The sequence below is a fragment of the Hydrococcus rivularis NIES-593 genome, from assembly GCF_001904635.1.
GTDB classification, from domain to species: Bacteria; Cyanobacteriota; Cyanobacteriia; order Cyanobacteriales; family Microcystaceae; genus Hydrococcus; species Hydrococcus rivularis.
The window spans coordinates 1-57,671 of sequence record NZ_MRCB01000015.1; the positions used below are offsets into that span (position 1 = coordinate 1).

Consider the following 57,671-nt stretch of genomic DNA (forward strand, 5'->3'; position numbering starts at 1 on the left):
GGCTGTTGATTTTACAACCCAATCACTTGAAAAATGTTGGTAATGACAAGGCCTTTAGGCACGGGGTTCCTTACTGCCAATTTCCTACCAGGACGTAAGGTGCCCAGTAATAGGGGTGGGGAGGCTGTTGCTTAAGCTCCTCGAAGGGTGGATTCACCTTAAGAGACTCTATCAGCGATAGCTGAGCGTTTCTGAGGGCAGTTAATTTTTTCGTGCCCGGTTCTTTTAAGCCTTGGTAAAATTGACCCATGAGTTGGGCGGTAGAAGCATCTCCCACGGGCCAGAGCGTGGCGAGAGTGCTACGCGCCCCCGATCGCACGGCAACGCCTGCCAGCCCCAAAACCGCTCGCTCGTCGCCTGTCGCTGTTTCGCAGGCACTCAGGACGAGCAGTTCGGGCGTTCTGGCTCCTCGATCGCTCAGCAAGTCCCGCAAGCGCTCGATCCCGATCGCGTTGCGATCGCCGGCAATAATAAAGGTTTTTTCTGGGTTAGAACTAAACAACCCATGGGTTGCCAAATGAACGATCGGGAAATCTTCTGCGAGCAAATTTTGAAAAGCCGTTGCGGTAAACTTTTCATTGAGCAGGGCTTGAGAGGCTGGGAAGGCTTGCTCGATCTGCGCTAATTCCTTCGGTACGTTAACGAGAGCGGGAAAGATTTCTCCACCTAAATTAATTTGCTCGCTGACTCCGGCTGCCAAGACTTTAAGCTGTTCTTGTTTTCCTTGTCTGGGATCGATTAATTGCAAGCTTGGCACGAGAGCGATGCCGTATTTTTCGAGCAAATACTGCCGACCGTCGTAGAGGGCAGCCATCGGCACTCTTTGCAAGCGATCGTTGAGGGCGAAAACTAATGTTTCGATTTTATTTGTCTCAAACTCTGCCTCGAAAGGTCTGACGATCCAGTCATAAACTTTGGTAAAAATCGGTAGCAACTTCTGGAGATTCTCGCCTACCTCCTCTGGGTTGAGTGGGATGGTTCTGAAAATATTGATAGCGGAGTTATCGACGCTTTTGTTGTAGAGAATGTCGTAGAGTTCGTCTAACGTTTCGTTAACTTCGCGATCGCTGACAGGAATAGTCGCTCGTTGCAAAGGCTTGCCGGGCAGGGATAGAATGACCTCCAATCGCTGCGGCAAAACGATCGGGTAGATGACGGCGGCTTGCGGATCGAGATCGTCAATTTGAACGATCGCATCAGCTTCTTCCAAACAGGGGTCTTGAAAGAAGTTGTCGAGTTCTGCGAGTTGCAGCGCTTCTATAACCCGGCGGGCTAACTCTAAGCGACTGGCTTCAGACTCCTCCCGATTGGGGTTGGAAGAAAATAAAACCAAGGAGTCTAGTTCAGTTTTGCTCAAGTCGGAGGCTAAGAGTAAATCGGCCAAATCTAGATAGACGGGTTTGACTTCTTGGCGAAAATCAAACTGAACATCCCGCTCGTTGGCATTTAAGTCGGTGCGAAGGGATTGAAGGGTATTGAAGGCAGCGCTGTAAGACGCGATCGCGCCGCGCCGATTGCTTTGTTCTTTGAGCAAGCGTCCTAACTGAGATTGCCAGAGATAGACAACCTCGCGCGCGTCCCCCACGAGATTTTGTTCCTGTGCGAGACTCAAGGCTTGCCGAGTCAAGTCGGTTGCCGTACTTAACTGTCTCTGTTGGGAATAGTATTGTCCCAAATAGCCCAGGGCATGGGTTTCCGCTCGCTTGTCGCCCAAATTGCGAGCCTCTTGAAGCGCGGTTTCTAGCAGGGATGCTACTCCCTTTGCTCGTTTAAGCCGCATCAAGCTCTGAGCTAGGTTAATGCGAGCGTAGGCGGCGGCATGACTGGGAGGGAGTTGGGTCAGTTCGGCTTCGACGAGCGGTAAGATAGCATTAACCTCCTGAGTCAACTTAGCGTCGAGTTGAGGTAGGAAAGTTTCTGCCCGCCGAACCTGTTGGAATTGTTGCTGTCTTCTGCCAGAAATAATGCGTCGATTTGCCTCCTCTAGCCACCATTGTCGGATATCGAGCAAAAGGCTCAGACAATTGAGTCGCGCCTGAATTTTAGTCAAGGGAGAAGCAGCAGCGGCGGTTGTTGCTTGATGGTAGGCGTTTAAAGCTGGTTGATAAGGTTCTAGCGCCGCTGGCACCGATTGTCCGTCTACGATCTCGGCGACTTCCTCATAGTCCCAGCGATCGCGAATTTGGTTTGCCAAGGCGCGTTCGGTATTGCCCAAACTCAGCAACATAGCGCCCGACTCTGGCGAACTCTCATTGGCGGACAGACCGAGCTGTAAAAATGCTTTAGATTGCCTCAACATTCCCCGCCGCCGCAGCACGTCGCCGAGGCTTCGCAAGCCAATGGTTTGAGTCGGGGAAAGAGCTACTGGCTTCTCGGAGAGAGTTTTGAGCAGTTTGTCGAGTTGCGCTTGAGTGCAATCTGGATTCTCGACGGCAAAGGCTTGCAGTAAGGTCTTGCAAGCCTTGGGATACAAGCCTAAATCTTGAAGCGCTTGGGATTGATTAATTAGGCTTTTGGTCGAGCCTTCGCGATCGCCCAATCGTCGATAAGCGTCGGCTGCTTGCTGCCAGAGTTCGGCTGCCTCGGCAAACTGTCCGGCATTGTAGTGCTGCTGTCCTTGTCGGGCAAGTTCTAGGGCAGGGCTTTCTTTGTCCGAGCGAACGTCGCTCGACCGAGCGGGAATGGTGAGAGAGCAAATCAAGCCAAATAAAACTGCCAAAAGAAGCCCAATTAAGCGGCGGTACTTTCTGCCTGCAACCGTTCTCAGAAAAGATTGTATTCTAATTGAAAATACACGCCGTTTTCTTGCCATGTTCTATCCCCCGAATCGATATCTACTAAAGGAATGCCCCAGTCCAAACGCGCCCTGAAGTTATCTCCCATCTCCAAAAGCAAACCGAGTCCTGTGCCCACTAGGGTATTGGTAGAGGGATTGTTGCCATCTGCATTCCAGCCTGCACCAAAATCGATAAAGGGAGCGAGTTGTAGCACTCCTCGCACGCCTGGAAATCGCGCGATCGGCAGCCGCGCTTCGGCAGAAGCGACGATACCATTGTCGGTCAGCAGGACATCTTGGCGATATCCTCGCACCGTAGCTTGACCGCCATAGCCGAACTGCTCGAAGGGAAGCAGAGAAGAGGCTGCCAATTGGATGTCGGAACGGAGCAGTAGGGTGGGACCGACAGCAGGGTCGCCCGTTGCCTCGCCGAGGAGGCGCAAATAGAGCAGTTGACCCCGCCAAGCGAAAAATCGGCTATCGGGTTCGCGATCGTTGACGGTGGCATCGAAGAGATCGAGACCGACGCTAAACTGCGAGCGAGCCGAGAAGACATCTTGACGGCTTCGCTGCGTCCATTCTTGGGCGAAACGCAGGGCAGAGACCCGAGTTTTTCCTTCCTCATCGGCACCGACGAACACGGGGTAGCGAACTCCTAGGAGCTTGGATTCGCTCTCTCGTCTGGCTGCGGTGAAGCTGAGGGCAAGTTCCTGACTGGCTTCAGCGGTGGCTTTTCTAAAAACGGGCTGGCGATAAGTGAGGTCGAAGTCGAGCGAATCTACCTCGATATCCAATCGATCGAAAGGCGGTTCGACAATTTTGTTGTCGGCGATCGCAAAGTTAAAACTCACGGTGCCGTTGTAGGGATTGACTGGTATGGTGTAGCCGCCCTCAAAGCGATCGCTGCCATCGGTGTTGTAGTAGGCAAAACGAATTCCATCGCCGATGCCGAAGAGGTTGGCTTCGGATATTTCTATTCCGCGTTGGAAACTGCCGATGCTGGGGTTGCGATTATTGTCCAACTTGAGTGTGACGTTAAAGGTGTCCGCCCCGGTCACTGTCACTGTTAAAGTATTGGTTCCCGGTCTGGTTCCGGCGGAGAGTTCGGCGCTTAGGCTGTCGATGAGGGGATCGCCTTGTAGCAGTTGCAGCGCCTCTTGCAAGCGGTTGACATTGAGGGGTTTTTCGGTCGCTATAGCAATGCGACTGCGGACGTAATCCGGATTCAACCGTCCTTTGGCAATATTGACCTCAATTTCTTCCAAGCTTCCTTCGAGTACCTGAATTTTGACGATACCTGCTTCGATTTCTTGACGGGGAATATAGGCACCGGAAGTAATATACCCCCGTTGTACATAAAGTTCGGTAACTTTGTTGGCGGCTTGGATGAGTTGGGCAAAGGTAACGGGTTTGCCAACAAACTCGCTCACGATCTGGCTTAACTCTGCTTGGCTAAATGCCGTGTTGCCAACAAACTCGAACTGCCGAACCGTTATCGTTCCTGGAACGTCGAAGACTTCTTCGGGGGTTGGCGGTGCGGTGGGAGGAATCTCGACGGGCTTTTGTGTAGGCGGGATCGGTTGGGGCTGGGGTCGTTCGGGGACGGGCGGGGTAATGGGATTGATGGGCTGGGATTGTTCTGGAACGGGCGGGTTCGCGGGAGCGACGGACTGCGATCGCGCACAGTCCGTGCCTAGCAAAAACAATAAAAGAAACCAACATTCAGAAGCCAGAATCCTTAGAAACCAGGACGTAGAAAGCATTGAGGACAATGATGACTTCTGTTTAATTAGCATGGCACTCCGAGGAAGGTAAACCAGAACTGTGGGGAGTCGCATTGCTAGGTCTGGCAGAGAGAACCACTGTGCCCTTTTCGCTGACGTACCAGCCTCTAGCTGGCGGCGGCGGTGCTGCGGGATCTGTCTCCTCGCTGGGGGGGCTTGCTGCGGCAGGAGCAGCAGGCTCGAAAGGAACTAACGCTTCGCTACCGAGCGGGTCGCTAGGTCGCGGCGGCAACCCGCCGCGTCCGGTAATGATAAATTCGCTAGGGGCACGTCCCCTCTGGGACTGACACGATAGCGCCACTACTTCTTCGGGGTTAGCCAACTCTTGGGGCAACTCAATAACTTCGAGCTTGGTGTCTGGCTCTAGGGTATTCAGCTCGACCGTTCCATCGATCCCCAGTCGCGAACTGGCGCTAATCTGACAGTCGCCACAGATAAAGATTCCTCTGGCGTTAATTTGAATGTTTCCGCCCTTACCTTGGAAGGCATTGGCGGAGAGGTTACTCCTCTCTAGCAGGACTAAAAAGTTGCCCGCATCGATGGCGATATTACCGCCGTCGCCAGTACCGCCTGCGGTAGCAGAAATCTGGCTGCCACCGCGCATCTGTAAAGAATCCCGCACTCGCAAGTTAATGCTGCCCCCTTGTCCGAAAGCGGTTGCTGCCGACAGAAATCCCCCGCTCAGGAAAATCGAGTCGGCTACAACGTTGAGGGAGCCAGTATTTCCTGTCCCTTGGCTGCTGACGGCGACTACAGCCCCATCTCGCACCGACAATTCTCCGGTGACAAGCTTTAGGTTGCCAGCTGGAGCTTCACCGAGCGTTGCCGTACTCAGGACACTTTGAAAAAGACCATCCGGCGAAGTCCCTGCCAAATCGATCGCCTCAGACGCATTGATAATTAAATCTCCACCCACTCCTCCGCTAGCGATCGTTTGCGATCGCGTGACACCGCCACTTTGAGTAGATACTGCCGCCCCTTCTCGCACGCTCAACCGTTGCGTATTAATCTCTAGATTGCCTGCCTTGCCCGTACCAACTATTGAGTTAGTAAACAGACCCGCGGGAGTCAAAGCATTGACTGGCGTGTTTCTAAGCTCGACCGATTCGGTTGCATTAATTGTCAAATTTCCTCCCGCACCGCTGCCCAAAGTTGAGGTGGCGATTGCCGCTCCATCTCGAACGAGTAACCTACTGGTATCGATAGACATGTTTCCTGCCTGGGCGCTACCCGATGTCGTACTAGCAAAACCAGAACTGCTCAGCTCGACCTTGCGAGCGGCTCTTACTGCTAGGTCGCCTCCTTTTCCCGTACCAAAGGTGCTGGTAGCGATAAAACCACCTTCTCTGAGGTTCAACTGCTGAGTCGCGATCGTCAGATCGCCTGATGCACCAGCAGCAGCAGTTCCCGTAAATAAACCATTTCGTAGCTCGGCTAAAGTGGCTTCCCCAGTTAAAACCTTCTCTAAGGTTTGTTGGTATTCTGCAAATCCATCGCCTACCACTTCGACCGACTCGGAGGCACGAACGATTAGATTTCCCCCCGCACCTTGCCCCAAAGCCGTTGTAGCTGCAAACGATCCATCGCTAAGAACCAACCAACCCGTCTCAATCGTCAAGTCGCCCGCCGCTTCGGCACCCCCATTAAGATTGGATATCTGGCTGTAGCCGCTTGCCCGTACTGATTCTCGGGCTTGCAAGTTAATGCTGCCCCCTCGACCCGCTACCGTTGATGCCGTGATGCCAGCACCATTGTCGAGGAAAATCGAGCCAGCGTTTATCCTTATGTTTCCTGCACTGCCCGTTCCTTGATTTCTTGCCGTGACTTGAGCGCCATTGATAACCCTCAATTGACCTGTATTTATCGTCACGTTTCCAGAGTTACCGCTCGGCACGGGGGGCAATCTAAAAAACTGTTGGATAAACTCATTCTCAAGATTGGCAGCGGAGCTTACTAGACTGGGTGCAAGATTTCCAGCTCCGGTGCCGCTTACCTCGACGGACTCGCTGGCATTGACGGTAATGCTCCCGGCATCGCCAGTAGCTGCCGTGGAAGCATCGAGCCTTCCTCCCTCCCGAACTATTACTCTGGGTGCGTTGACAGTTAAGTTACCAGCATCTCCAGCATTGAGCGTTGAAACCCCTAAAAGACTTGGTGACAATTGGCGCGGCTCTACTCCGATGACTTCCACAGCTTCAGCGGCATTGACTATCACGTCTCCTCCATTGCCCGATCCCAAGCTTCCAGCGCTCACGATTCCTCCACCGAGAATAGACAACCGTCCTGCTGATACGCTGACATTTCCCGACTCTCCGGTACCGAAGGTCGAGGAACCGAGAAAGCTGAGCGAATTAGGATTGGCAGATGAAGCTCCACTGACTTGTACCGACTCAGCGGCATCTACTGCGATATTGCCACCCGTGGCATTGGTGAAGGTAGCAGTCGATATGGCCGCCCCACCCCGGATAACTAACTCCTGACTTGAAATCGCAATATCTCCTCCCTTGCCACCTCCCAAAGTTATCGGAGAAAAAAATAAAATCTGTCCTTGTTCAAAGTTGCCCCCCAATTCTGATGTAATTCTGCCTTGGTTATCGAGAAGAACCGAGCGAGCAGTGATTCTCACATTGCCGGATTGTCCCGTTCCATCACTTCTCGCCGTGACGATCGCCCCATCGGTTATCCGCAATTGACCCGCGTTGATAGTCACGTCTCCAGATGCCCCACTGGGTATGGGAGGTAGTCCAAACAGCTGTTGCAAGCCTGGATCTACTAAATTGGCAGCAGAGACGATCAGACTGGGATTCACAGATCCCGGTACTCTACCTTTCACTTCCACCAACTCAGGAGCGTTGATGGTAATGCTACCAGCAGAACCACTGGCAGAAGTGGAAGTACCGACCCTTCCCCCATCCTTCACTGTCAATCTTGGCGTAGCGATTGTCAAGTTGCCGCTATCTCCGGTACTAAATGTCGGATTAATTAACCCACTGGGGGCAAACAATTTGGGTTCGACACCGATGACTTCTATAGAGTCAGTGGCGTTAACGTTGAGTTCTCCACCTCGACCGCTGCCAAAACTGGCAGAGGCGATCGTTCCTCCGCTACTCGCGGTCAAACGTCCGGTCGATACCGTATTATTGCCCGAATCTCCCGCGCCGAAGGTAGCAGCAACGATGGAACTGGTTACGCTGGGATTAATAGAACTGGCTCCAATAACTTGTACCGAGTCAGAGATATTCAGATACACATTGCCGCCTTGCCCCGTTCCAGGAGCCACAGTTTTAGCGGCGATAGTTCCCCCTTCCTGCACGATTAACTGTCTGGCGGCAATCGCCACATCTCCACCCCGCCCAGATCCCACGGTTTCATTGGTCAAGCTGCTTCTTACCGTGCCATCGGCATTGGTACCGCTGATTGTCACGGCATTGGCAGCGCTGACGAATATACTTCCTGCTGGTTGGGAGCCTTGATTTTGAATTAGCAGCAATGAACCATCGCTCACCGAAAGGTTTTGCCCCTGCACCTGGATCGAACCGCCACTCAACCCACTAGCATCTGCTAGAGCTCGCGATCGCAGTTCGATATTTCCAAAGGAAGGCACTCCCACATAGCCTAACATCCAGCCTTGGGGAAGAGACTGGAGGCTGACCGAGCCTGCTGTCGCGCTGCCCAACTCGATCCGCCCGCTCTCTGCCGTTAGTACGCCGCCATCTAAGACGAGATCGCCCCCGACTAAAGCGAGGGTTTGACCCGACTTTACTTGCAATCCGGACGAGCTACTATTTCTCGTTACGGGCGAAAAGATAGGATTGGCAACCGTCAACCCGTGACCCGAACCTTGTACGCGAATCGATCCCGGATTCGCTCCCATCTGCAAGCCAACTGGAACGCTCACCGTCAGCAGCGGTTGCGCTTGCGGATTGATGGCACTAAAAACCGTACCGTCTTCAAAAACCAGACTATCTGCCGTGCTGCCCAAAAACGACCCTCCAATATTTAACCGGGCATTGGGACCAAATTGAATGCCGCTGGGATTGATCAGGACTAAGTTAGCGTTGCCGTTGGCTCGGATTAATCCGTTGATATTTGATGTAGAGCCGCCAGTCACCCGACTGATAATGTTGACAATGTCCGAACCATTGTTGAAGAAAGCCGTATTCTCGTTGGGAACCGAGAACTCCCGAAAGCTATGAAATAGGTTGCCGCCAGCTTGCGAACCGCCAGTAATTTCAAAGACCCCGCCCGATCGATTGACTTGGGTTGGCAGCGTCTCGTCAGAAGCGACTTGCGCTTCCATCGGGTTACTAACGGCAAGAGTGCAGAGAAAAATCGCGCTACCCATCCAGAATCGGCAAGCCACCTGTTTCATCAGTTTCTAAAGAAAAATTAAATTACGCGTAAATCAAAGCTAGCTTAAGATTGTAGGATTTTTTGAGCTTATAAGCTTAATATCTAAGAATACCAGATATATTTCTCATAAATTTAGGTTAACAGGGGGATAAAACCAAATGCTTAAGCAACAATCTTCTGTAACCATTGCGATCGCACAAGCCACGTCTGGGAACGTCGTTTCACCTTTAGGATGGCTCGTTTTAGGGGCTGCGGCAGTTGTCGCTCAACCCAGCACGGCTGCTACCGCGAGCATTGCCTGCGAAACTAGCGCTAATCCGCCCGCAGTCGTAGCGACGGTCTCAGAGCAGGGGCGATCGCAAACGGTCAAAATGATTAACTTTTTGCCCGAATATTTCTTATCTGAGGCGGCCGTTCAAAATTGCCAAACGACAGCTAGTACTTTAAAGGCTCTCTATGAGAGCGATCGCGCTAATTATTTGGCAAGCGACACCCTGGCTGGAAAACCAACCGTGTGTGCGGTAGAACGAAGAGGCATGGGTTGCGATAGCAACGGCGCTCAGGTGCTATTTAATTTCGATCGCGCTATCGATCCTTCTCAAGCCCTATACGACATGCTGGGCAGCCAATTTAAGGGGGCGCAGCGTCCCGATTCGAGGACGGTCAGCCGAATTTACACGGATATTAAACCCCGTCGCTGGTGGTTTTTCTAAGGGACAAAGTAAGAAGCAGAGCGATTAGCCACAAGTCATTTTGGCTTTCTCTGCTTCTTGGTAATCGGGTTTGAGCCTTAAGGCTTCCTGAAAGGCAGCTAATGCCATGGGAGGTTGCTGCAATTGGCATAGAGCCAACCCTTTGTAAAACCAAGCTTCGGCTTTGTCCTGGCTTGTCTGTTTGGGGTTATTGAGAATGCGATCGAATTCCTCAATGGCTTCCTTGTAGCGCCCCAAGCGCTGGAGTACTATTCCTTTGCCCCGCCTAGCTGGGAAATAGTCGGGAGAGTATTCTAGGGCGCGGTTGTAGGTGGCAAGGGCTTCTTCGTCTCGCTGCTCTTCCCTTAAGGCTCTAGCCTTAGAAGACCAAGCTATTGAAAACTCTCGAATCATTGAGTTGCTTCCATTTTCTTGCTGTATTTTCTCAAGAATCTCAATGGCTTGCTCGATAGTTGCGAGGGCTTCTTCGGAATGCTTTAAACCTAGCAGGGATTCGCTTTTGTTAATCCAGAAAACCGGATCGTCCGGTTCAATAGCAATCGCTTTGTTAAACGCTGCGATCGCCTGCTCGTACTGCTTGAGGTTATGGAGTGCTTCTCCTTGGCAATTCCAAGCATAAACCGCTTTTGGTTCGACAATTGCGGCTGTCGTACAAGAGTCGAGCATCTTATTATAGTCGCGCAAGCCGGCTAGGGCATAGCCTCGGTTGGTCCAAGCTTGGTAGTAATTGCCATCGCTGGCTAAAATCTCGTCGTATTTAGCGATCGCCCCTTTGTATTCTCCTTGATTTAATAACTCGTTGCCCTGTTGAAAAAGTTTTGCTTCCCGATGTTCGAAGAAAAGATTGAAGCCAATCAGGGCAACGCCTGCGATCGCTCCGAAAGACAAGATGCGTCTGAGAGCTTTCTTTGTGGGTTTTTTATCGGTTTTTTTGTGGGGGGCGATGCTGGAAATATTTTCCGTTTGAGCCGGATTGGGAGTTTCTGAAATCGATGTCCGCACAAACTTTGCCAATTCCGACTCTACCCAACTACGACTAAAAACTTCCTCATAGATGCGATTGGCTACTTTTAAGCTGCCGCGATCGTTAGTTATCAATCCCAAATTGAGCAACTCGACTTGTTCTAGCGTTCCATTGACCCGAACTTCTCCCAGCCGCAGAATTTGTCGATAGAGCTTCAGCAGTCGAAATGGTCCGCAATTTTTACTTGCAAGCAATCTCTGCCAAATTGCCTTAAGATGCTCGCCTGCCGCTCGGTTTTCCCAATTGGCGATCAGGCATTGGCGGACTAGCTGTTCGATTCGCCTGGCTTCCTTTCCTGCCTCGATAAACGAGTCCGACTCGGCTATCAGTTGACATAACGTTTGGGTGAGGAAAACCTGTTCGTTTGTCCAAGCTAGTACTTCTTCGAGTACGCTGTAGGGGTAGCTGGCTTTTTCTTCGAGTTGAAACGATTCGAGTTTGAGGTCAGCCAGGTGCAAGCGGGTCAATTCTCGCTCGACCCAACTGCGACTAAAAACTTCCTCATAGATGCGATTGGCTACTTTTAAGCTGCCGCGATCGTTAGTTATCAATCCCAAATTGAGCAACTCGACTTGTTCTGGCGTTCCATTGACTTTCACTTCTTCGAGACGCAGAATTTGTCGATAGAGCTTCAGCAGTCGAAATGGCTGACACTGTTGATTGTTGAGCAGTCTGGAGCGAATTGCCTTGAGATGCTCGCTTGCCGCCTGGTTTTCCCAATCTTCGATTAGACATTGGCGGACTAGCTGCTCGACTCGCCTGGCTTCCTCTCCTGCCTCGATAAACGAGTCCGACTCGGCTATCAGTTGACATAATGTTTGGGTGAGGAAAACCCGTTCGTTTGTCCAAGCTAGTACTTCTTCGAGTACGCTGTAGGGGTAGCTGGCTTTTTCTTCGAGTTGAAACGATTCGAGTTTGAGGTCAGCCAGGTGCAAGCGCGTCAATTCTCGCTCGACCCAACTGCGACTAAAAACTTCCTCATAGATGCGATTGGCTACTTTTAAGCTGTTGCAATCCTCAACGATCAATCCCAGATCGAGCAACTCGGCTTGTTCTGGCATTTCATTGACTCTCACTTCTTCGAGACGCAGAATCTGTCGATAGAGCTTCAGCAGTCGAAATGGCTGACACTGTTGATTGTTGAGCAGTCTGGAGCGAATTGCCTTGAGATGCTCGCTTGCCGCCTGGTTTTCCCAATCTTCGATTAGGCGCGCTCTAGCGAGCTGCCCAACTCGGCTGGCTTCCTCTCCTGATTCGATAAACGAGTTCGACTCGGCTACCAATTGACACAGCTTTTGGGTCAGGGAAAACTGTTCGTTTGTCCAAGCTAGTACTTCTTCGAGTACGCTGTAGGGATAGCGAGCTTTGTTTTCTAGTTTGAAAAGTTTGAGTCTAATTTGACTAAAAGGTTGCAAATTCGCCAATTCTTGTTCTACCCAACTGCGATCGATAACCTTTTCATAAATGGGATTGGATACTTGTAACGCGCCTCGATATTTCATTATTAATCCCAGATCGAGTAGCTCGGCTTGTTCTGGGGTGTTATTAGCGGGAACTTCTCCGAATTTTAGAATTTGCCGATATAGACTGAGCAGTTGAAGTGGCTCGCAACGTTGATTTTTTAGCAGTTTTTGCCGAATCGCTTCTAGATGCTCCGGCAAGCAGTTCTCTATCGGATGAGCCTGTCCGCCATTTGTCTGGCGTTCGGGAACCAAAAAATCTAGGAAAAAGTCTAAAGTAGTTGGCTTGAGCCACCCTTTTTTAACAGCCAGCTCCCCGAATCGAAGTCCGGTTTGCCTTTGCTCGGAGAGAACGATCTCGATCTGAAGCTCGTTTAATAGTGCCGCTTCTTTAAGATATTGCCCCAAAGGTCGTTTCGATTCCTGGTTGGCTAAAGTCGGCCACTTTTGTACAAAAAAGTCAACCGTGTTCTGTTTGACCCATCCTCGCAACGCCAGAATTTCTCCAATTCGCAGGTTTGGGGAGCGAGTCTGCTCTCGCAGAGCGACTTCTATCTGGGCGGCTGAAACCAGGTCGGCCTGTTGCAGAACTGTACCAAGGGGCTTGATAGAAGAAGTCTTTAACATGGATTGTCCGATCGCAATGGCACCACAAACCAATATTTTCCTGATTTTATTCGGTGTGTGGCAAAAGTGCGACCGTTCGGGCGTAACAGTTTATGTCAGATTTTTATACAAGATCATCTACATTGTTGCGCTTACTTGCGCTCGATCGTGCGGCAATTCTTGTAATTGTTCTGGGTTGACTACTGCGCTTTAGTTTCAAAAATGCTAACCTTATTGCCTAATGAGCGTCGTCAATTGAGACATACTAGGGTTGTTAAATCGTACCTCTAAACAAACCTTGAGGGCGTACTAGCAGAATCGCGATCATAATCAACAGCGCTACGCCTAGCTTGTAGTCTGCACCCAGCCAAGGAATGCTGACGCTTAATTCTTGAGCGATGCCGATCGCAATTCCTCCTGCGATCGCGCCGTAAGGATTGCCAATTCCCCCTAGAATCACCGCAGCAAACATGGGCAGGATCAAAAACCAGCCCATGTTGGGACGGACTCCACCGGTTATGAGTCCAAACATGACTCCGCCTAAAGCCGTCAAAATCCCATTAATAACCCAAGTCCAGAAAACGACTCGCTCGACGTTAATTCCCGATACCCGCGCGAGGTCGATATTATCGGCGACGGCTCGCATCGCTTTGCCAATTTTGGTATTCTGTAGAATAAAGTGGAGAACTGCGATCGCGACAATTGCCAATCCGATCGTTAACAGGCGATCGAAAGCTACTCTCATATTCCCGATCGCTACTGCGGGAATGACTGGCAAATCATAGCGTTGATTGCTTCCCCCCCAGATAAACAAAATGCCGTTGCGCACAAACAGGGCGAGTCCGATGGAGATAATAATTAGCGTGGTAGAAGTTGCCCTGCGATCGCGCATTGGTTTCCACAGTAATTGTTCCGATAGCAACATGGCTGCGACGGTTCCCGTAGCGCCTATGGGGATCGCCAGCCAGATATTGACTCCATTGGTATTTGCCAGCCAAGCTAAATACGCTCCCAAGGTCATAAAATCCCCATGGGCAAAATTTGACAGTCGCAAAATTCCATAAGTCAGGGTAAGTCCTACGGCTGCCAGCGCAATAACGCTTCCTACAGCAAGTCCATTGAAGAGTAGTTGAGGGGTGTCCATTATTGGGTTATCAGTAAACAGTTATCAGTAGATAGTAGGGGCGGGTTGATCTAAAAATACTAGAAATTTACCAATACTTAGGGTCAAAAACCCGCCCCTACAGTAGTTAATGGTTAGTTGTTCAATCAATAGTCAACACAAGAGCGATCTAATTGTCAAGTTGAATTTAGGGATTACAATACGGACAGTAAGATGGATCGGCTGTTTCTACGCCATCGGGGGATAAAGTTTCTTGCCTATAATTGCATTTTTGACATTGATAAATGGCAGCCCGAATTAGAGAAGTAGGCGAAGAACACCAACCGCAAGGCAACCCAGATAATCGTTCGACAATATCAAATCCGGGGGCAGAACATTGGGGACAGAATCGATTGAGTTTTTCAATTAGATTGTGAGTTGCTTTTGCGATCGCTTTCATGCGAGTGGGATTGTACATTGCTCGCATGTCGGTTTCAATATGAATGGTTTTGGTAGGAGATTTTTTCAGAAAAATTTCTACTGATTCAATCAGTTTTTCTTGTGTAATAATTCCTTTAATGATTTCTTCTTTTTCGGTGGAATTCTGGCTGGCCATGACGACTAAGCCATGTTCGGGGAATCCAACTTTTTGTGCAAATTCTAAAGCTGCTTCGATCGATCTGACTTGTTGATGATTATGGTTAGTTTCTGTGGTTATTTCTTGTCCAATAATTTCTAATTGATTAGTTTTATCGATTAATAAAACAATTTCGCGATCGCAAGATAAAAAGGGAAAAGCTGGATGGGGATAAAAACTCCCTTCACTGGCTATAGCAATTGTCTCGCCAGTAAATTCTAAAACTTTTTGAGCTTTTAATCGAGCCGCTTCGATTTGAGTTCCAACTCGCTTAATTTCTCTAGTAAAAGTTCCAAAACGATCCGTATCGAATTGAGATGGGACAATAACTTGCAGGTTCAGTTCTGTCTCCAGAAGCGGTGCAATGACTCGCTCTTTTTGATGCATGGTTGCTAAAATAGCAAGACGATTTTTAAACCAAGAAATTCTAGACATTGCTAGTAAGTGTTGGTTTCAAATAAATAATTTCGATCTTCATTCAACTACAACTAAAAACTTGACTCAAATCAGAAGGAGTCTCATTTAGTAGCTAGAAAATAAGGTTAGGTTCGTTAAAATAGTATAGATCTTATGCTTGAATCACTCGTTCATAAAATCTCGATCGCGCGACGAGCTATGCTAAGTTTGCCATAGCAATCCTGATTATTTCTCTATTATTTCTCTGATTATAGATTAGCTAAAAGAGCGATCGCGGTCATTCCATCAAGCTTCTGGTACTTTTTTCTCGATCTACATATGATTACCATTGATGGCTCTTATGGCGAAGGCGGCGGTCAAGTACTCCGCACCAGCCTCAGCTTAGCTGCTATTACGGGTCAACCCCTTCGTCTTGAGAAAATTCGGGCAGGTCGTCCCAAACCTGGATTGGCGGCTCAACATCTCACTTCCGTGCGGGCAGCAGCGGCGGTTTGTCGAGCGCAACTCCGAGGCGATGCGCTGGGTTCGACAACCTTAGAATTTATTCCCAATCGTGCTACCCAGGCAGGACGCTATACTTTCGATGTCACCGAGGCAAGAGAAGGAGGATCTGCTGGAGCCGTTACCTTGATCTTACAGACTATTTTACTGCCACTAGCCTTGGCAAAGGGAGAATCAGTGGTCATTCTCAAGGGGGGTACGCACGTTCCTTGGAGTCCTCCGGTCACTTATATCGAACAAGTCTATCTGCCCATTGTCAAACAACTTGGCGTACAAGCAGAAGTGGAGCTACGCGCGTGGGGTTGGTATCCTGCTGGCGGCGGCGAGGTAGAACTGCGAGTAAAGGGCAACAGCACCTTGAGAGGCATTCGGTTGTTAGAGCGAGGAAATTTGCAACAAGTGCGGGGATTAGCGGTGGTGACAGAACTGCCGTCTCATATCCCTCAACGAATGGCTAGCCGCGCAGAAAGTCTATTGCACCAAGAGCATCTTAAGGCTCAGGTGAAACCTTTGAGAGAGAAGGGCAGAACGCCAGGAGCAGGAATTTTTCTGACAGCCGAATACGAGTTTAGTCGGGCTGGATTTAGTGCCTTGGGACGGCAAGGACTTCCAGCAGAACGAGTCGCAGAAATGGCAGTCCAAGAATTGCTAGAGTTTCACGCCAAGGGAGCGCCTGTCGATAAGCATTTAGCCGATCAACTTCTTTTGCCTACCGCCTTAGCAGGGGATGCAAGTCAGTATCGAGTCGCTGAAATTACCGAACATTTGACTACAAATGCATGGGTAATCTCTCAATTTGGATTAGCTGCGATCGATTTTGACACGGAAAATCAAATAGTTTTTGTTGCTCCAAATTAGTTCTATTAAGTAGGCGGATACCATAATAAAGATTTGCTTTGCCGATGAAGTTGATAGCGCGATCGCAAACATTTCGTTGCTCAGAGATTAGCTAGCAGAGGATGCGATCGAAGCGGGTGACAGGATAATATGCGCTCCTAACAAAAAAGCCGTTGTGAATTTAACGATCATTATTTAAAGTAATCTTACGTAAGCTAATTTTCACAAAAACTATGAGTCGTGATGAATAACGCTGCCGTCGCTATTAGTAGTGCCCTTGTAGGAGTAGCCTTAAATGTCCTCCCCGCGCAAGCCGTAACATTTAAAGATGTTACTCAAGGAATTTTGACATTTGAGGTAACTGGCTTTTCTAGCTATGAGCCTGAGATCCCAATAACAGGACAGGGCACCTTTGAATACAGTTCGGAGCCTATTGAAGGAACATTTGTTCTTCTATCTAATGGGGAGTTTTTATTTTTTAACGATCCCAACGATATTCCCAACCCCAACGATCCTGCCAATCCCCTCGAATTCTATCTCATGGATAGCCTCTACATCGATCGCACTCAAAACCTTCATTTTATCAAAAATGTTGACATTTCCTTCTCTTTAGGAAGTAGGTTCTCTTATACTCAGACGGACTTAACTTCTGGCAGTCTTTCGTTGTATAGTACTCTGTTGTTTGAACCTCCTGGCAGTAGCTCATTTCCTCCCGGTTCTGGAGGACTTTATTCTATTAGTGGAAACGATCCGAGATTCACTCCATCTAGTCTACTTTTTGAAGCTAGTTGGTTTTTAGGATATCCATTGGGCGCAGATAGCTATCAGCTTAGTTTATCGAATAATGGAACAGTATTCGGCATCGTGTCAGATAATCTTCCTAATATTGTTGATTTTGATGGCACATGGACAGCAGAAGCTATTGATAGCTCCCAACCTCCTACGGTTTCCGTTCCCGAACCGCAACCTCTGGTTATGCTTGGTGCAAGTGCAGCTTTAGGGGTAGCAGTCTTAAGCAAGCGCAAGCCGTCTAAGAATAAATATTAAAATTGAGAACTAGACCGATCTTGTTGTCTATTTCTTTGATTATCGTTTCATGGTACAAGCTCCCGCACAGATTACTCCCACCGAATTAGCGACTCTGGCGATCGAACTGATTCGTCAAGCTGGTTGCGAATACGGCGATATACGTCTTTGCACCTATCGCAATCAACGCCTGAGCGCACGCGATCGCTCTATGAGCAATCTCTGCGATAACGTCAGTTCGGGTTTTGGCGTGCGAGTCCTTCTCAACGGCGCTTGGGGTTTTGCCGCCAGTCACCGCAAAACGCCAGAAGAAATCGCTCGCATCGTTGCTCAAGCAGTAGAAATTGCTAAAGGGAGTCATCTAACCCAACAAGAACCCGTTCGCTTAGTTCCAGTAGAAGCGTACCGCGATCGCTACCTTACTCCCATCGAAATCGATCCCTTCGACGTTTCCATTTCCGAAAAAGCAGAACTCTTACTCGATCTTACGGGGCGCTTGCTCGGCTATCAAGAAAGAGGCATCAAAAAAGCCTATTCCTTTCTCAATTTCACCCGCGAAGAGAAAACCTTTGCCTCCACAGAAGGATCGCTGATCGAGCAAACCATCTATCGCAGCTATGCGGGATTTAGCTGTATGGCGATCGCCAATGGAGACGCACAGAGTCGCACCTACGAGCGATCGCCTCTAAATCTCGGTTACGAACATATTAACCCTTCTGATTTGTTGGCGAATGTAGACCGCGTGGCAGAAGAAGCGATCGAAAAAGTCCACGCACCGGATGGTCCGTCCAACACTAGAACTAACCTAATTCTCAAACCCACTAACCTATGGCTGACCATTCATGAATCCGTCGGACATCCCACCGAATTAGATCGGGTATATGGCTACGAGGCAAACTTTGCCGGAACCAGCTTTGCCACTACCGATAAAATGGGCAAGCTGCAATACGGCGCGCCTTGGATTAATTTTGTCGCCGATCGCACCCAAGCTGGCGGACGCGGTACTATGGGTTACGATGACGAAGGCGTGAAAGCCCAAGAATGGTACGTCGTCAAAGATGGTATTTTAGTCGATTATCTCACCGACCGGGAAACTGCCCATCGGTTAGGTCGCAGTAGCAGCAATGGCAGTGCCTACGCCGACAGTTGGTCGAGCGTTCCGATGGTGCGCATTCCCAATTTAGGATTAGAACCAGGAGAAGATGGCGGCAGTCATACGGCAACTTTAGAAGAGATGATTGCCGATACCAAAGAGGGGATTTTAATCGATGGAATTGGCAGTTTTTCCATCGATCAGCAGCGGCGCAATTTTCAATTTGGTGGCGATGCTTTCTGGAAAATTGAAAATGGTAAAGTGGTAGGGATGTTAAAAAACGTCACCTATCATTCGATGACAACGGATTTTTGGAATAGCGTCGATGCGATTGGTACTGCCTCTCAAAGAATGCAATGTGGCACGAATCTGTGCGGGAAAGGCGAACCGATGCAGGTTGCTCAGATGACTCATGCTTGCGTTCCCGTGCGAGTTAAGAATATTCAGATTGGGAGAAATTCTTAGGCATTTGTTTTAATCGTAGACAAGGGTTGGTCGTGCTGGAAAACTCTTTCCGGCACTGTCTTTTCGCGTTTTGAGATGGGTTTTTAGAAATCAATCATTGTTATTGCTACCCGAATCTCAATTCGATTTTTACAGATTAAGAAAATATTTAAATATTAATTAATTTCTGTTATTAAAGTTAGAATTTAATCTAGAATCAGAGATTTGTCTATCAAGATTGGGTGAGAAAGATCTTAAAATTTGAGGTTAAACATGACAGAATTTCATGATTTTCTTAGACATAAGTATGCCTACGTTGCGATTGGCGAATTCAAACCGGGCTGCTTTTCAGAAGCACAAAAGCTCTACGAAGAGGCAGTGTCTATGTATACCCATGGTTTTAAAGGAGCTTTTCTCCTACAAAAACCAGGAACTGATGAAGGAATTGCCGTCATCATGTGGGAAAAAATAGAGGATATGGAATCTAACCAAAGTGAGACTTATAATCAGATTTTAAAGAAAATGAATCCCTTATTTGCTAAACCTCCGATTACGGATTTTTATGAGGTATGCAGTGAAATTGATGGAGGAAAGAAGTCTAAATCATAGGTTGAATTGATTGGTCATTGGGATAGAAATGAACGCGATCGCAAGTTAATCGAGTAATTAGTAATTACTCATGCCACTCATCTAATTTCAGCGTGGAGAGCTACAGTAGGGTTATAACCAAGGACTGACATCTATCCCTAACTCTTGACCCAATCCCAAAAGAGGACAAAGTTGAGAGGCAGTCCAACGACAGGCGGTTTCTTGGGATCGCCCATCTTGAAAATAATTGGGCACGATCTGCTCGTACAAGTAGTGGTAGTAGAGTTCTTGTGCTCGATCCAAAGATAAACCGACGTGCAGTTGCTTTCCTACCTCGATTGTTTGGACTAACCGTTGGATATCGGCTTCTAGCGTAGCGGGATCGCTTTCGTGCAACAGTTGCCACAAATAACGAAGGATCAGTTGTTCTAGCGTTTTCTTCGCTTCTGGGATCTTAAGCTGACAGCGTAAGCCTTCGGCTTCTGTTGCGATCGCGGCTAATTCTGCCAGGCAATTGAGCATTGCTTGGGGATCGTCGGCAGCCCGTTCGAGTTCCGCTACTGTCGTCGAACAACGATGGGAGAGGGCAATTTCTGCCGCCATTTGCAACTCGATGGGAACGGGCAGCTCATCGCGTTGGAAAGCGACCAGAATGCTGTAATTGTCGCGATAAACCTGAGTGTAAACGCGATCGAGATGCTTTTTGGTATTTTCCGCCAACTGCTGCATAATCCGGTGTCGTTCTTCGACAAACAGATGTTGCAAGCTAAAGGAGCGATCGTCAAACAATTCGCTCATAGCTATGACGATCTGAGCAGCGCTGGCTTGTTTTAGCGTCTCGAATAACCGCCCTTTGAGTTGGGTGTAGACAAGCCGCCCCGAAAATGGTTGGATGCAACAGTGAAAATCCCATCCTCCCAGGTGCAAAACGGCGAAGACAAAGTGACATTCTTCCCAAGTCATCTCCGAGACGAGGCGTACCTGTCCTACTGCCAGCGTCAGCGCTCCCATGTATTGTTTCTGGTAATCTAGCTGCTGGGCATCGTAGCAGTAGATCCGCTGTTGCTCTTGATAATTGGTAAATAAAGAGCTAATGGCGTAATGGGCTGCGACTTGTTTAGGGCTAATTTGTGCCGATACGACTAACTGGCGATAAACTTCTGCCCCATCTCGATAACGCTCCAAGTTAGAGGGAGCTAGCGCCAAACGACGAATAAATTCTTCTTCTAGGCGAACTCCTGCAATCTCGCCAGCTAATTCTAGGGCGCGGGCGGCATAGCGGAGAATCTGCACGCCTTCGGGACGGGACAGTTCCTCAAAAAACCAACCGCAACTGGTATACATTAGCAAGGCATGGCGTTGCATTTCCAGCAGGCGCAATGCGTCTGTTTTTTCAGCCGATGCAAGTTGATGATTTTGATGGCGGCTGAGAAACTGCTCGACCTTATCGGTAGAACGGTCGAGGATAATTTGAATATATTCATCTCTTGCCAGCCAGGGATCGTTAAAAAACTTGCGTCCCGTCTCTTCGTAAACCTTAACTAGCTCGTCTCGCAGCCAATCGAGAGCATCGCGCAGAGGTCGCCGCCATTTCTGGTGCCATTCGCCGCCCCCGCCGCAGCCGCAGTCGTCTTGCCAGCGATCGACCCCGTGGGAGCAACTCCAAGCGGTGATGGGTTTGAGGACGACTTCCCAAGTGGGAGGAGAGAGACTGAGGTAATGGGCAAAGTTGGTCACTGTCCAGTTTTGCCTGGAAAACTCGACCGCGCAAGCATAGGCAATGCATTTTTCCGTGCCTTTTTTGTGATGTCCAAAGGTTTCTCCATCGGTGGCAACGCTGATGAGTTGAGACTGGCGGCGATCGCCTTTAACTGCTTGTCCGATGCGTGCGGCAAAACAGTCGGAACTTTGCAGCACGTCATCGAATCCCATGTCGCCAGAAATGGGTCCGTCGTAGAAGAAAATATCGATGTAGCGTCCGTCGTCGATGAAACAGCGATAGGGACGGGTGGGATCGATCTGCCCGCCGCCAACTTCGTGCCATTCGGGTTCGGGATCGTCTTCGCTAGGGAAGGGGCGACAGCGTTCGGCTTGAGTGGGGGCGAGGACGATAAAGCGAATTCCCTCATCGATGAGGGCTGCTAGGGTGGCATAATCGACGGCGGTTTCGGCAAGCCACATGCCTTCGGGATCGCGTCCGAATCGCTTGCGGAAGTCTTCTTTGCCCCAGCGAATTTGGGTATATTTATCGCGTCGATTGGCTAGCGGCACAATGATGTGATTGTATACTTGCGCGATCGCGTTTCCATGACCGTTAAGGCGATCGCAGCTTTTGCGATCGCCTTCGATGATGCGTTGGTAGACTTCGATGTCATAATTTTCTAACCAAGACATTAAAGTCGATCCGATATTGAAGCTCAAATACTCGAAATTATTGACGATCCCTACCACTTCGCCGCGATCGTTAACTACTCTGGCAAAGGCATTGGGGCGATAGCATTCGTGGTGAATTCGTTCGTTCCAGTCGTGAAAGGGATAGGCACTCGGTTGCCGCTCGATCGCGTTTAAATAAGGATTTTCGCGAGGAGGTTGATAGAAATGACCGTGGACGGTTACGTAAACCCCTGTCGCTGTTTTGAGAGGATCGAGTTGGCGATCGCATAACTCTATAGAGTCAGCTGAATTATTAGCGATAAAAGTCATAGGAATTCTCTACGCAAAGCGTTTTTTCAATAGGTCATCAACTGTTTCAAGCTCTACTCAATAGCGGATTGCAACCATTTCCTAGCCAGCAAACTATTGAATTTCAACTTATAGCTTAAAAGATTAAATTAATTGGAAATTTTATTTGATTAAACCTATTTTCGCCTATGATATCGCATTCTCTTTGTTAATTTAACAATAGGTTAATCTTTCTCTAATTTACAACCCATAAAAAATATTTCTATTGAGAAAATTAAGTGCGATCGCAAAGCCTTGAGTTATAGTATGAATAATCGCAAGCTCCAATAAGTGCGACCATCTTGGTCGCGAGCGAGATCTATGCTGGAGGGGTCGCGATCGGGACGTATGTCCTAATGGATGCGCTACGATGAACGCACTACCTATTATGACTAATTAAACGGATTTGATAGTACCCAAAATAAATTCTCCTACCGAGGATTCGGAATAGTAATCTATTCCTGTCGCCATTGCAAATAGATCGGAATTGCTTTGTCCCAGGGCACAAGGCGCAAGATCCATTACTGTTGCCACTAAATACATAGTTTGATACAAAACCCCCACATGCTTTAAGATCAGGCTATAGGCAATAGATTCATAAGCCCAACTCACTCTAGCGAATCGAGCAGTAAGAATAATTAATATTTGTGGCAAACACGATTCGCCAGTTGCTTGACTAGCATTTTTTAAAAGTGCTTCTATATAGCCGTTTCTGGCGGCGATTTTCGCCAATTGATGATTTTGAGGACAATAATGATAGAGTCCAGAAGGAATACTTTCACAAGTATTGACAACAATATACAGTTCTAACTCGTAACAAGCTCCCCCAGACGGATAAGGGCGAGTGCTGCATTCTATATATTCTTTTTGTCCGATCGCTTTGATTCTCGCGCAACGATAAAGAAATTCGCCTAACTGTGTCGCGGAAATTGGCTTATCTCCATGAAGTCTAACAGATTTTCTTTGTTCTAAAACTTGTGTCAAGGGAACATCTGCTTCTAGAAGTTTTTGCAGATTGGGTTTATATAACTCGATAATTTCATTAGCTTTTTGAGTTTTAACAGCACTCAGCGGTTGAATTTTACCCAAAAAGCGATAAGTTTTGCCGACGGGATTGGAATGTCTGCCACTGCGACTCCTAGAATGAAATAAGAGATCGTGAAATTCCCATTGAGCTAAAGTTTCATTTTCTTCTTCTAAAATCTTTCCATTTTCGTCAATTTCAGAAAGCATTTTGCCACTCAAGAGAAGGCTTAAAAACATTTGTGCCGTATCTACCGATATACCAGGAATTTCTGTTAAGGCACAACAATCTTGGGGTTGGGCAAGTAGATTCACCATCGCCGCACTGCGCCAGTCTCTGAAAACGACTTTGGCATGGGATAAAGGGGATTCTATGACAAATTGCTCGTGATTTTGATGACAATAGACAAAACGAGACAGCACATATTTTCTATCTGGCGCTGCCTTAGAAAACTCAAACTGATAGGGCGTTGCAATGGGAACGAGAGTAGCAAGAGAAAAATCATCGGCGCGAATGGTATGACAAATCCAGCCAAGAGTAATAAATTGTTGGAGATAGTAATAAAACTGAGGTAGAGCAGAATTCCCATCAGTGATTAAAATTGGATGGCAGAGTTCTTCCTCAGTGACTTCTTCCGTAGCAAGAATAGCGATCGCCGCTTTAATTCCAACTGGAAGATGTTTGAGATCGACGGTAACAGTGGGCGATCGCAAGACAAATTCATCGCCCGCTCGTTCGTCTAAAAAGATATCCTTTTTAAAAGAAAGTACTAAATTGGTCATTAGTTATTGGTTCGTGGTTAATTGGTCATTGGTCATTGGTTATTAGTACAAAAGACAAATGACGAACATTAACCCAGTCCATAAAAACGCATGGGATTATCCCACAAAATTTTTTGTACGGTTCTCTTAGATAGTCTTTTTTCGAGATCGATAACTTCTTCTAGTGCCTCCGGATCGTGGTCGATATGGGGAAAATCAGAACCGAAAAGTAAATTGTCGTCGCCGATATATTTAATAATTTCTGGTAGATAAGGCTCGTCCGGCTCGATCGAGACAAAGCACTGACGGCGGAAGTACTCCGAAGGCTTCATCTTCACGTTATCTTTCACCTCCCAAGCGAGGTGCTTATACTCGGCTTCATCTAGCCGCCATAACCAGTAAGGCAACCAGCCGCAACCCGCCTCAAGAAATGCGATTCTAAGATTGGGGTGACGTTCTAAAACTCCTCCTTCAACTAAAGCCAAAAACGCCATCATTTGTTCCATCGGATGAGAACAGGCGTGCATGGCAAAACGGCTATTAAATCGATCTGCTCCTGTAGTCGGCAACCGACTGTGGCTACCTTCATGGATGCTCGCGGCTATTCCCAGGCGCTCGCACTCAGTCCAAAATGGCTCGTAAGCCGGATCGCTGAGTAGTCGCCCTTTGACTGGGTTTGGGCGTAAAAAGACCGCTTTCCAGCCAAAATCCGCGATGCGATGCAATTCCGGCACCATTTCATCGGGATCGTGCAAATTAATTGCTCCTACCCCTTTAAACAATAACGGGTCATAGCTACAAAAGTCTCGCAGCCAATTGTTATAGGCGCGAACGAGCGCTCCAGCAAGTTGCGCGTCCATTGTATCGATCGCGAACATCCATAAGCCAGTCGTCGGATAGAGAAAAGAAATATCGATGCCCATCCGTTTCATCGCCTGAGCATGAGCTTCTGGATGGCAACCAAGGGCGCTAGAACCCTGCTTGGCGTACTCTTGGATGATGAGCTTGACTCCCTCAGTCCAGACTGCATCAGATATCTTGTGATAAATTCTCTCGCCTTCGACTTTTAAATTCTTGAGCGGCGGAGAAAAGATATCGAGATTAATAACCCCTTGTGTGCTTGAAGATACCTCTTGATAAGGAGCGCGACTCTTAAATTCCGGTTCGAGATACTCTTCCCAGATTTCGATGGGTTCTGTCACATGACCGTCTGAATCAATAATTTGATAACCTTTTAACATTGATTTTGGATGAAAGGATTTTAGATTTTGGATTTTAGCGCTGCTCCTACGCTTCGCTTGCATAGGGCGCGGCGATTTTAGCTTTTGGATTGGGGTTGAATCCCTTCCAAATTAAAGAAAAATCGGAATAGGATTTAATTGCTCTTCTGGCAATGGCTTTGACAACTTGCCCAACTTCACCGGAACTTCATAAAGCCTTCCTGGAGCCAATCTTTTCCAAAAGTGCCGCATTTGGGGAACAACTACCTTGACGACGTTTAAACCGATGTCGGGGCGAGTTTGATCGAGTACTAACACTTCCATCCCATGCTGGGCAGCAATATCCACGCAAGCCATCACATCGACGAGCAAATCGTCATTTTCCCATCGGGAATAGTCGGCATAGGTTTTTGGAGCAATGTTTTCATCTGGCAATAGGTAAGGCTGATTTTGTACGGTAGCCGTCTGCCACCAGTCCATTGCTAAAGGATCGGGGAGGGTATATTGAGTGCTGCCATCGGGGGCAACGGATAAAACAGCGGGAAGCACCTGATTGAGTTCTGTGAGGGCGCGCGTTATGCCGATAATCGGATCGAAATGAGCGCCAAATCCATAGATAATATCTTCTACATCGCGATCGGCCTTGCCGCTGCCCGAAGGGCAATCGCATCGGCGAGAAATTGCTGCAAACACGGGGATATTGAGATCGCTGGTGAGATCGAGTACCCACAATTCGCGGTTGATGCTGCGATGATAGTCTTTGAACGCTTGAAAGTAAGGTTGATCGAAACTATCTAAATCCACTGCGGGTTGCTTGAGGCGGTTATACCACCATAAAGCTACGCCATCTCGCTCGACTAATTCCATAAACCCTTGCAGGATCGCTTCTTCTTTAGTATTTCCTGCCGCAGTCCCATTAGAATCAGCCCAACAATAGGGACTATCAGGTTTGGGATAGCCATAATAGCAATAAGCCGTTGGTAAATATTTAAATTCTTTGTGCGTCAAAGACCAAATCGGTGTCCATTCAATTTCTCTGTCTTCGTCGAAGGGATCGGGGACTCTTTGAAAAAAGCTGGGACAAGTGTTATTCCATTCTCGACGGGTTTGATACTGGCGATCGCTAAAATTCATACAATGATTGGGGTGAATGGCAGCCTCTCCCATTGTCTTGTAGGTGCCTTTGCGTCGAATTTCGTCGCCCTGATAAATGCCAGAATATCGTTCGAGTGCTTCGCAAAGCGCGCTGGCTTTTGCCTGAATGTCGGTTTTTCCTTTGCCGCCGCTTTTCCCCCGCAAATTTTCCCGCAGGAAGAATAAATTATCGAACATGGTGGCAAAGTTATGTCCTGCCGCATAAATTGGCGTTAAACTGTTGGTAGACTGGGATGCCCGTTTGAGTCCTCTAACAGCTCCCGCGATCGGGCTGATGTGATGCTCGTATTTTTTGATGGTTGTTTCTGGTGTAACGCAGCGATGTCCGCCATCAGTGGTAAAGGTTTTCTTGCGGCTTTCTAAGATAACGGGTAAAGGTTCTCTGTCGATCTTCGAGTATTCGAGATCTCCGCAGACAGGACATTGAGGACGCTTGATTAAAGCGTGATGTTGGATTTGTAGAGATAGAGTGTCAAAAGTAATGAGATTGCCTTCTAAGGCTTTATTTTCTCCTTGGGCAATCCATTTAGCGACTTCAGTCGCTGCTAAATTGAGTCCTGTTTGTAGCGTAGAAGGTAGCTTGGCAAAAGATGTCGGTAAAGGAGTGGAGATGCCTTTTTGTTTCTGGATAAATGTTTCCACGGGGCGGTTTGCTCGCAGGCGTTGCGCTAGACATTCCCAGCAACCTGTTTTGTCGGGATTAAAGATCGGCCCGATCCAAATTCTAGTGCCTGCTGGCTTAACGAGCATCCACGGACGTTGAGATTGGATTGCTTTTTGGTTAAATACTTCTAACTCGACTTGCAGATAGTCGTCAACGATTACGATATTTAAGTCTCCTTCCTTCTCTACTTGGATGTCCATCGCTGTGAGGGCACAGATAAGCGATCGCGCTGGGAGAGTGCTAAAGGAAGTGACGGAGACTTTAGTTGTTTGCCATCGGTTTGCGGTTTTGGGAGAATCGCAGTTTAAAAGCTCCCAGAATGCTACGATATCCGATGATAGAGGCTCGTTACCTTCTACTAAGTAGCCTTTTTGCTCCATCAGCATGAGTGCGTAGTAAATTTCGGCAGCAGGGGCTTGTTCTTTTAAAAGGTTAACGATATCGTCAATGGAATTGCGTCCATTAATTAAGGGCGCTAAGAGTTCGTATAGACGACCCGTAAGGGTAAAATATTCTGACTCAGATAGCAGAAATACGCCGACAGATTCTACTGTTTCGACGTGAAAACAACTTTTAAATTTAGGTTGGTTAAGCATCTTTATCTTTGGTGAATGGATTTTTTTATCTCACGCAAAGGCGAGGACGCGCGTGCGGACGCAGGTTCCGCACTTCAAGCGTCCGTCGCAAAGGCACAAAACAAAGAAGAGCAATAAGTAAGAAAGAATAGAACCGCGATTAATCATGGCGATATTTGTTTCGTTTTAAGAGAAAGCCTGCACTGACGATCGCTAGTCCTGTAAGCGGTCTAGGTTCTGGGATAGAAACTGAGTTGTTGTTTTGGAGAACGCTATCTATCCACCGAGCATAAAAAGAGACGCGGGTATCGACTGAAAATTCACCGAAACTTGAGTCTGTCCGTGTTGGCGTGAGATCTGTGGATAACAAGCGATCGCTGTAGTTAGCACCGAAACCGTAGGAAGTAATGCCAGCAATTAGTCCATCAATAAAATTCGGACTGCCAGAATCGCCTAGTGCCGAATTGACTTCCTCTAACCCCAGCCCTAAATTGGCATATTGGGATCCGAAAACAATGCCAAAAGCATCATTTTCGGGAAGACCATTGTCAAAATCGTATGCCAGGGTGCCCGGAAGTATGGGAAAGTCTGGAATTAAACCGTTTAAAAGTTCTCCCGACGCATCGTAAGTATTTTGACCGAGGCGCTTTTGATAGTCAAAGTCTGCTGGCGAAAGTCCCGCACCGCGATCGCCCGTTCCAAATGCCCCATACCCTACTAAATTAAAGACTTTCCCGATTTCGTTGTTGTCTCGATAGATCTCGTATCGAGTTAGTTGCTGCGGGGCTTTGGTTGTTAACTCAATGATGGCAATGTCATTGGCGGCAATAGAATGCTCGTATTCTGGATGGATAAAAAATTGGGCAGCCGAAAGCTGAATCTCGCCAAAGTCCAATACGAAGTCCTGGGGCTTAAATTCAAAAACGCAGTGACCGGCAGTGAGAAGATGCAAACCCGTTTTTAACAGAGATCCCGCACAAGAATGACGATTGCTTTCTTGCCCTGCTAATCTGGCAACGCCATTAAAACCCGATGTTATGTAGTCGTTTGGATTGTCTACTGTCGCTATCCGCCGTTGTACTAGGCTTGTTTGTGAATGAAAAGTAGTAGCTCCTACCTGCGAACCGCTAGCTATGCTGGCGACCAGCCCCAGAAAAACAACCAATAGTCTGACTTTTGCCGCATTCGCGTGACGTGCCGGAAGCATTCTCCCATCTGTTATATTCTGTCGCTCGTTTAATCCCATTTCTAAAAAAGAACGCTACAGATGCTCGATGAAAAAGCCTTACAAACAGAGCTGCTGACTAATTGCGAACCGATCGTTGCGAAGCAGAGGGCATAAGAAAGGATGGGTTAAGTTCATGTAACGTAACCCATCTTCTAGTCAAGAAACTCCTGGAATTTGACGTAAAAAACTCAATGTCTTAACAGCAGCTACGGCAAGCCAATGCTACGTCTACTCCGCCTAAACTCCAAGCGCCGATCTGTTCGTCTGTCAGATCGCTGGGCTTTGGAGGCAGATTGATCTGATAAACAGTCATTTCGCCGTCAGCCCCTTGCAAAACAGGAGTATTTGTCGAACCTTGATTGACAACAATTTTTACAAAATCTTCTACGAAAACGCCTGCTTCACGAAGAATTTCAGTTGGTTCGCTGATGAAACGCTTGCGAAATTCATCGTCCATCCATGCTTTGGCAACAAGTTTGGACACAGTAGCTTCTAAAGATTTTAAATTTTTTGTCAAGTTCATTGTCGATCCTCACTGATATTCGTGTAGAATGCGTCCTAATTTACACGGCATTTTTAAGATTGGTCGAGCGTAATATTACTGAAATTGAAAGTATAATTTCTTGAAAAAATACCGAACAACTTTAATGAGTTCTGGAAAATTATACGTAATTTCACGGAGAATTTGGTTTTCGATCGCTCGTTGCATTTTAAGATTTATTAAGTTATTCAATTTAGTCGGAAGCTTGAAACTCGTAGTTGATAAGTTTTTATCCATTCTTCTAGGCATTTTTAACTAGAAAATTTACAAATAAACTCATCTATTTATTAGATAAGCTATTTTTATAAACCCAAACGCTTGTCTTGATTTATTTTTAAGGGGCTTTGTAAGCCAAGTCGAGTTAATCGCGTATTTAAATTACACAAAAAGAAATGTCGTCAATAGAAGGCGATCGCGCTGGGGCAATTCCACTTTTAACATCTTTAACCATGAATGGCTCTGTCTTTCTACAGCAGCTTAGAGCCAATCCTGTCACTCGCTCAATTCCGATCGTTTTACTAACGGCTCAAGCGGTTTGCGATCGCAGGAGCAATCGAGAAACTTTTTTTCTCTCGCGATCTTTCCTGTCAGATTGCTAATTTTCCGCGCTGGAATTGGGCATATTTAAGTACGCTGTCCTTTAGCGTCAGTGCATCGATTTACACATAGGTTATTGACTTGCTGGAGGAAAAAGAACCATGTTAGCTCGGTCAGGATACCAAATTACCGATAAAATTTCCGCTGGTATTAGTACAGATATCTATCGAGGATACGACGAGCAAACACGAAAGCCAGTTATCATTAAAGCCATTAACACCGAGTACCCAACTTTCCAAGAAATTGCACGCTTGCGATACGAGTATGAAATCGTTTGCAATTTAGATTGTCAGGGCATTGTCAAACCTTACCGCCTAGAGAAGTATCGCAATGGGCTAGCTCTAATCCTAGAAGATTTCGGCGGTCAATCTCTCAAGCAAGTGCTTGCCTCTCAATCTATTTCTCTAAAAGAACGTCTGCGAATCGCGATCTCGATCGTAGAAACGTTGGGCAAACTACACGAGATCCCAATTCTTCACAAAGATATCAACCCTTCCAATATCATCATCAATCCTGCAACAGGCGAAGTCAAAATAACTGACTTCAGCATCGCTTCGCGCCTGTCTCATGAAAACCCAACGATTTGCCATCTTAACCTACTCGAAGGGACTCCTGCCTATATTTCACCAGAGCAAACTGGGAGAATGAACCGCTCGATTGACTACCGCACCGATTTCTATTCTTTAGGCGTTACGCTCTATGAAATGCTAACGGGTAAGTTGCCCTTCGAGTCTACCGATCTCATGGAGTTAGTTTACTGCCATCTAGCTAAATCTCCCGTCCCTCCCCATCAGCTTAAGCAAGAGATTCCGGAAGCGGTTTCTTCAATTGTCATGAAACTTTTGGCTAAAAAGGCTGAAGAGAGATACCAAAGTGCTGCTGGACTCAAAGCTGACTTAGAAACTTGTACTTATCAGCTACAAACAACTGGAATCATTAACAATTTTACCCTGGGACAGCGTGACAGGGGGAGTCAACTACAAATTCCACAGAAACTTTACGGACGTGAAAACGAGGTACAAACCCTACTGGATGCCTTTGAGCGAGTGCGTCAAGGGGCAGTCGAGCTAGTGCTAGTTTCAGGTTATTCGGGGATTGGAAAAACCTCAGTTGTTAATGAAGTACAAAAACCGATTGTCGAAACGCGAGGGTATTTTATTGCTGGCAAGTTCGAGCAACTGAAGCGCAATAGCCCTTATGCTCCTCTAATTCGGGCTTTTAGAGATTTAATTCGTCAATTGTTGACAGAAAGCACCGATGTGCTGGCGATTTGGAAAGAGAAGCTGTTGTATGCCCTCGAAACCAACGCTTGGATCCTTATCGATCTCATTCCTGAAATCGAACTGATTATCGGCAGTCAGCCTAAAGTTGCCTCACTACCGCCATCTGAAGCCCAAAACCGATTTAATCGGACGTTTCAAAAATTTCTCGGCGTTTTTACACAACCCGAACATCCTTTGGTTTTATTTCTCGACGATTTACAGTGGGCAGATCTCGCCTCTCTTGAATTATTGCAAACTTTGATGACAGGCAGCGATCGCCAATATCTATTAGTGATTGCAGCCTATCGCGATAACGAAGTCAGTCCGATTCATCCCTCGATTCAAACCTTTGAGAAAATTCTCAAAGCTGGCGTTGCTGTCAACTCCATCGCGCTTAAACCTTTAGAAAAGGCGCATGTCAGTCAGTTAGTGGCAGAAACTCTTAACGATCCCGTAGAAACAAGCGATTTCGCGTTTTTATTGTTTAATAAAACCCAAGGCAATCCGTTTTTCATCGCGCAACTCCTCAAAACCTTGCACTCAGAAAAATTACTGACTTACAACCTTGATAAGGATAGATGGCAGTGGGACATTGAGAAGATTCAAGCGGTTGGTATCGCTGACTATCATGTGGTCGAACTTATTGCTAGAAATATCGGCAAGCTTCCAGAAACGACACAGCAAGTTCTCAAGTTAGCGGCTTGTCTGGGCAACCAATTTAACCTAGAAATGTTGGCGATTGTTAATGAAGAATCGGCTAAAGTTACAGCAGAACAGCTATGGGAAGCTATCCAAGCCGGGTTGATTTTGCCTACTAGCAAAACATGTCAAATTTTGTTAGCGTGCGAACCAGAGGAACTCGCGATCGCAAACGATCTCAACGTCAATTATAAATTTTTACACGATCGCGTCCAGCAAGCAGCCTATTCTCTAATTCCCGAATGTGAGAAAAAAATAACCCATCTCAAAATCGGTCAATTGCTTTTGAAAAATACGACTTCACAAGCGAGAAAAGAAAACATTTTTGCTGTGGTTAATCAACTTAATTACGGCATCGATTTACTTACTGTTCGCTCAGAACGAGACGAACTAGCTAAACTCAATTTAATCGCAGGTCAGCAAGCAAAGGCAGCAGCAGCTTATGAAGCTGCTCTTAATTATTTAAAGTTGAGTTTACAACTTCTGGCGATCGATAGCTGGAGCAACAATTATGACTTTACATTACAGCTCTATCTTGAAGTAATAGAAGCCGAATATCTCAACAGTAAATTTGAGAGATCTAATGAGTTAGCTGAAATAGCACTTCAACAAGTTACCACTTTGCTTGACAAAATCAAAATTTATGAGTTACAAATCTATGCCTGTATCGCTCAAAATAAAATGCAAACAGCGATCGATATCGGACTGCAAGTTTTAGAAAAGCTTGATATTAAACTAGAGAAAGAACCGCCTCAAATTGACGCGATCGAGGAGCTGGCATTCCTGCCAGAAATGAGCGATTCTTATAAATTATATGCTTCTAAAATTTTAATAGCTCTTACCGATCCGGCTTACGTTGCTCGTCCCGATATTTTGCCGTCGCTTATCTTTACTCAGATCGCTCTTTATCTCCGATATGGAAATCCGCCTCAAGCTGCTTATACCTATGTTTATCACGGTTTATTATTGTGTGGTTATTTTTCAAATATCGAAGCTGGATACCGATTTGGTCAACTCGCTTTAAACTTATTAGAAAAATCTAACGATCGATCGCTTAAAGTCAAGGTATTTAATGAGTTTTATGGTTTCATAAAACATTGGAAAGAGCCTATTAGAGAAACAATAGAACCTTTGGTCGAGACTTTTCAGATTGGAATAGAAATCGGAGAATTACTGTTTGCTGGATACGCGATTTTGATTAATTGCACCAATTTATTTTTCCTCGGAGAAGATCTAAAAAAGGTAAAAAATAAACAGGAAATTTATCTAAAAAAAATACAAAAACTTTCTCTAGATTATCATATTTATTATAGCAATATTGGCAGGCAACTTACCTTAAACTTAATGGGTGAATCTGAAAATAATACTCAATTAATTGGCGAAGCATTCAATGAATCAGAAATGTTGCCGATTTTAAGAAAAACAAACAATCATTCTTCTCTGTTTTATGTATATTTATGTAAAGTAATTTTACTTTGTCTTTTCAAACAACCCGATTTAGCCATTGTAAATGCTAAAGAAGCCGAAAAATACAAACAATCTGCATGTTGTTTATTAACGGTTGCTCAATACTATTTTTATTATTCTCTTGCTCTTTTGGCTCAATATCCTCATGCCAAAGAGCGAGAGCAAAAAGAGTTGTTAGAACAGGTAGCATCCAACCAAGAAAAAATGAAGCATTGGGCACATCATGCCCCATCTAATTTCAAGAGTAAGTATGAGCTAGTAGAAGCAGAAAAGGCGCGAGTATTAGGTCAAAATTGGGAAGCAGAGCAGCTTTACGATCGCGCCATTTCAGGAGCAAAAGAACAAGGATTTATCCATGAAAAAGCCATAGCAAACGAACTAGCAGCCGAGTTTTATTTATCTGTCGGCAAAGAGAAAATCGCTTGGACTTGTCTAACAGATGCTTACTACGGATATACCCACTGGGGTGCTTTGGCAAAAGTAAAAGATTTGGAATCGAGATACCCTCAATTTTTGACTCAAACTTCTACCGAGAAAAAAACTACTATTCAAGCGAATATGGCAATAAGTTCGACAGTAACGTTAAGTGTAGAAACCTTAGATTTATATAGCGTAGTAAAAGCCTCCCAAGCTATTTCGCAAGAAATTATTCTAGACAAGCTGCTAGATAAATTGATGAAAATCATTATAGAAAATGCTGGAGCACAAACTGGCTTTCTTATCTTATCTAGAGAAGGAAAATTAATTGTAGAAGTGGCTAGTTCGGAGATTAGAGGTGGCGTAACGATGCGACCCTCCATTTCAGTTGAAAAAAGTCAAAAGCTGCCATTATCAATCATTAATTATGTAGCGAGAACCAAAGAAACTTTGATTTTAAAAAAATCTGTCAATGATTCTATCTTTGTTAGCGACCCTTACATTCAACAACATCAGCCTCAGTCGATTTTATGTTTCCCAATTTGCAGTCAAGGTAAACTCATTGGCATCGTTTACTTGGAAAATAATCTCACTCCTGAGACTTTTACAAGCGATCGCGTAGAAATTCTAAAACTTTTAAGTCCTCAAATGGCAATTTCTTTAGAAAATGCCGTGCTCTATCGCAATTTACAGCAATCTCAAGCCAGAGAACGAACCGCACAGCAAATGCGCAAGGTTCTAGAAAAAGAAAAGGAACTTAACGAACTTAAATCTCGCTTTGTTTCTATGACTTCCCACGAGTTTCGCACGCCGCTAGCTACTATTATGGGCTATGTCGAACTCTTCAAATACTACAGCCATAACTGGAGCGAAGAGAAAAAACAGGACTATCTCGATCGGATTCAATCCGCTGTCCGACACATGACTAATTTACTCGATGATGTGTTGCTATTCAATAAAGCAGAAGCTAAAAAATTGGAATTGAATCCTTCGCTACTGAATCTCCAACAATTCTGTCGCACTTTAGCCGAAGAAATCCAGCTAGGAGTTAAAACCCAACAAACAATTGCTTTTTCTTGTCAGGGTAATTGTACTGAAGCTTATATGGATGAAAAACTGCTCGGACACATCCTTGGCAATTTGCTTTCAAATGCCATTAAGTATTCCCCAGCAGGCAGCACCGTGGAGTTTAGATTAACCTGTCAGGAAGGCGAAGCGACTTTCCAGATTCAGGATCGAGGAATCGGCATTCCTGAAGAAGATCAACCACGATTGTTTGAGCCTTTTCATCGCGCTAAAAATGCTAGTAAAATCTCAGGGACTGGACTGGGACTGGCAATTGTCAAAAAATCTGTAGATTTGCATGGCGGAAAAATTGCCGTTAACAGCAAAGTCGGCATAGGAACAACGTTTACAGTCACTATTCCACTCACTCAGAAAAACTAGAATTAGTCATTTTTGAAGTCGGAATTCGGAATTCGCAAGTAAAAACAAAGGACTTTCAACACTCGACAAATGACATTGGAAAAGTGACCAATAACAAAGAACAAATGACCTGAAACCATTTTTCATTCATTAATGACAGAGATAGTCGATCGCCCTCACCTCCAACCCTTCTCCCAAATAGGGAGAGGAAAGAAGAATGTCGATCGCGAAAACCTGAAAATTGGTATGAAACCAAAAACTCTAAAACTCTCGGTTAGTTAAATTGCATAAAAATTTTTCAAATTAGAGCTAGAAATTGTTATTTCCGAGAAATCTTAGGGAACTTTATTTTTAGCTGTCTCTATGTACGAGTTTTGTTGAGGAAGACGACTACTATGACCAAAATTTTAGTTATTGAAGACGACAACGAACTTCGCAATATTATTAGTGAAGTCCTCTGTGCCGAGAATTTTAGTGTCATTGAGGCAGAAGATGGCGCGATCGGCTTGCAATTAGCGCAAGAAGAGCTTCCCGATCTAATTATTTGCGATATTATGCTTCCATCGCTCGATGGTTACGGCGTACTGTACGAAATCCGTTCCATCCCATCTCTCCAGATGGTTCCCTTCATTTTCTTGACGGCTAAATCTACCAAAACTGACTTGCGCTTGGGAATGGAACTGGGAGCAGATGATTATTTAACCAAACCATTTACTAGAGACGAATTACTAGGAGCGATCGCAACCCGCTTGGCAAAGCAGGTAGCAATTGAACGAGAGTCTCAGAAAAAACTAGACGACCTACGCGATCGCATCACCTACGCGCTCCCCCACGAGTTTCGGACGCCTCTCAATTCTATCCTCAATAACTCTAAATTACTCTTAGAAAACTACCGCGATACAGAGCCAGAAGAAGCTTTGGCAATGTTAAAAGATATCCATCATTCCGGTCAGCTTTTATATCGACTCGTTCAAAACTTTTTGCTATATGGACAACTGATACAACTGGGAAAAGATCCCGAACGAGTCAGAAAATTGAGCAATGCCAATGAAAAAAGTTTTTCTAAAAAAATCATCGAACAAATTGCTCTCCAAAAGGCTATAGAATTCAATCGAGAAGAAGATTTGCAATTAGATTTACAAGAAGCAGTAATTCTCATCTCCGAACGAAAGCTTGGGAAAATTGTCGAAGAAATCATTGATAACGCCTTTAAATTCTCAAGCGCGGGAACTCCAGTTCAAATTCGTAGTTTTTCGCAGGACAATAATTTCCAACTATTTATTATCGATTCTGGACGAGGCATGACAACAGAGCAAATTGCTAATCTGGGAGCTTATATGCAATTTGAACGGAAGATTTATGCCCAACAAGGTTCTGGTTTAGGATTAACGATTGCCAAACTAATGATTGAATTATATGGCGGAGAATTAAGAATTGAAAGTATCCCAGATAAACAAACAATCGTTCATGTTATTTGCCCGGAAAATTCAAAGGATGTTTGAAAAGTACGGAATGCAATGTCGAACGTAGCGATCGCGAAGCAAAACATCTTCTACCAATTCGCCGATGCTCCTCCACTTCGTGGAAGTCCGCGTCGGTTAGCGATTATCAGTTCGCAATTGGGAAATAGAGATAGATTTCAGAGTAGGATGATTATGTAGCCCAGCTACGGTCTGAGATCGGAATTAGCGCTGACACGCGAATCAATCTAGCAAGCTACTGTAAGTGTAAGCGCAACTCGATCGCTCCTATAGCAAGAGCCGTTCGTCGATGCCATTCGTATCAGATCCGCCAATAGCCGTCAAAATTCAAAAGATGAAACAGCGACTGCGGTGGGATGACCCCGCGATCGCACAAAGAGAAATCGATCGCACTCGATTCGTTCTAGATGACGGTAGCAGCGATCGCCCGGAGTTTTCTTTCCTCGTCATCGGCGATACGGGGACGGGAATCCAAACTCATAACGCACAACGGCAGATTGCCCAGCACATGCTACCCCACTTGGATTCTTGTCGCTTCGTACTACATACAGGCGATGTGGTTTACTTAGTAGGCTCTAGCGAATTTTATCGAGATAACTTCATCAATCCCTACAAAGAACTTTTAGTCGGCGGCGATCGACCCGAAAAAATTGCCTACGATCGCATGGTTTTTAAAGTCCCAATGTTTCTCGTGCCTGGCAATCACGATTACTACGATTTGCCTTTTCTAGAGGGATTATTTGCAGGATTGACTTTACCCCTGCGTCGTCGGCTAGTCAAGTTCAAATTGGATTTCGATGTCGGATGGCACGGTTCGTATCAAGGTAAGGCATACGCTCAGGCATTTTTAGATTGTTGGGATCGCTTTGAATCTAGAGACAATCTCGTTCGGCATCTAGAGCAACACTACACTATCAAAACCGATACGGGTTGGTGCTTGCGCTATCAACCAGGACAATTTACTCGCTTGCCCAATCGTTATTACACCTTTCGTTACGGCGGTATTGACTTTTTTGCCCTTGACTCGAATACCTTCAACGCGCCTCAGCCAATTCCCAAAACAGGCGAAGGATTGACCCATCGTCGTTCTCTAGAAGAACTGCGATCGCGCTTGGAGAGGGAAAAACAAGAACTAATGCAAGCTGCCGAGCGTTTAAACCCCGATCTCCCCGACGATGCCGAACAGCTCGACGACATGCGAGCTAAAATCGAACAAATTGACGAAGTCATCCTCGATATTGACAAACAGTTAGAGGCGCGGGAAACGCAAGCGATCGATTCAGAACAACTCGATTGGCTGCAACAGCGATTGATCGATTCTTGGAATACGACTGAGGTGAGAGGGCGAGTCCTCTTTTTTCATCATCCTCCTTACGTCACTGAAGCTACTAAATGGAATCTGGCACAAACTCTGGAAATCCGCCATCACTTGCGACGAGTCTTCGATAATGTAGCGGCTGCAATCGGTTCCCTCAAGGGCGATCGCCCGCTCGTCGATCTGATTTTCAACGGTCACGCCCACTGTCTCGAATACATCCGCACCCTCGATACCGGACGCGCCGACTCTAATTTAAACTGTATCGTCTGCGGTGGTAGCGGCTATAGTTTGCGCCGCCAGCGTCAAGAGGGAGCGGACTTAATGGAAACCTTTTGGGAGGACGGAGATAGAAAGACTCGACTGGTAGCGCGATCGCAGCTATTTGTCGGACGGAGCGGACAAGGTTCCAAAAAGCGTCGTCCTTACTCATTCTTTCGCATCGATGTACGGGGAGAAACGCCACCCCAATTCGTCGTCAGAGTGTTTATCAGCGAACGATTTCAGCATCAGTGGTACGAGAGCGAGCTACAACCATTTACGATTTAACCTCAGTTCGGAGCGCGGTTCGCCTCGCGACCCATTATTGCCTGAATTGCTTTGGCAATACAAGGGGCAATTGAAACAACTTGGAGTCGCTGGGCAAATTCAATCGCCATAGGAATTCGCCGGCTATCTGGCGAGACGACGACGGTTTCTGAAGGGGTGCGATCGCGCAATGCTTGGTAGCGAGTTGGCGTTCTTGAGTCGATCGGGTATTGAACGGCTGCTCTGTTGTATTTTTGCTGGTCATTCCTATAAGGAAAGGGCGTTCAACTTTTGAAACAATCGCTCTACTCTTGTTAAGTCTTTGTCGCCAGCCGATCGCTCGACTCCACTGGATAAGTCGATTCCGCTGGGATTTAGTAGTTTGAGCGCATCGAGGACGTTATCGGGGTTCAGTCCTCCAGCGAGCAACCAAGGATGAGGAGGACGGAATTGAGCCAAAGTCTTCCAGTCTAAGGTTTCGCCAGTTCCTCCCGATAGCTGAGGATGGTAAGCATCGAGCAGAAGCGTATCGACGCGATCGCAATATGCATCTATTTCAGATAGCGATTGAGAGGTTCTGATTCTAAAGGCTTTGATAATTTCGATGCCAGGAAGCGATTGGCGCAGTTGTCGGCAAAATTCCGGGGATTCGTCGCCGTGTAATTGTACGCCTGTTAATCCCGTTGATGCCACGATTTGACCGATTTCCTCCCCGCTGGCATTGACGAACACGCCGATGCGATCGACTCTGGAAGGAAGTTGTGCGACGATCGTCCGAATTTGAGCTGGCGTGACATGCCGAGGGGATTGGCGAACGCAAATAAATCCCAATGCCGTCGCCCCCAAGTTTGCGATCGCCCGACCTTGTTCTGGTTGTGTAATTCCGCAAATTTTAACCCGCATGAAACCTCAACAGGACAAATAATAAAGAATTAGGAACTATTAGCTATGTTAAGTATTCAAACAAAATGACCTTTCGATCGAGGAGATTCCTATAATGCCTCTTGTTTATAAAAGTTTACTGCGATAGGAGTCTTACTCTTTATGATCTCAACTTTAATCATGGCGGCTCAAACCAACGTTCCTTCAACAAGCGAATGGAATTTATCCGTAGCGATAATTATGATTTTTTGCAATCTGTTGGCGATCGTCATCGGCTACTTTGCCATCCAACAGACAGGAGCGGGACCCGATCTACCAATTCCTCAGCTTGCCTATCGCAAAAGCTTTGGTCTACCGGAACTTTTGGCAACGACCAGTTTCGGTCATATTCTCGGCGCGGGGATGATCTTGGGACTGTCCAATGCGGGTATTCTCTAAGATAGAAAGGTAGATTTGTAGAGGCGCGACAGAGCGCGTCTCTATTAAGATTATAAAAATACCAAAAGTTTATTTTGCATTTATAGAACATCGTTTTTAATAAAGTAAAAGAAACAATCTATAGCTTTCTACTGGTAAGCAGCAATTATCATAGGTTATGTTGGGGTAACTGAAAATAGAAGCTCAGCCAACTCAAAGCGTACCATTAGCCTTGCTAGCGCGAGCAGTAACCCTATCGATCGAAGATGGAACATCGGTGATTACTCTGACTCTACTACATCCCGGCAAAAACGTACCCATGCAAAACTGGACGTTTGACACTCAATCAGTCATTCGGATCGGGCGTTCGATGGATAATGACGTGGTGCTTTACAGTGCTGTCGTTTCCCGTCGCCACCTGGAAATTAAGCGCAATGGAATTCGATGGGAAATAGTAAACTTTGGTGCTAATGGAACCTACATTAACGGAAAACCAATTACTACGGTTCAGGCTGAGGATGGCATGATTATTCGCCTAGCGAGTTCTGGTCCGCAAATCCAGATTCGGCTTAACTCCGAGCGAGTCGAACCCAAACTCAACACGGATCGCACTCAACAGATGCCAACCAAAGAGGCAATCTCTAACGATGCCAAGAAAACCTCGAAAGAGATCGCGGTCTCTTATGTCGAGCCTGACAATTATAAGGCTATTGACCAAGAGGCGCGATCGCATCTTCGGCAACTTTCTGAATAGCCTGTAAGTCGGGAGAGCGCGTCTCTCCCTCCATACTCAACCACAGCAAATATTCGATATTTCCCTCCGGCCCAGTTATGGGCGATGGAGTTAAGCCTCGATATCGCCACCCCAGATTTTGAGCGGCTTGTAGCACCTGGTAGATTGCCTCGGCTCGATCTTTGGCATTGCGAACCACCCCTTTTTTCCCGACTCTCTCTCGTCCGACTTCAAATTGGGGTTTGACTAATAATATGACTTCCCGTGGCGGTACGAGAAGGTTCCAAAGCGGTTCGAGTACTTTGGTGAGGGAGATAAAGGATAAATCCATTACTCCTAAGTCCGCAGGCGGTTCGTCTCCGTATAAGTCCTCGTAAGTCAGGTAACGAAAATTCGTTCTTTCTTTTAAGACCACTCGCTCGTCCTGACGCAAACTCCAGGCAACTTGTCCGTAACCAACATCAACGCCATAAACCCGCTTCGCTCCCGCTTTGAGCAAGCAATCGGTAAAGCCTCCCGTAGAAATTCCTCCATCGAGGCAAATTCGCCCTTCTACAGGTATTTGGAAGACTTTTAGGGCACTTTCGAGCTTTTGACCGCCGCGAGAGACGTACTTGGGTTTTTGTTGAACTTGAATGTCGGCTGAGTCATCAACTTCCGTTCCTGGTTTGTCGATGACTTGTTCGTTGACTTTGACTTCTCCGGCACGAATTAGGCGCTGTGCCTGCTGGCGAGAATCACAAAGGTTGAGGTTTACTAGAAGTGTATCGAGTCTTTGTTTAACCAAAATAGTTCAGAGTTCAAAGTGCAAAGTTCAAAATTAATTCCCAAAATAACCCAGATCCTTCACTTAGTTATTTTAGTTAAATTAGGCAAGCTATGTCATTGATTATTTCAGCGATTACGGCACTAATTGCTTTTCTAGTTGCTTTTAGTGCCAAAGATATCGCAGGCGAAAAAAATCGCCAAACATTTAAAGCGATCGCAATGTTAATTGGCACGCTAGCAGTTTTTATAGCGATTTATCAATTTATTTCTCGTTTTTTAGTCATCATTCCTGCTGGAGAAGTCGGGCTGGTTGAAGTGTTTGGAAAAGTCGAAAATCGACCTCTCACCTCCGGCATCCATTTTGTTAATCCTTTAGGAAAAGTCATTGATTTTTCCAGTCGCTTGAAGGATATTAAAGAAACTGTCGATACGACATCTAAAGAAGGATTGGGTTTTAAACTCGATGTGAGTTTGCAATACAAAATCGATCCGCAAAAAATTAGCGAAGTTTATCAAAATATCGGGACTGACGAAAAAGAGATTATTATTTCTCGATTCCGATCGATTATTCGTCAAACAACGGCTAGCTATGATGCTGGAGATATTTATGGAGAAAAACGAGAAGAAGTTGCTCAACGCCTACATAAAGAAGTGAGCAATAGTTTAAGTCCTCTCGGTTTTATCGTTGAGGAGACTTTGCTAAGAAATGTTGTTCTACCAGAGAAAATTCAAGCAGCTATTCAACAAAAATTAGAAGCCCAACAACAAAGCCAACAGCTAGATTTTGAGTTGGAAAAAACTCGTAAGGAGGCAAATCGCAAGCGGATTGAGGCTCAAGGAATTGCTGACTCGCAAAAAATTATTTCTCAAGGGTTATCGGAGCAAGTATTGAGATTGAAATCTATTGAAGCAACTCAAAAACTTGCCGAATCTCAAAATAGTAAAGTGATTATTATTGGAGGAGGAGAAGATAAATTGCCGTTAATTTTACAACAAGGACAGTAAAGTTAGCGATCGATAGTATAGCAATTCTAATTGATTGGTGAGGGCGAGCATCTTACTCGCGAATTTCTTAAAAGCGAGCAAGATGCTCGTCCTACATCACAACTCTCATAATACATTTATGTTTGCTATAGAGATTTGAATTTTTTCTTGTAAAAAATGATAGATAATCTTAACAATTAAACTCATCCATACAGTTATTAGCGATCGCGAAAGGAAATTAATCATAGATAAAGATACTAAATTTGCTTTGCTAGTTATTAAAGTACCAATTTGGGGATTACTTTATTGTGCCTTGATAATAATTGTCATGATACTTTCCCTTTGGGCACAAGAACATCCCATTCTAACTGCTGCTATCTTTGTTATTGCTCCGTCTTTAATTTCAAGTTCGATTTGGCTCATTTCTTCTGCGATTCAGATCGTAGTTATTGCTGAGAAAACACTAGCGATCGCATCCCCCAAAAAATCAAATTGAAATCGAGTTTTACGGCCTGTACTAAGTTGGGAAACTGAATTTGTAAATAACTTAGCAATATTTTTGCATCTCCTCCGGTCAAAGCAATCTGACTATTAGGAAATTGCTCTAACCAATCCTCAATAAAATCTCGAATTCCTGCCAAGATTGTATAAATTACACCACTTTGAATTGCATCTGATGTATTTAAAGTCCAACGATTGGGCAATCTTTCTGGGAATTTTACTTCAGGTAAAGCAGCCGTTTTCGTAGCGAGAGATTGCCATTGCAATCTTAATCCCGGTAAAATAGCACCGCCAACTAAAACGCGATTGCTATTTGCCCCCGTAAAAGTCAATGCTGTCCCTGCATCGATAACTAGGCAAGGAAATCCTAAAGTAGTCCCCGCACCCCACACGGCTAAAGCGCGATCGATCCCCATGGTGGGATAAATTCCTTTCAATGGAATCCGCTCTAAAGTAATTAATTTAACATTAGGATAAGCTCGCCAAAGGGCAGTTTGTGAGGGAACGACAGAGGCAATATAAATAGGAAGATCGCAGATCCGATCCCGCTCGAAAGATGGCAAAGTTTTCTTTAAGAATTCTTCATTGACAACGTTGTCGGAGAGATGTTCGCTATCCCAGCATTGAGATAACTTTTCTCCCTGAAACCACGCCCAATGCAAGCGAGAATTACCAATTATTAAACCTAGCCAATCAAACTGCTTGCTAGAGTTCTTAGTCATCACTATCTGTCTGGGAAGGATTAAAATAAACAATGTAAAGAAATATTAAGTAACATGCAAAATAAGGTCGTTGTTATTGTTGGTGCTACGGGTGGTATTGGTTCGGCATTAGCGCGAAAACTCGCCCCTGCCGGAGCAAACCTCGTTCTAGCTTCTAGAAATAGCCAACGCTTGGAAGAGTTGGCTTCTCAATTACCCGCGACGGGAACGATTTTAAAGGTTCCGACGGATATTACTAATCTCTCACAAGTCGAAACCTTGATGGAAAAAATAGTGACCCAGTTCGGTCAAATTGACGTTCTCGTCAATGCAGCGGGTGCAGGGGTAATGAAGCAATTTAGTAAAATTACTCCCCAAGACATGGATGCCATGGTCGATCTCAATCTTAAAGGGAGTTTCTATACCACGCAAGCCGCTGCTAATTTCATGAAAGATAAGCAAAGCGGTCATATTTGCAATATCGTAGGAATTCTGGGCAAACATCCAATGGCAATGGCTTCTGCCTACTGCGCTTCTAAATATGGAGTTGTCGGGTTTAGTAAGTGTATGGCGGAGGAACTAAAACGCTATGGCATCAAAATTACCCTCTTCTACTTTGGGGGCGTAGATACCCCATTTTGGGATAATGTTAGCCTCAAAGTCGATCGCCGCAAGATGTTAAGTCCGCAGATGGCAGTAGAGGCAATTTGGTTCGCTCTCTCGGCAGAACCCCAAGCTGTTCCCATGGAAATTAACATTCAGCCTGAAAGTCATCTATTTCTATAATTTTATAGGGGCGCAAAGCTTTGCCCCCCTATTCCTAACACATCGACGCGATCGCGCGGCAGCATTTAAAGTCACGGTTCTTAGACTTTTGCGAACCAATATTCCCTTTTTCTGCCACTATAAAAGAAGAATTCCCTAGTCGCGTAGCTTTGGCTTTTTGGCAAGATGTTCTCGAACAACTGTAAAAGTCTTGCTAGAAAGGCGAAAGCCGATCGCTATCGCGAGAGATTCCGTGCCGTTCCATAGTGCTGAGGTGATGACTTACACCACTCAACAGCTTATTCAGATTCTCGAACAAGAATTGCGGGCAACCTGGAGGGGCGAACGCATTCTGCTGTCATCGGCAGAACGAATCGATAATCCCGTGATTGCCAAAGCGATCGATTTGCAGAAAGTTGGGAAAGTCTTCGCCTATCAAGATTTTCGCCGTCAAATCCATGCATACCAACGACAGCATCAAGTTTCAGGAATTATCTGGAGGGAATGTACTTATAGCGGCAAATCCATCCGCTATCCCGAACTTCACAACCAATTGATCCCGGTTCCTGGCGATAAAGAAATCCTGATGGCTGCCAAAGAGACGGTTTTAGAGTTTTGGCGCGAAATGACCCAGGAGATGAATTTTTGGCTGGCAGCCAGCCGCCATCGTCCGATTACGCCAGAATCGGTCGAAGAATTCATGCAAGAGGCAGAATGGGCAGAAATCGACGCGGCGCAAACCGAGCTTTTTTTAGGGTTATGTTGGGGCAATCCTCAAGAATATCAATATCTCTGGGCAAAGCCTAACTCTGGCTGTCATCGAATTATTGCAGCAATAAGCGAACCCAGTTCGATTAAGGTTTGAGCCGTTGCCAAAGAACAAGCCTGAATTCAGGCATTGACTTAGTTTATAGAGAGCTTTTATATATTTTAGCTCTTGTATTACGATATAATATTGGCCTGAAAAATTTCTAATTGATTGAGACTAGCCGGGAGAGCGATCGTGCCAGAAGCAGTCGGAGTCATTCAAACCCTAGGATTTCCGCCCGTTTTAGCGGCTGCGGATGCGATGGTAAAGGGAGGACGAGTCACCCTAGTTTATTATGACTTAGCCGAAAGAGGAGAATTTTTAGTTGCCATTCGCGGTTCGATTTCAGAGGTAGAACCTGCTGTAAAGGCTGGACTAGAAGCAGCAGAAAAGACGGAAGGCGGCAAGGTGGTAAGCTATTATATCGTTCCCAATCCCCCGGAAAACGTGGTGGCTATTTTGCCCATCGAGTACACCTCAAAATCAGCGCGATTCAGAACTTAGCAACTATAGCGAGTTGTCTCGGTGTCTCGATATAGACTATAGTTAAAAACTGAAAAATCCATAGATTGTATAGTCTCTAGTTTATTTAGAGGAATTTACGCCTAAACATCGTTATTTTAAGGATTAGGAGAGAGTAAATATGCCAGCTCAAGCAGCAGTTGGATCGATTGAAACAAAAGGCTTTCCCGGTATTTTGGCAGCAGCCGATGCCATGGTAAAGGCAGGTAGAATTACCATCGTTGGCTATATTCGTGCGGGAAGCGCTCGTTTTACCCTCAACATTCGCGGCGATGTGCAAGAAGTCAAAACGGCTATGGAAGCGGGAATAGAAGCCGTTCAGCGCACTGAGGGAGCCGTGTTAGAAACCTGGGTAATTATTCCCCGTCCTCATGACAATGTAGTAGCCATTTTGCCCATCGATTACAACGAGACAGTCGAACCCTTCCGACTTGCAGCAGAAGGGAGAACGGTAGGAAATGGAAACCGCCGCTAGAACAGCGATTTGGTTATCAGTTGAGTTAGAAATAGGGACTGGCAGACAAGGAGAAACTACTAATCACTAACCGGTAACTGAATAAAGCGTCTGGCTAAAAACGCGCGAACAAGCGTTCGCCTATAGCTCTTACGTAAAGAGAAAGTGGGAATTGGTAATATTCCAAAACTAGCCAACCCAAACAAGTTAAATGGGCGAAAAAAGTTAACCCCATCCAGAATAGCGGCAACCAAGACAAGGTGCTTCCTGGCAAGGGAGGAAATAGATAAGCACCCAAACCAACAAGGCTTGTGGGAAGCAAGACAAACGCAATTCCAGCTATCCAATAGCCCCAACCCAGTTCGTTTTCTTCTCGATATCCTCCCGTCCAAGTTCGACCATTCCACCGCCAAGTAAGGGGAAGTTGGCTGTCTGCCATTTTGATTGTCTGCTGCTCTAAATTAGCCGTAAAAATATGACGGCAAAAGTTACAAGAAAATGCCTCCATCAACGGGATGACAGAAATTTCACCGTGACGGCAAACCGGACAAGTATAGGTGCCATAAAAACTGAAACGAGTGCTTGAATTGGTAGGTTCAGACATTAGCTTTGTTATTTTAGATTTTGAACGTTCAAGAGGGTTAAATAGTCGGTTTTAAGCCAAATTGGAAGGAATATTTGTGGATTTAGAAGGAGTCGAGGGAGATAAGGATTTCAGTTGCTTATGAATGCTGTTTTGCAGGCTAGCACGGAAGATTTCAACTCCTTTTTCTAAATTTCCTGGGATTTCCAGAAAAATGATGCTCTCTACTCCATCAAGCGCAAAGAGTTGAAACAGGAGATGGGTAACTGGTACGGAAGCAATGGCAATTTCTAAATTGGAGTTTTCCTGAGAATTGGCAGCATCTTCAGGAGACGAAAAGGCATAGATAACCCGTTTTTCCTGCTGGGGTTTTTCTACGTTGCTGAGGGTGGTGACAATCCAATCGCGATCGCGACTTTGCAAAATGTAATATTCTAGGTGTTGTAGCTGACTGGCAAAGGCTTTGAGAATAGGAATGACTGCTTTTTCCATCGCCCAAGCAGGAACTCCCTGCTCGGAGGCTTCCTCAATTAAAATTTGTAGCTGTTGGTCTAATTTCATCAATCTCCAGTTTGAATGCGAAACGTCAGGAAAAGTTTTAAGGATTGAACGATTATGCAGCGAATTCTCGAACCAGAAGTCATGGATAGTCCCGAAGAAGCTCTTGAGTACGATGCAATGGACTTCGCGGAAGTCAATACTGCTTTTGCTCAACGGGCGATAGAACTTGCCCCTACAAAGGCAAAAGTCCTCGATGCGGGCACGGGAACGGCACGTATCCCTATTCTAATTTGCCAACAGCGTCCCGATTGGCAAATTACTGCGATCGATTTGGCGCAATCCATGCTAGAAGTCGGCAAAAGAAACGTTGAAAAAGCTAATTTAGGGAGGCAAATTAGTCTGGAGTTAATAGACGCTAAGCAGATGCCTTACCCTGACGAGGACTTTGATGCAGTTATTTCTAACAGTTTGATCCATCACTTACCCGATCCCCTACCTTTTTTACAAGAACTTAAGAGAGTCTTAAAACCCAATGGTGCTATCTTGATTCGGGATTTGCTTCGCCCCTCCACTGAAGACATAATGCATCAGATGGTTGAAGCGATCGGTTCTGAATATGATAACCATCAAAAGCAGTTATTTCAAGATTCGCTGCACGCGGCTTTTACGCTAGCAGAAGTCGAAAAATTGGTGCAAACCGTCGGTTTAGAGGGCGTAAATATCTATCAGTCTTCGGATAGGCATTGGACGATAGAGCGAGTTTGGACTGATTAGCTTGATGCGCATTCTTGTGAAAAGGCCAAAGAAGATGTACGAACGATCGCCGCACGGATTCTACACCGTTTCTAATCGCTAAGGAAGATTATTATCTTCTTTTTATACGCCAGAAGTAAAACATCAAAATTACGAAGCAATGCTAGCGAAATCAGAAAAATTTTTGAGACTTATCAAGTCAATGGAATTGTTACGTTCGAGTACGATACTATCGTTTATTACGGTCGAATGGAGTGATGAGGTTATAGCGCGATCGCATTTTTTAGTGATGAATTAATAAACCACAAAGGACACAAAGAAAGAGATACTAGAAAATTACACGATCGCATAGGTTTGGTTAAGCATAAACGCAATCCAACAACAGAAACATATTATGTTTAGTTGAAATTATCTCGACTAATTTTTATTGTTCAATAATAAATTCATACCCACATCTGATACATTTATAATACATTTATATGAGTTATACCAATCTGACATCAATCTAGGAAAGTGCCTATGATTGTAAATTATTCTTTGTTTTATTCTTTTGACTGATAAATATTATATAAAAATCGGGGACAGTCATAATTTATCTATCGCATAATTTTTTATAAACTTTTGATTCTAAATGTAGAATTTATCGCTTCAGTATACCTCAAGCAGAGTGAAACATTAAAACATGAATTACCAAGTATTACTTTGTTATATCAATCAGTACAAAGTATGACAGACTTTTAAAAGTCATTCCAGTTTTGTGCCTAAGCTTAGATCGGGAATTTTAGCAGTTACAATATAAAGAGAAGACTATCGTTGCGATCGCGATCTAAACATTTATCCATGTCAAAATCTACTGACACAAATCCTTTAAACTTCTTGCCAAAACTGTTACCTTAGCGATCTTCCTTTGCGCCTTTGCGCGACGGCACTCATTGTGCGGACGCAGGTTCCGCACCCGTGCCTCCTCTGCGTGAGATAAAAACCCTAAAAATTTAGACACAGCAAACCGAATACAAAAATAAAATTATTTATCTGTACCCTAGTACAAAATATCTTGATGAGATTGTAATCCTTATAAAAAGATAACCTTATCCAATACCGAGGAGAACCATTGATGTTAGAAGCCTATCGCAAACACGTCGCCGAAAGAGCAGCATTAGGCATCCCCCCCTTACCACTAAACGCACAACAAACCTCCGAACTGTGCGAACTACTGAAAAATCCCCCCCAAGAACTACAACAAGAACTGTTGACGCTGCTGACGGATAGAGTTCCCCCCGGTGTAGACGAAGCAGCGTATGTAAAAGCAGGATTTCTAACCGCCATCGCCAAAGGAGACATTACCTCTCCCGTCATTTCTCCCTTAGACGCAGTAAAACTTTTGGGGACGATGGTAGGCGGTTATAACGTACACTCGCTTATCGAACTACTTAGATCGAGAGATACCAATATTGCCTCTGCTGCGGCAGAGGCACTTAGTAAAACCCTACTTGTCTTCGATGCCTTTAACGAAATTCTGGAATTGTCCGAAACCAATCCCTACGCCAAACGAGTCATCGACTCTTGGGCGAATGGGGAATGGTTTATTGCCCGTCCCAAGCTACCAGAAGCGATTACAGTAACCGTTTTCAAAGTACCGGGAGAAACCAACACCGACGACTTATCCCCCGCCCCTCATGCTACCACTCGCCCCGATATTCCCCTCCACGCTACGGTCATGTTAGAGACGCGGATGCCAGGGGCATTGGATACCATTGCCGAACTAAAGAAAAAAGGTTATCCCATTGCCTATGTCGGCGACGTAGTTGGGACGGGTTCCTCGCGGAAATCTGCCATTAACTCCGTCTTGTGGCATATCGGTAAAGATATTCCCTACGTTCCTAACAAGCGGTCGGGAGGGTATATCTTAGGCGGTAAAATTGCGCCAATTTTCTTTAATACCGCCGAAGATTCCGGTGCGTTGCCCATCGAATGCGACGTTACCAAGATGAATATTGGGGATGTCATTACCATTTATCCCTACAAAGGAGAAATTGCCAACGAAGCAGGAGAAGTCATTTCAACCTTCACCCTCAAACCCGAAACCATCCTCGACGAAGTGCGTGCCGGAGGACGCATTCCCTTACTCATCGGACGCAGCTTAACCGATAAAACCCGCCATGCATTGGGATTAGAACCCAGTCCTCTCTTCGTTCGTCCCAAGATGCCAGAAGATACGGGCAAAGGCTTTACCTTGGCACAGAAAATGGTCGGCAAAGCTTGCGGTTTACCCGGCGTTCGTCCGGGGACCTCTTGCGAACCGATTATGACCACAGTAGGGTCGCAGGATACGACAGGTCCCATGACGCGGGATGAATTGAAAGAACTGGCTTGTCTTGGATTTAGTGCCGACTTGGTATTACAGAGTTTCTGTCACACCGCTGCCTACCCCAAACCCGTCGATATTAAAACTCACCACGAACTGCCCGATTTCTTTGCCACTCGCGGCGGTGTCGCGTTGCGTCCCGGCGACGGAATCATCCACTCCTGGTTAAACCGGATGTTATTACCCGATACCGTCGGTACGGGTGGCGACTCCCATACCCGTTTCCCCTTGGGCATTTCTTTCCCTGCGGGTTCCGGTTTAGTGGCATTCGCGGCAGCATTGGGAGTCATGCCTTTGGATATGCCCGAATCGGTGCTAGTGCGCTTTAGCGGAGAATTGCAACCCGGCGTGACGTTGCGGGATATCGTCAATGCTATCCCCTACGTTGCCATGCAACAAGGCAAGCTAACCGTCTCCAAAGAAAATAAGAAAAATGTCTTCAACGGACGCATTATGGAGATGGAAGGGCTGCCCGATTTGAAAGTCGAACAGGCATTTGAACTCACCGATGCAACGGCAGAACGGTCTTGTGGCGGCTGTACGATTAAACTAAGCATCGAGACGGTTTCTGAATATCTTCGTTCCAACGTTGCCCTACTCAAAAACATGGTGGCACGGGGATATCAAGATGCCCGTACCATTATGCGCCGCGTGGCAAAAATGGAGCAATGGTTGGCGAATCCCGTCCTCATGGAAGCGGATGCAGATGCGGAATATGCCGATGTTATCGAAGTCAATTTAAGCGAGATTAAAGAACCGATTGTTGCCGCACCCAACGATCCCGATAATGTCAAATTAATGTCCGAATGCGCGGGCGACAAAATCGATGAAGTCTTCATCGGTTCTTGCATGACCAATATCGGTCACTATCGCGCGGCAGCTAAAATCTTGGAAGGGGCGGGTCATGTCAAAGTGCGCCTCTGGATTTGTCCGCCGACTCGCATGGATGAAAAACAACTCCGTGAAGAAGGGGTTTATGGGATTTTCGCGGCGGCAGGCGCACGGACTGAAATGCCCGGATGTTCTCTGTGCATGGGCAACCAAGCACGAGTTGAAGATGGCGCGACAGTGTTTTCAACCTCTACCCGCAACTTCAACAACCGCATGGGCAAAGATGCGCGAGTCTATCTCGGTTCGGCGGAATTAGCAGCCGTTTGTGCCCTGTTGGGACGCATTCCTACGGTTGAGGAATATATGTCGATTGTGGCAGAAAAAATTAATCCGTTCGCCGGTGATTTATATCGCTATCTTAACTTCGACCAAATTGCAGGTTTTGAAGACGAAGGTCGCGTCATTCCTCTCGAAGAAATGCCCAAGATTGAGGATATTCTGGGGATTCCAGCAGGTACGCTGAAGTAGGGTTTGACCTCACCTCCCTACCTGAGAGAGTCAACTTTACTTTCGATATCTTTAAGCGAGGTACGCTGAAGTAGGGTTTGACCTCACCTCCCTACCCCTCTCCTACAAGGAGAGGGGTATTTTTCATAGAATCATTGGTTAATCTTTAGGACGCGGAACAAAAAGTCTGGGAACTTGCGATCGCATAACGATCTCTATCGACGCGAGTAGCGACGACAATTGTTCGATCGATGTCCGTAAATGAATTGTTTTGCCATGAAGCGGATCGAAATTTTCCCAACTCACATCGACGATCCAGCGGTGGGGTTGCGTTGTTTCTAACCAAGGCGGAGTTCTTTACTGGTAGGCAATTCGCTCAATTGAATGACGATTTCTGGGGCTAATTTTTCAGCGAGTTGGCGATCGCGTAAAATCGGGTCGTAGGTCGCAATTAAATAAGGATTGAGATTGGCATAATTTTTCAGCCCAGAGAGTGCTTCCGCAAAAACGGGATAATTAAAAAAGCAAGACAGACGCGCGATCGCTTTTTCTACTTCAGGTAAGCAGAATCTCCCTTCTTCCCCTCAATCTTATCTAGCAATCTAATGGATGTGAGAGCGGATTTAGAGTCCTAATTTAGGCAATCTAAAACTCTTGGTCAACTTTACTCTAACTTCATAGGATTAGCGATTAAATTTACAATTCCTTTGAAAAACTTTTGCGTAAAGCTAAAGTCAGCTGCGATCGCCTCAAGATTACTTCATAAAACTCACTAATAACTTTACAATATCTTTAACTAATTAAATAGTTTACTAAGTAAAATAATTGTAGTATTTTTACTAAATTAATAATATTAAAAATTGCCATAAAATCAATAATTATCTCTACTACTATTGGAACTATATTAACGACTTTATCTTGCTGTACTCAGGCTGCATCTGCTACTAATTTGCAATTTGTAGGCGAGGGAGATAAACCAACAGAAACACAAGAATGGACGGATTTAAATTGGGCTGTTGAAGGAAAAGTTGGTAGTCTAAGTACTTGGGAGTTGGCACTACAAAATAACAAGTATCAAGTTCAATCTGGTACTGAAAGACAATGGAATTGGGTTAACAATGAGCAAGTTCCCTGGCAGTTAGATTGGGACAGCAGTAATCGTCAGATAAAATTTACTTTAGGATCTGATTTACGAAAACAAGTTTCGTTTTTTAATGCTAATTCTGTAATGAATGAATTTAATGGATTTTATCTTTGGACGAGAGCAACAACGACATTAAATATGGTCGATCCAGGTACAAAAATTTCTTTAGAAGTGACGGAAGTAAAGGGTATCAACGACAGTATTTTTACTTCTGTTTCTGGGATTTCTAGTTCTGCTACAGCACCTTCTACTTCAAACCAAACAGCAATTACTAAAAACTTTTTTAGCAGCAATGAATCTATTGCCTCTCTTAAAGGATTTGTTAGCATGAGTTGGACTAGCAACAACCCTCAAGCCAAAGGAGCTAACAGTCGTGTTGGTTTTAAAATTAAGGGATACAATCGTCCTGTAGCCGTATCCGAACCCGCTTCAATTTTAGGTTTGCTAGCAGTTGGCACTATAGGTGCTTCTTCTACACTGAAGTGCAAAAAGGCAAATACAGAGGAAAATAGATAGAGAAATATGAATTGCTAGCTGTCCTTCTGTTAATTTACTCATTTAAGATTTTAACTCTAAATGCCAACAGACGAGCTTTGAACTACCGTCACAACCCGAAATGAAAGCGGCAGAACTATCTATATAGATTGAAAATATTCGATAGATTGTTACCCATTCTGATTTCGTTCCCAATGTAGAAACGAGAGTGTCGGTAACGGCTTGGGCGATTTTCCGCTATTGGGAATCGGTCAGTTATCCTTTGTCATTTTAGATAAATTATCTAGCTAGTGTAGCCTCTATCGTGTAAAGTATGCCAAAAAGTCAATAAAAATAGTCAATAGCCGTGGAAAAACCAGAAATTAAATGCTTGGTACTGGATATCGATGGCACTCTCGTAGGAAAGTCAGAAAATATTGCTCAAACTGTCAAGCAGGCGATTGGGATCGAGAAAGTTGAGGATTGAGCGTTCTATTCCCTCCCTTAACGCCCTATTTGCCATAGAACCGCTTTTCTCTGGCAATCATTCGTGCCGCTAAAACGCCGCCCAAAAAGCCAAACAAATGTCCTTGCCAAGAAATCCCGTTGTTGCTTGGCAAAACGCCCCAGATTAAGCCACCATACAACAGACCCACAATAATTGATAAAAGAATGGAAGGCAAATTGCGCTGAAAATAGCCCCTAAAAAGCAGAAAACCCAGATAGCCAAAAATTAGGATACTCGCGCCGACATGAACCGTACCGGGTACGGCAAATAGCCAAACTCCAAACCCGCCAACCAGCATCGTCAGCAGCGTCACGATGAAAAAGTCGCTGGTTTCTTGTAGCATGACCAACCAACCCAGCATGAGGAAGGGAATGGTATTGGCAATCAGATGTGGAAACCCGCCGTGGAGAAAAGGAGCCAACAAAATTCCTCGCAGTCCGATAAAAGAGTGGGGAATAATGCCCAATAGATCTAATCTGCCTCGGAAAATGACGCGATCGATGATTTCTACAACCCAGAAGGTGGCGACGAACAAACCTAAAATTGTCGCTTGGGTCTTTAATTCGCGGGCAATGGCATTTCTGCTCATGATTTTTACTGAATCCGGTTTAGATTTGATTTTTTTATTCTTCTAGACTAGCAAGCTGATGGATTTCTCATCCTGCTTTTAAGAAATCTCAAGAAATGCTAGCTGGCCTCTTCAATAACGCTTTTGAAGCATTTCGATTCGATCCTTTCAACTGCTTTCGCCTGGTTGAAATTAGCTTCTAGCCAGTCGAGCAAAATTGCGTTAAATTGGTCTGGAGATTCATCATGGGGACAGTGACCGACATTGTCGAGAGGCACAAACTCGATTTTGGGGTTGAGAGATGCCACAGAGGGCGCGATGGCAAAGGGAACCATGCAATCTTGACGACCCCAAACCAAAAGGATGGGAATGTTTAACGTCGGCAACACCTCTTTTGCCGGCGGAGAAAATTGCGGCAATCGCACCGACTTGAATAAACGATGAAAAGTTCCCGCTGCGCCCTTATCTTGAGCGGGAGCTGCTAGAATTTGTACCAGTTCGTCAGTAATCGCCGCCCGATTGACATAAGCTATCTTTGCCCAACGACGCACGACCTCCGGACGGCGCAGGATTTTAAAGATTGCCTTAAGCAAAGGAGGAGACGCGATCGCATTTTCGATCCCCATAACGATTGGTTGCAGCCATTTTGGGAGCGTCTCTTGCCGTAGTATAGATACATCGGGCAAGCTGAGCATGACAATCCCTTCGACCATATGGGGATAGGTAGCAGCGGCTGTCATACAAACCAGCGACCCGATGGAATTGCCGACCAAAACGACTGGCTGACCGATAAAGGTTCGCCAGAAATCGTATAATTGCTCGACCCAAAGATTGACAGTGTAGTCGGTAGCTGCTTTGCGAGAAGCCCCAAATCCCACCAAATCTAGCGCATAAACCGTATGCGACTGACTCAGAACGGGAATATTATTGCGCCAATGCTCGATCGCAGCCCCAAACCCGTGAATGAGAATCAAGGGCGGTTTTGATGGGTCGTGCTTTTTCGAGGAGCGCAGGTAGGTATAGCGCGTTTGCCAGCCTCGCCATGCCCAGTCTCGTTGACGACCTATGCGTTTTGACCAGTTTTCGGTAATTATCACCCAATGCCTCTGTGCGAACAAGTGTGTACTTCCTTATAATTGTAGTAATTGTAGTGTTGCCGTCTCGACCATCTAGTTTTGTTTGGTTCTAAAGAACAGTTTGTCAAGCCGCGAAGCGGCTATTCGCAATTACAGATTGTTTTGGTCAACTAGCTTACACTCTGTAACGGTTTCGCCTCAAATCAAAATTAAAGTTAATAATATAAACAGAAGTTTGTTCGGAATCAGTAAAATGACAGAAGTAAGATCTACCTTATTTATTCGTGTTGTTTAATTTACCGCTCGGAGAAAATCATCTTGCCTGTGATAGAAAAAAAGCGTAATCAAAAAGATTTACCTCAAATTAACGAAAGAATTCGTTTTCCTGAAATTCGCGTCATCGATACCGATGGATCGCAACTTGGCATTTTCACGCCCAGCGAGGCGCTGCGAATGGCTGAAGAAAAAGAATTGGATTTAGTCTTGGTTAGCGAGACAGCCAAACCTCCTGTCTGCCGGATTATGGACTACGGCAAATATAAGTTTGAACAGGAGAAAAAAGCTAGGGAAGCGAAGAAAAAACAACATACTGCTGATGTTAAGGAAGTAAAAATGCGCTATAAAATCGACGACCACGACTACCATGTCAGGGTCAATCAAGCGCAACGCTTTCTCAAGTCAGGCGATAAAGTTAAGGCAACTATTACTTTCAAAGGTCGAGAAATTCAACACTCTCACTTAGCCGAAGAATTGCTCAACCGACTGGCAACAGATTTGCAAGAAGTTGCCGAAGTTCAGCAAGCCCCAAAGAAGGAAGGTCGCAACATGATGATGTTGCTCGCACCTAAAAAGTAACTAAGACTTTTCCTTAAAAAGTCAGGAGTTAGAATTCTGAATTGGCATTTTAAATTCAGAATTTCTCTTGACTTTTTATCTTTTTGAGACAACTTAGGTGTAGCATAAAAAAAGCCAATCAAGATGAGGTATGAACGAAAAACCTCTCGGTTCTATCATCCAAGGTTCCCTAAGTAAAGGGCTAGAAGTTCGCTTGCATGCCGATGTTTCGGTAGAAGATATGCGAGTCGGGAAATTTCTAGTCGTTCGAGGAACGCGATCGCGCTTTTTTTGTCTCCTCACTGACGTGGCTTTAGGCGCAGCTAGTCAAAGAATCCTCGCCAATCCCCCCAGTCCCGACGATAGTTTTTTGCACGAAGTATTAGCCGGAAGCGGTACCTATGGGACGATCGAGCTTTCTCCCATGTTGATGTTTACTCCCACCGATGAAGACAAGGCACAAACGCCACCGCCTCCTTCTACCAACGGGAAAAGTCCCCTCGCCTCCTTTGAGGCACAAACCAGCGTCAACCTGGAGTTACTTCCAGTTAAAACCATTCCCGCCCATTTCAGCCAAGTTTTTGATGCCAGCGAAGAAGATTTTCGCGCTGTCTTCGGTTGGGAAGACGACCCCCATCGACGCAATTTTGCCATAGGACAACCCTTGGATATGGATGTCCCCGTCTGCATCGATCTAGACCGCTTTGTCGAACGCAGTAACGGAGTCTTCGGCAAATCGGGGACGGGCAAATCGTTTCTAACGCGCTTGTTAATCTCCGGGATCATTCGCAAGCAAGCCGCCGTTAACCTTATGTTCGACATGCATTCCGAATACGGTTGGGAAGCGATGCGGGAAGGCAAAGAAGTCTCGACCGTCAAAGGACTGCGCCAACTCTTTCCCGGACAGGTAGAAATTTACACCCTCGACCCCGAATCCACCAAACGACGAGGGGTGCGAGATGCCCAGGAACTCTACCTCAGCTACGATCAAATCGAAATCGAAGATATCAGACTCGTCGGACAAGAATTGGGCTTATCCGAAGCGAGTCTCGACAATGCCAATATCCTCTACTCCGAATACAGCAAATCCTGGATTATCCAGTTGCTGAATATGTCGAACGAGGATATCAAGATGTTTTGTCAGGAGAAGCAGGGACACGCGGGTTCGATCATGTCCTTGCAGCGCAAACTTTTGCGCCTAAATAGCCTAAAATACCTGCGCACGGCTTGTCCTTACAACTATATCGACCAAATCTTGCAATCCCTCGATGCTGGCAAGCACGTTGTAATCGAGTTTGGATCTCAATCGAATTTGCTATCTTATATGCTGGCAACTAATATGATCTCCCGACGCATCCATGCCAGCTATGTCAAAAAATCCGAAAAGTTTTTGCAATCCAAAAATCCTCAAGACCGCCCTCGCCAGCTAGTGATTACCATTGAAGAAGCCCATCGCTTTCTCGACTCAAAAATCGTTCAGCAAACGATTTTCGGCACCATTGCCAGGGAGATGCGCAAGTATTTCGTGACTTTGTTAATCGTCGATCAGCG

Annotated in this window: 42 protein-coding genes and 1 pseudogene (1 of these 43 running past the window's edge); 23 read left to right on the forward strand and 20 right to left on the reverse strand. The window is 45.7% G+C overall.

The window, feature by feature from the left end:
• Nucleotides 1–70 precede the first annotated feature (70 nt).
• Genes NIES593_RS13175 through NIES593_RS13185 form a run of 3 tightly spaced genes read right to left on the reverse strand, consistent with a single transcriptional unit; the run spans nt 71 to nt 8,932 of the window.
• On the reverse strand, nt 71–2,812 hold the full coding sequence (locus NIES593_RS13175) for a CHAT domain-containing protein (RefSeq protein WP_073600023.1): 2,742 nt from the start codon (nt 2,810–2,812) through the stop codon (nt 71–73).
• A complete protein-coding gene (locus NIES593_RS13180) occupies nt 2,764–4,539 on the reverse strand; it encodes a ShlB/FhaC/HecB family hemolysin secretion/activation protein (protein ID WP_073600024.1) in 1,776 nt (591 codons plus the stop codon). Before NIES593_RS13180 ends, NIES593_RS13175 begins: the two co-directional genes overlap by 49 nt.
• A 22-nt stretch (nt 4,540–4,561) precedes the next feature.
• The gene (locus NIES593_RS13185; protein WP_083602440.1) at nt 4,562–8,932 is read right to left on the reverse strand and encodes a two-partner secretion domain-containing protein; all 4,371 of its coding nucleotides are present in this window, start codon (nt 8,930–8,932) and stop codon (nt 4,562–4,564) included.
• A gap of 139 nt (nt 8,933–9,071) precedes the next feature.
• Here NIES593_RS13185 and NIES593_RS13190 point away from each other — a divergent pair, with 139 nt between their 5' ends.
• Nucleotides 9,072–9,626 (forward strand): COP23 domain-containing protein, encoded by a 555-nt coding sequence (locus NIES593_RS13190; RefSeq protein WP_073600026.1) that lies wholly within the window; start codon nt 9,072–9,074, stop codon nt 9,624–9,626.
• A gap of 24 nt (nt 9,627–9,650) precedes the next feature.
• Here the strand turns inward: NIES593_RS13190 and NIES593_RS13195 are convergent, their stop codons facing one another.
• The 3 genes from NIES593_RS13195 to NIES593_RS13205 form a co-directional block, all read right to left on the reverse strand.
• Nucleotides 9,651–12,737 carry a tetratricopeptide repeat protein gene (locus tag NIES593_RS13195; protein WP_139253701.1) on the reverse strand — a complete coding sequence of 1,029 codons (3,087 nt, stop codon included), beginning with the start codon at nt 12,735–12,737 and terminating at the stop codon, nt 9,651–9,653.
• A 253-nt stretch (nt 12,738–12,990) separates the two neighbouring features.
• Nucleotides 12,991–13,860, reverse strand: coding sequence for a branched-chain amino acid ABC transporter permease (locus NIES593_RS13200; RefSeq protein ID WP_073600027.1), 870 nt, complete (start codon nt 13,858–13,860; stop codon nt 12,991–12,993).
• 166 nt (nt 13,861–14,026) lie between these two features.
• Complete coding sequence (locus NIES593_RS13205) at nt 14,027–14,890, reverse strand: DUF6671 family protein (protein WP_073600028.1); 864 nt, start codon at nt 14,888–14,890, stop codon at nt 14,027–14,029.
• Between the two features lie 300 nt (nt 14,891–15,190).
• Between NIES593_RS13205 and rtcA the strand changes: the two genes are divergently transcribed.
• The 4 genes from rtcA to NIES593_RS13225 all read left to right on the forward strand — a co-directional run bounded on the left by rtcA (nt 15,191) and on the right by NIES593_RS13225 (nt 19,382).
• Nucleotides 15,191–16,231: an RNA 3'-terminal phosphate cyclase gene (gene rtcA, locus NIES593_RS13210; protein ID WP_073600029.1), complete on the forward strand. Its 1,041-nt coding sequence runs from the start codon at nt 15,191–15,193 to the stop codon at nt 16,229–16,231.
• Between the two features lie 222 nt (nt 16,232–16,453).
• Entirely contained in the window at nt 16,454–17,257 is an 804-nt protein-coding gene (locus NIES593_RS13215) for a hypothetical protein (protein WP_073600030.1), read from the forward strand.
• Nucleotides 17,258–17,306: 49 nt separating this feature from the next.
• Nucleotides 17,307–18,794: a TldD/PmbA family protein gene (locus NIES593_RS13220; protein ID WP_073600031.1), complete on the forward strand. Its 1,488-nt coding sequence runs from the start codon at nt 17,307–17,309 to the stop codon at nt 18,792–18,794.
• A 252-nt stretch (nt 18,795–19,046) separates the two neighbouring features.
• Nucleotides 19,047–19,382 carry a hypothetical protein gene (locus tag NIES593_RS13225; protein WP_015143285.1) on the forward strand — a complete coding sequence of 112 codons (336 nt, stop codon included), beginning with the start codon at nt 19,047–19,049 and terminating at the stop codon, nt 19,380–19,382.
• Nucleotides 19,383–19,493: 111 nt separating this feature from the next.
• Here the strand turns inward: NIES593_RS13225 and NIES593_RS13230 are convergent, their stop codons facing one another.
• The 6 genes from NIES593_RS13230 to NIES593_RS13255 form a co-directional block, all read right to left on the reverse strand.
• The gene (locus NIES593_RS13230) at nt 19,494–22,064 is read right to left on the reverse strand and encodes a DUF3536 domain-containing protein (RefSeq protein ID WP_073600032.1); all 2,571 of its coding nucleotides are present in this window, start codon (nt 22,062–22,064) and stop codon (nt 19,494–19,496) included.
• A 414-nt stretch (nt 22,065–22,478) separates the two neighbouring features.
• Nucleotides 22,479–23,888 carry a SagB family peptide dehydrogenase gene (locus NIES593_RS13235; RefSeq protein WP_073600033.1) on the reverse strand — a complete coding sequence of 470 codons (1,410 nt, stop codon included), beginning with the start codon at nt 23,886–23,888 and terminating at the stop codon, nt 22,479–22,481.
• 68 nt (nt 23,889–23,956) lie between these two features.
• A complete protein-coding gene (locus NIES593_RS13240; protein WP_073600117.1) occupies nt 23,957–25,108 on the reverse strand; it encodes an amidohydrolase family protein in 1,152 nt (383 codons plus the stop codon).
• Nucleotides 25,109–25,219: 111 nt separating this feature from the next.
• Nucleotides 25,220–27,502: a TOMM precursor leader peptide-binding protein gene (locus NIES593_RS13245; protein ID WP_073600034.1), complete on the reverse strand. Its 2,283-nt coding sequence runs from the start codon at nt 27,500–27,502 to the stop codon at nt 25,220–25,222.
• Nucleotides 27,503–27,641: 139 nt separating this feature from the next.
• Entirely contained in the window at nt 27,642–28,727 is a 1,086-nt protein-coding gene (locus NIES593_RS13250; protein ID WP_083602441.1) for a trypsin-like serine protease, read from the reverse strand.
• 178 nt (nt 28,728–28,905) lie between these two features.
• Nucleotides 28,906–29,232 carry a hypothetical protein gene (locus tag NIES593_RS13255; RefSeq protein WP_083602442.1) on the reverse strand — a complete coding sequence of 109 codons (327 nt, stop codon included), beginning with the start codon at nt 29,230–29,232 and terminating at the stop codon, nt 28,906–28,908.
• A 410-nt stretch (nt 29,233–29,642) separates the two neighbouring features.
• Between NIES593_RS13255 and NIES593_RS24205 the strand changes: the two genes are divergently transcribed.
• The 6 genes from NIES593_RS24205 to NIES593_RS25220 all read left to right on the forward strand — a co-directional run bounded on the left by NIES593_RS24205 (nt 29,643) and on the right by NIES593_RS25220 (nt 38,642).
• Nucleotides 29,643–29,849, forward strand: coding sequence for a response regulator (locus tag NIES593_RS24205; RefSeq protein ID WP_073600037.1), 207 nt, complete (start codon nt 29,643–29,645; stop codon nt 29,847–29,849).
• A gap of 99 nt (nt 29,850–29,948) precedes the next feature.
• Complete coding sequence (locus NIES593_RS13270) at nt 29,949–35,138, forward strand: ATP-binding sensor histidine kinase (RefSeq protein WP_073600038.1); 5,190 nt, start codon at nt 29,949–29,951, stop codon at nt 35,136–35,138.
• A gap of 132 nt (nt 35,139–35,270) precedes the next feature.
• Entirely contained in the window at nt 35,271–35,399 is a 129-nt protein-coding gene (locus tag NIES593_RS25215) for a hypothetical protein (protein WP_281250738.1), read from the forward strand.
• A gap of 113 nt (nt 35,400–35,512) precedes the next feature.
• Nucleotides 35,513–36,619 carry a hybrid sensor histidine kinase/response regulator gene (locus NIES593_RS13275; RefSeq protein ID WP_073600039.1) on the forward strand — a complete coding sequence of 369 codons (1,107 nt, stop codon included), beginning with the start codon at nt 35,513–35,515 and terminating at the stop codon, nt 36,617–36,619.
• A gap of 268 nt (nt 36,620–36,887) precedes the next feature.
• A complete protein-coding gene (locus NIES593_RS13280; protein ID WP_073600040.1) occupies nt 36,888–38,462 on the forward strand; it encodes a metallophosphoesterase in 1,575 nt (524 codons plus the stop codon).
• A gap of 51 nt (nt 38,463–38,513) precedes the next feature.
• Complete coding sequence (locus NIES593_RS25220) at nt 38,514–38,642, forward strand: hypothetical protein (protein ID WP_281250739.1); 129 nt, start codon at nt 38,514–38,516, stop codon at nt 38,640–38,642.
• Between the two features lie 66 nt (nt 38,643–38,708).
• On the opposite strand, the gene NIES593_RS13285 is transcribed toward NIES593_RS25220, so the two are convergent.
• Nucleotides 38,709–39,344 (reverse strand): phosphoribosylanthranilate isomerase, encoded by a 636-nt coding sequence (locus NIES593_RS13285; RefSeq protein WP_073600041.1) that lies wholly within the window; start codon nt 39,342–39,344, stop codon nt 38,709–38,711.
• Nucleotides 39,345–39,485: 141 nt separating this feature from the next.
• On the opposite strand from NIES593_RS13285, the gene psaK reads away from it, so the two are divergent.
• Both psaK and NIES593_RS13295 read left to right on the forward strand, forming a co-directional pair.
• Nucleotides 39,486–39,761: a photosystem I reaction center subunit PsaK gene (gene psaK / locus NIES593_RS13290; protein ID WP_073600042.1), complete on the forward strand. Its 276-nt coding sequence runs from the start codon at nt 39,486–39,488 to the stop codon at nt 39,759–39,761.
• A 211-nt stretch (nt 39,762–39,972) separates the two neighbouring features.
• Nucleotides 39,973–40,494: an FHA domain-containing protein gene (locus NIES593_RS13295; protein WP_217651902.1), complete on the forward strand. Its 522-nt coding sequence runs from the start codon at nt 39,973–39,975 to the stop codon at nt 40,492–40,494.
• On the opposite strand, the gene NIES593_RS13300 is transcribed toward NIES593_RS13295, so the two are convergent.
• Nucleotides 40,448–41,260, reverse strand: a complete 813-nt coding sequence (locus NIES593_RS13300; protein WP_073600043.1) for a TlyA family RNA methyltransferase — start codon at nt 41,258–41,260, stop codon at nt 40,448–40,450. The genes NIES593_RS13295 and NIES593_RS13300 overlap by 47 nt on opposite strands.
• Before the next feature lie 92 nt (nt 41,261–41,352).
• Here NIES593_RS13300 and NIES593_RS13305 point away from each other — a divergent pair, with 92 nt between their 5' ends.
• Entirely contained in the window at nt 41,353–42,246 is an 894-nt protein-coding gene (locus NIES593_RS13305; RefSeq protein ID WP_073600044.1) for a prohibitin family protein, read from the forward strand.
• 425 nt (nt 42,247–42,671) lie between these two features.
• On the opposite strand, the gene NIES593_RS13310 is transcribed toward NIES593_RS13305, so the two are convergent.
• Nucleotides 42,672–43,448: a pantothenate kinase gene (locus NIES593_RS13310; RefSeq protein WP_073600045.1), complete on the reverse strand. Its 777-nt coding sequence runs from the start codon at nt 43,446–43,448 to the stop codon at nt 42,672–42,674.
• 54 nt (nt 43,449–43,502) lie between these two features.
• On the opposite strand from NIES593_RS13310, the gene NIES593_RS13315 reads away from it, so the two are divergent.
• The 4 genes from NIES593_RS13315 to NIES593_RS13330 all read left to right on the forward strand — a co-directional run bounded on the left by NIES593_RS13315 (nt 43,503) and on the right by NIES593_RS13330 (nt 45,997).
• The gene (locus tag NIES593_RS13315) at nt 43,503–44,213 is read left to right on the forward strand and encodes an SDR family oxidoreductase (protein WP_073600046.1); all 711 of its coding nucleotides are present in this window, start codon (nt 43,503–43,505) and stop codon (nt 44,211–44,213) included.
• 256 nt (nt 44,214–44,469) lie between these two features.
• On the forward strand, nt 44,470–45,057 hold the full coding sequence (locus tag NIES593_RS13320; RefSeq protein WP_073600047.1) for a hypothetical protein: 588 nt from the start codon (nt 44,470–44,472) through the stop codon (nt 45,055–45,057).
• 138 nt (nt 45,058–45,195) lie between these two features.
• Nucleotides 45,196–45,504 carry a carbon dioxide-concentrating mechanism protein CcmK gene (locus NIES593_RS13325; RefSeq protein ID WP_073600048.1) on the forward strand — a complete coding sequence of 103 codons (309 nt, stop codon included), beginning with the start codon at nt 45,196–45,198 and terminating at the stop codon, nt 45,502–45,504.
• Nucleotides 45,505–45,643: 139 nt separating this feature from the next.
• Nucleotides 45,644–45,997 carry a carbon dioxide-concentrating mechanism protein CcmK gene (locus NIES593_RS13330; RefSeq protein ID WP_073600049.1) on the forward strand — a complete coding sequence of 118 codons (354 nt, stop codon included), beginning with the start codon at nt 45,644–45,646 and terminating at the stop codon, nt 45,995–45,997.
• 94 nt (nt 45,998–46,091) lie between these two features.
• Here the strand turns inward: NIES593_RS13330 and NIES593_RS13335 are convergent, their stop codons facing one another.
• Together NIES593_RS13335 and NIES593_RS13340 are read right to left on the reverse strand one after the other, a co-directional pair.
• Nucleotides 46,092–46,580 (reverse strand): hypothetical protein, encoded by a 489-nt coding sequence (locus NIES593_RS13335; RefSeq protein ID WP_073600050.1) that lies wholly within the window; start codon nt 46,578–46,580, stop codon nt 46,092–46,094.
• A 51-nt stretch (nt 46,581–46,631) separates the two neighbouring features.
• Nucleotides 46,632–47,120: a hypothetical protein gene (locus NIES593_RS13340; protein WP_073600051.1), complete on the reverse strand. Its 489-nt coding sequence runs from the start codon at nt 47,118–47,120 to the stop codon at nt 46,632–46,634.
• A gap of 54 nt (nt 47,121–47,174) precedes the next feature.
• Here NIES593_RS13340 and NIES593_RS13345 point away from each other — a divergent pair, with 54 nt between their 5' ends.
• Nucleotides 47,175–47,834, forward strand: a complete 660-nt coding sequence (locus NIES593_RS13345) for a class I SAM-dependent methyltransferase (RefSeq protein ID WP_073600052.1) — start codon at nt 47,175–47,177, stop codon at nt 47,832–47,834.
• A 1,093-nt stretch (nt 47,835–48,927) separates the two neighbouring features.
• A complete protein-coding gene (gene acnB, locus NIES593_RS13350) occupies nt 48,928–51,537 on the forward strand; it encodes a bifunctional aconitate hydratase 2/2-methylisocitrate dehydratase (RefSeq protein WP_073600053.1) in 2,610 nt (869 codons plus the stop codon).
• Nucleotides 51,538–51,746: 209 nt separating this feature from the next.
• Here the strand turns inward: acnB and NIES593_RS25580 are convergent.
• A pseudogene (locus tag NIES593_RS25580) lies at nt 51,747–52,064 on the reverse strand (2-succinyl-5-enolpyruvyl-6-hydroxy-3-cyclohexene-1-carboxylic-acid synthase); the annotation flags it as partial.
• A gap of 353 nt (nt 52,065–52,417) precedes the next feature.
• Here NIES593_RS25580 and NIES593_RS24210 point away from each other — a divergent pair.
• Nucleotides 52,418–53,176: a choice-of-anchor W domain-containing protein gene (locus NIES593_RS24210; RefSeq protein WP_342747360.1), complete on the forward strand. Its 759-nt coding sequence runs from the start codon at nt 52,418–52,420 to the stop codon at nt 53,174–53,176.
• A gap of 470 nt (nt 53,177–53,646) precedes the next feature.
• On the opposite strand, the gene NIES593_RS13360 is transcribed toward NIES593_RS24210, so the two are convergent.
• Both NIES593_RS13360 and NIES593_RS13365 read right to left on the reverse strand, forming a co-directional pair.
• A complete protein-coding gene (locus NIES593_RS13360) occupies nt 53,647–54,231 on the reverse strand; it encodes a rhomboid family intramembrane serine protease (protein WP_073600055.1) in 585 nt (194 codons plus the stop codon).
• 98 nt (nt 54,232–54,329) lie between these two features.
• Nucleotides 54,330–55,307, reverse strand: a complete 978-nt coding sequence (locus NIES593_RS13365; protein WP_073600056.1) for an alpha/beta fold hydrolase — start codon at nt 55,305–55,307, stop codon at nt 54,330–54,332.
• A 303-nt stretch (nt 55,308–55,610) separates the two neighbouring features.
• Here NIES593_RS13365 and infC point away from each other — a divergent pair, with 303 nt between their 5' ends.
• On the forward strand, nt 55,611–56,141 hold the full coding sequence (gene infC, locus NIES593_RS13370; protein WP_015143322.1) for a translation initiation factor IF-3: 531 nt from the start codon (nt 55,611–55,613) through the stop codon (nt 56,139–56,141).
• A gap of 130 nt (nt 56,142–56,271) precedes the next feature.
• On the forward strand, nt 56,272–57,671 hold the 5' portion of the coding sequence (locus NIES593_RS13375) for a helicase HerA domain-containing protein (RefSeq protein ID WP_073600057.1). 316 nt of this gene lie beyond the right edge of the window; 1,400 of the gene's 1,716 nt are visible here — the first part of the coding sequence; it begins with the start codon at nt 56,272–56,274; its stop codon lies beyond the right edge, outside the window.

What these genes read in the sequence shown, in the direction of transcription:
- NIES593_RS13245 (WP_073600034.1), bottom strand. Translation starts at nt 27,502, where the DNA reads ATGCTTAACCAACCTAAATTTAAAAGTTGTTTTCACGTCGAAACAGTA.
- NIES593_RS13205 (WP_073600028.1), bottom strand. Translation starts at nt 14,890, where the DNA reads ATGTCTAGAATTTCTTGGTTTAAAAATCGTCTTGCTATTTTAGCAACC.
- NIES593_RS13345 (WP_073600052.1), top strand. Translation starts at nt 47,175, where the DNA reads ATGCAGCGAATTCTCGAACCAGAAGTCATGGATAGTCCCGAAGAAGCT.
- NIES593_RS13250 (WP_083602441.1), bottom strand. Translation starts at nt 28,727, where the DNA reads ATGGGATTAAACGAGCGACAGAATATAACAGATGGGAGAATGCTTCCG.
- NIES593_RS13190 (WP_073600026.1), top strand. Translation starts at nt 9,072, where the DNA reads ATGCTTAAGCAACAATCTTCTGTAACCATTGCGATCGCACAAGCCACG.
- NIES593_RS13225 (WP_015143285.1), top strand. Translation starts at nt 19,047, where the DNA reads ATGACAGAATTTCATGATTTTCTTAGACATAAGTATGCCTACGTTGCG.
- NIES593_RS13185 (WP_083602440.1), bottom strand. Translation starts at nt 8,932, where the DNA reads ATGAAACAGGTGGCTTGCCGATTCTGGATGGGTAGCGCGATTTTTCTC.
- rtcA (WP_073600029.1), top strand. Translation starts at nt 15,191, where the DNA reads ATGATTACCATTGATGGCTCTTATGGCGAAGGCGGCGGTCAAGTACTC.
- NIES593_RS13195 (WP_139253701.1), bottom strand. Translation starts at nt 12,737, where the DNA reads ATGTTAAAGACTTCTTCTATCAAGCCCCTTGGTACAGTTCTGCAACAG.
- NIES593_RS13285 (WP_073600041.1), bottom strand. Translation starts at nt 39,344, where the DNA reads ATGCGGGTTAAAATTTGCGGAATTACACAACCAGAACAAGGTCGGGCG.
- NIES593_RS13315 (WP_073600046.1), top strand. Translation starts at nt 43,503, where the DNA reads ATGCAAAATAAGGTCGTTGTTATTGTTGGTGCTACGGGTGGTATTGGT.
- NIES593_RS13220 (WP_073600031.1), top strand. Translation starts at nt 17,307, where the DNA reads ATGGTACAAGCTCCCGCACAGATTACTCCCACCGAATTAGCGACTCTG.
- NIES593_RS13240 (WP_073600117.1), bottom strand. Translation starts at nt 25,108, where the DNA reads ATGTTAAAAGGTTATCAAATTATTGATTCAGACGGTCATGTGACAGAA.
- psaK (WP_073600042.1), top strand. Translation starts at nt 39,486, where the DNA reads ATGATCTCAACTTTAATCATGGCGGCTCAAACCAACGTTCCTTCAACA.
- NIES593_RS13360 (WP_073600055.1), bottom strand. Translation starts at nt 54,231, where the DNA reads ATGAGCAGAAATGCCATTGCCCGCGAATTAAAGACCCAAGCGACAATT.
- NIES593_RS13335 (WP_073600050.1), bottom strand. Translation starts at nt 46,580, where the DNA reads ATGTCTGAACCTACCAATTCAAGCACTCGTTTCAGTTTTTATGGCACC.
- NIES593_RS13305 (WP_073600044.1), top strand. Translation starts at nt 41,353, where the DNA reads ATGTCATTGATTATTTCAGCGATTACGGCACTAATTGCTTTTCTAGTT.
- NIES593_RS13280 (WP_073600040.1), top strand. Translation starts at nt 36,888, where the DNA reads ATGCCATTCGTATCAGATCCGCCAATAGCCGTCAAAATTCAAAAGATG.
- NIES593_RS13330 (WP_073600049.1), top strand. Translation starts at nt 45,644, where the DNA reads ATGCCAGCTCAAGCAGCAGTTGGATCGATTGAAACAAAAGGCTTTCCC.
- NIES593_RS13200 (WP_073600027.1), bottom strand. Translation starts at nt 13,860, where the DNA reads ATGGACACCCCTCAACTACTCTTCAATGGACTTGCTGTAGGAAGCGTT.
- NIES593_RS13320 (WP_073600047.1), top strand. Translation starts at nt 44,470, where the DNA reads ATGACTTACACCACTCAACAGCTTATTCAGATTCTCGAACAAGAATTG.
- NIES593_RS13180 (WP_073600024.1), bottom strand. Translation starts at nt 4,539, where the DNA reads ATGCTTTCTACGTCCTGGTTTCTAAGGATTCTGGCTTCTGAATGTTGG.
- NIES593_RS13235 (WP_073600033.1), bottom strand. Translation starts at nt 23,888, where the DNA reads ATGACCAATTTAGTACTTTCTTTTAAAAAGGATATCTTTTTAGACGAA.
- NIES593_RS13215 (WP_073600030.1), top strand. Translation starts at nt 16,454, where the DNA reads ATGAATAACGCTGCCGTCGCTATTAGTAGTGCCCTTGTAGGAGTAGCC.
- NIES593_RS13175 (WP_073600023.1), bottom strand. Translation starts at nt 2,812, where the DNA reads ATGGCAAGAAAACGGCGTGTATTTTCAATTAGAATACAATCTTTTCTG.
- acnB (WP_073600053.1), top strand. Translation starts at nt 48,928, where the DNA reads ATGTTAGAAGCCTATCGCAAACACGTCGCCGAAAGAGCAGCATTAGGC.
- NIES593_RS13310 (WP_073600045.1), bottom strand. Translation starts at nt 43,448, where the DNA reads ATGACTAAGAACTCTAGCAAGCAGTTTGATTGGCTAGGTTTAATAATT.
- NIES593_RS25215 (WP_281250738.1), top strand. Translation starts at nt 35,271, where the DNA reads ATGACAGAGATAGTCGATCGCCCTCACCTCCAACCCTTCTCCCAAATA.
- NIES593_RS13270 (WP_073600038.1), top strand. Translation starts at nt 29,949, where the DNA reads ATGTTAGCTCGGTCAGGATACCAAATTACCGATAAAATTTCCGCTGGT.
- NIES593_RS13275 (WP_073600039.1), top strand. Translation starts at nt 35,513, where the DNA reads ATGACCAAAATTTTAGTTATTGAAGACGACAACGAACTTCGCAATATT.
- NIES593_RS13230 (WP_073600032.1), bottom strand. Translation starts at nt 22,064, where the DNA reads ATGACTTTTATCGCTAATAATTCAGCTGACTCTATAGAGTTATGCGAT.
- NIES593_RS13340 (WP_073600051.1), bottom strand. Translation starts at nt 47,120, where the DNA reads ATGAAATTAGACCAACAGCTACAAATTTTAATTGAGGAAGCCTCCGAG.
- NIES593_RS24205 (WP_073600037.1), top strand. Translation starts at nt 29,643, where the DNA reads ATGTCGTCAATAGAAGGCGATCGCGCTGGGGCAATTCCACTTTTAACA.
- NIES593_RS13255 (WP_083602442.1), bottom strand. Translation starts at nt 29,232, where the DNA reads ATGAACTTGACAAAAAATTTAAAATCTTTAGAAGCTACTGTGTCCAAA.